The organism is Oligoflexus sp. (assembly GCF_035638955.1).
In the GTDB taxonomy this organism is placed as follows: domain Bacteria; phylum Bdellovibrionota_B; class Oligoflexia; order Oligoflexales; family Oligoflexaceae; genus Oligoflexus.
Genome location: NZ_DASQYZ010000048.1, coordinates 1 through 57,671 on the forward strand (window position 1 = coordinate 1; position 57,671 = coordinate 57,671).

Here is a 57,671-nt window from a genome sequence, read left to right on the forward strand (position 1 = left end):
GCCGCGACGTGGGGCCATTCCAGAAGCCGGGCTTCCACCTCACCGAAGATGCGCTCGGTTTCAGGTGATGGCCGAACGCTGGGTTCGGTCAAGGCCTCGACGCTGGCTAAAAAAATTTGCGCCACCACACTCCGCAGCCACCATGTTCCCGAGGCCTTGAATACGACCATGTCCGACATCCCACGCTGCTACTTCCCATAACCAGAAGTCCTTGGCAGGACTCGACGGAAGTTCCGGTTTACCTTAAGCAAGGTGAACAGATTCTGCGGATGAGCGTGGAACGCGGTGGATTTCTGGTCACATCCTTCCGGTTCACCCCGGCGGCCGATCCCCAGGGTCCGGCACCCTTGTGCAGGGATTATCAAGGTGGCTACGGGGATATCTTTGATTGCCTGGAGGGCTATAGCTGCCGCAAGATCAATGAGGACTGGGAGCATAACGGCGAGCCAAAATTCTGGTGTCTGGTGCACGATTTGGAAGGGCAGAGCGGGCTGTTCTCATGCGGCCCGCTTCTATCGATAGATGGTTTTGCTTTGCCAACGTCCCGACATCCAGCGCTTGAGACTGACCCAACCACGCAGATGTTCATCAAGACCCATCACGATCCAAATCCCTATCAATCCGAGTCCGGCCTCCACACCAATCAAGTACGATCCGAGGACGGCCAGCAGCCACATACTCGCCAGCGCAAATATCGCCACAAAGCGGGCATCACCTGACGCCCGCAAAGCCGCCCCCACAATTACATTCAGTGCCCGACCCCATTCCAAAAATATAGCCACCCACAGAACGCGGCTGCCAAGCCTGAGCACATCCGGGTCACTGGTAAAAATTTGCAGAAGCCAGGGTCCACCCAAGGCCAGGGCCAGGCTTAAAAAAGTACAACCGATCAGAGCAATCTTGACCCCGGTGATAAGCTGCTGCGTGGCGGCTTGGTAGGAACGTTCACCTAAAAGCCAGGCAACCTTGATTTGAGTTCCGCTCGCAAAAGCAGCCCCCCATAGCAGGGAAAAGAGCGTAACGTTGGCAACATACGCCTTGGTCGTGATAGCCAGCACGCCGAGGCTGACAAGGATTCGACTGATGACGACCTGACTTAATTGATAGGACAGGGGCTCAAGTGTGGACGGCAACCCGATGCGGAGCACATGGCCGATCGTTTCGCGCACCTGTGGCCAGGCCTGCAGAAATGTAGGAACTTTGGCGAGATGCCGATAGCAAAAAAACATGGCCATCAGAAAAGCCATGAGCCATGCCGTGGCGCTGGCCATGGCCACGCCCGCCACACCAAACTTGGGAAGGCCCCAGGGGCCTGTTACCAGAAGGTGATTCAAGGCCAGGTTGATCACATTCATTAGAACAGCGGCCCACATATTGATCTGGGTGCGACCCAGAGCATTGAGTATGCCCGAGCTGGTGACTTTCAACGCCAGGAACACGTAGCCAAATCCGAGCGCGCGAATATAAGCAGCAGCCAAGGTCGCAAACTCTCCGTGCAAACCGACAAAAGCCGGCAGGAAAGGAGCCAGGCTGACAAAAATAAAACTGACGACAAGCCCTAGGATGATATTAAGTGCCAGCAGTGCGGTAAAGGTGAGTCCGGCCATGCGGATATTATTGGCGCCCAGATGCTGGGCCGCGACGCTGGAACCAGCCTGAGTCAAAGGCGTAAAAAGGATAAATCCGACTCCGGTGATGGGCAGGACAGCGCTGACCCCCGCCACCGCTTCGGGCGACACCCGGGTCATATAATAGGCATCAACGGCAGGAACCATATAAAGCATAAGGAGTTCAAATAAAACCGGGCCCGATAAACTGAACAGGCTGCGATCACGTATGGGCACTGAGCTCATGCAGGGCTCTTCCTGAAGAAAAGGGCTCTATCGCTCCATCATGCACGAGACGCTCAGGCATGATCCATCTTCATTTCCTGCCGCTCGTCCTGAATTTCGCGACTGAGAAAGTAATTCAGTGCGGTTCGTATGGTGGCAACAGCGGCGAGTTTGCCGATTTCTTCAAAAGACGGTGCGACGGCAGTGCGAAGTAGATCAGAAGCCAGTTGAAATTCCAATCCCAAAGCCAGATATCGACCCAGATCGAGGCGAATGGGGATGTAGTACTCCGCTCCCTGGCGCTTGAAGGAATGCCAAAGAAAGAGGATAAAGCCGCGCAGGACTCCAACGAAGATGATGATGAGCGCGCCGGCTTCTGTCAGGCTCGTCAGAATAGACACCGACTGGCGCAGGATGTCTTCTATCATAGGGGCCTCCGTTCCCAGCATTGATGGGGACCCCTTGTGATTAATATGTCTTCATTCACGCTGTAAACAGGAAGCCGAAGTAAACCGGAATTCTATATTTTTGTATGGAATCCCAATCGATGAGTTAATCGAGAAATGCATCCTGGGCGCAGAGTTCCTTCTGCAGATCCATGGACGCCAGGATATCGGCGCGATCTTTCAGCGGGTCAAAGTCCTGGCTGTCGACTGTGACCGAAACCTTGACCGAGCCACTGGCCACATCGTAATCCACAGTCTTTTGCGGGGCGGCTCCACCCTCGGCGAAAAACCGACTCTGAATTTGACCCGAGATCGCCTTGCAGGCGCCTTGGTTGAATTCGAGTTTCACGTTGGTGAATATGGTTTCCACAAAGCCCTGACCGGCCAGGGTGGATTTTACCGAGCCGCTGGTTATTTCCTTGCGGATGGGACCCTGGCCCACAGCCCGATCACGAGCCTGTTCATCATATGTGTCGACCATTTTGAATTGACTTTGGATCGTGAAATTGAGCAGCTGATCCGGGCCCCCGGTGGATTGCACGGATTCGCGGCGCGTGCCGGTCCCCTGCGATTCCTTGCTATAACTGACGTCGTCCTCAACTTCACCCAAGGCTGCGGTGAAGGTCACCTTACGCGTGCCTTCCACCAATGAGGCGATCGACGTCATCTGCCGTGATGGGGGAGGGGGAGTCGCCGCGGGAGTTTCGCCCTCTTTGGCAACTTCCGGAGCCGGATCCGCCTCGGACGGGGCTCCTTCGGCTTCCGCTTCTTTCTTCTCGTCCACCTTGGGCTTTTGCAGTTCGGAAATATAACTTTTTTCCTCACGCCGATGTTTAACATCGAACTGCAAATTCACAAGGTCACGATCCAGGTCGACTTCAATCATGGTTTGCTTACGGGCACATTCCAGGTCTTCATCAGGCAGTGTATAGGATCGCACCACCTCGGCATTGACGAAAACATCCTTCTGATAATTTTTTTCCGGAGTATCCATGGCGAAGGACGTGGTGTGCGATGACTGGATGGTAATCACAGCGCCATCGGGCTGATTCACACAGGTTTGATTCACGACATCCTGCAGGGCAAACGCGGCACCACCGGCACCTTGAAGCCCGCGATGGTTGCTGTCGCTCAGAGCATCGGCCGCCTCGCGCAACGCCACTTGGGCTTTTCTTTGAAATACGGTTCGCGCATCCAGAGATGTCTGGTGCAGCTGGCTCGGTTGATACTCCGAGCACGCTAGGATCTGAACCACCACCAAAGCATAAAGGCCACCACGTGTGTTACGCATGGACGTCTCCTCCCCTTTTCCCTTCATGTAGCAAGACTGAATCCATAATTTTTTGGCTTAATTTTAATGAGTTAGCCGCGGCCTCCTGTCGATCCAAAAAAGAGCGGGCCAGGTTCGGTCAGGTCAAGTGCATGAATTGACGAGGTAATCCGGATTCGACAGCGAATTTCCGCCCTGCCAAAGCAGGGTTTTGTGGGCAAGCCTTGGATACTCTTCAGGGAATCGGCCTGATGGACCTTGCAAATTGTGCTTGTTCCCAGTCTGCGCCCTGGTCCATGATGGGCGCAAGCGTTGACCCTTTTCTGTTTGAGGAGCTGTTTCGATGGGTATCTATGATTTTAAGGCCAGGACAATCGACGGTCGTGAGCAGTCCCTCAGCGACTTTCGCGGCCAGGCGCTGCTGATCGTGAACACGGCAAGTGATTGTAGCTTTACCCCGCAGTACAAAGGTTTGGAGCAGCTGTATGAAACCTTTAAGAATCGACAATTTTCGGTGCTCGGATTTCCTTGCAATCAGTTTGGCAATCAGGAGGGCGGTTCCGAGTCAGACATCAAATCATTCTGTCAAATGAGCTTTGGAGTCCAATTTCCCCTGTTTGCCAAGGTTGATGTCAAGGGGCCGAAAGCCCACCCGCTGTACAAATATTTGGTTACCGAAAAGCCAGGATTTCTAGGTTTTAAAGACATCAAATGGAACTTCACCAAGTTCCTGGTCGATAAAGACGGTAAGGTCGTCAAACGCTATGCACCCACTGTGAAACCGGAAGCCATCACGGCCGATATTGAAAAACTTTTGAAAGCGTGACGCTCGGTGAAAAGACCCAGAAAAGCCATGATTCCTGCATTTGACAAGCCTGATGGGTTTCGCCAATATAAGGCCGCAACTCCCCCGAGGTAAGCGGCTTGAAAAAGTTCAAGGTACTGTCACGCGCCATTTGGAGCCTGGACTTGCGAGTCCTGACTTTGGTGGGAATTATTGTTCTGTCCATGGCGGTTGGCTCTCTGTTTCTGTTTAAACGTCTTGCCGATCAGGCGCAAAGCCTGCTCTTTGATGCGATGGACGCCATGTCCTATGCGGTGCATCATGGATTGGCTACGCAGTTTTACGAACGATATTATGATCTGCATGCCTTTTCGAAAAATCCCGCCGTGCAGTCGTTGGAACGGCTGCCCATGGAAAACATTTTAAATGTCTTTGTGCAGCTGTATGGAGTCTATGACTTGATTCTGGTGACCGATACCCAGGGTCGCCTGGTCGGCAGCTCCACGATCAACCCCAAGGGTGAGACGCTGTTCACGCAAGCCCTCTATGAAATGGATTTCAGTCAGGAGCCCTGGTTTCGTGCGGTCAAGCAGCAGCGCGGGACTTATGTGGAACAGCCTCTACCCGATCCCTATTTAAAAATTGTGGATGGCCGCGACGATCGCACCACGACCTTTGCGGCTGCGATTCTTGATGCCAACGGCAAATTCCTGGGTGTGATTTGCATCCGCGCGGGTGTGCGTTGGATTGAGCGGGAACTGAATCAGGCTTATGCGATGCTGCATGCCGGCGGATTTTCCGTAGCGCGTCTGGAACTCATCAATCAAGGTGGCGAACGTCTGGTTACCGTGGGATCCCATGTTGGGGACGGCAGTTTCACGGAAGTGCCTGTGACCTATCCGGGGACGGCCTCGAAATCCCGGTCCTCTAAAATATGGTCGATGCAAAAAAGCACCGAGGGTGATTTGATCGTCGCTTCATCGTTCCTCGCCGATCCCCTGTTCGCGCCGTCACTGGATTGGAGCATTCGACTGACGGTCGGGTCGTCGATGGCCTCGCGTCAGCTGGCGGATACCGTTCGCATGTCCTATGGCCTTATCCTTCTGGCGTCAGTGGGTCTGCTTTTTCTGTCGGTCGGTTACTTGCGGCGTCTTGTGATGTCCCGCTTGCTGCAGCATCAGGTCGATGCCCGAACCGCCGAGCTGCATGCGACGGCGCTTGATTTGGAGGAGCGCAACCGCGATCTTGAAACGAATAAGGCCGAGCTGCTCGCGACCAATACGCATTTGATCGAAGCCCAGAAGGAGTTGCAGGATACCGCCAAACGTCTGGGCCAGGCTGAGGTTGCAGCCTTGACTTTGCACAATATTGGCAACATCATCACCTCCTTGAATATTCAGAGTTCGCTGCTGCACGAGCAGATGGAACAGGATCCGCCGGGGCAATTGGCCCTCGCTTATTTAAAAAAAATTCAGACCAGCGACCGGATCCCGGAGCGCATGCCGGAATTTGTGAGCCGCATTGAATCTGCGGAACGCGCATCGTTCGGGAGCGTTCGTCAGCTCCTGCGAGGTCTGATAGATAATGTGCGTATGGTCATGTCCGCGATATCCTCCCAGCTGGCCTTTGTGCAGCAAAACGAAAAAGCGGAACCCTGCCCATTATCTGAACTTCTGCGCCATACCCTGATTCTTTATTACGGAACCTTCAAGCGGCACCACCTGCAACAAACCCTGCAGCTGCAGCATGAGGCGGTCCTGTTAACGGAACGCTTTCGATTCGAAAGTATCCTGACGGTTTTGATTCGGAATGCGATTGATGCCACCACGGGTCTCAAGGAACGCCACATTCGATTTTCCACACTTTATGATGGAGAGTGTTTAACACTGGCCATTGCGGATAATGGCCATGGGTTTGATGCTGATATCAGCGTGCGTCTTTTTCATTTTGGTTTTAGCACCAAGGATCAGGGGCATGGTTTCGGTCTGCATTATGCAATGAATGCGTGCCAGGACCTCGGCCTGCAGCTGAAGCTGGAAAGTCCGGGAACGGACCAGGGAGCCACGGCGAGTCTGATCATTCCCAAGGATCGCTTGCTGTCAGTGGTGGAGCTTGTCGACCTTGCGCAACGCCGGGAAGATGACCGACCAAATCAGTACGATGAGGCAGGTGCCCACCCCACCTAGAACCACAGCCGGCACGGTCCCGAACCACGCAGCCGTCAAACCGGATTCAAATTCCCCGAGTTCGTTGGAAGCCCCGATGAAGACCATATTCACGGCACTCACGCGGCCGCGCATGACATCGGGTGTATGGGTTTGAATCAGAGTCTGCCGCACGACCACGCTGATCATATCCGTGGCCCCGAGCATGACCAGGCAGAGCAGCGAAAGGTGATAATCTTTGGAAAGACCAAACACGACCGTAGCCATTCCAAACAGCAGCACGGAGCCCAGCATCTTATAACCCACGTGACCTTGCAAAGGTCGCACGGAAAGCAGCAGAGCCATCACCGTGGCCCCTAATGCCGGGGCGCTGCGCATGGCTCCCAGTCCGGACGCGCCCACGTGTAATATATCGCGTGCAAAAACCGGCAGAAGGGCCACGGCGCCGCCTAGCAGCACAGCAAAGAGATCGAGGGAAATGGCTCCGAGAATAAGTTTATTGTCCCACACATAGCGCAGGCCCCCCAGCAGTTCGAGGTCACGTCCTGGCCCGCCGGGAACCGCCAGCATAGGCAGACGCGTCAGGAGAATGATGGCAGCTGAGAGCAGAACAAAACAGGTCACATACACCGTGGCCACCGACGCACCGGGCATGGCCACAATCCAGCCAGCCAGGGCCGGCCCCAGGATTGTGGAAAACTGAAAGGCTGTGGAATTGATGGCTACGGCCTGGGGCAGTCGTTCCGGAGGAACCAGTTGCGAAAGGTAGGCGCTGGCGGCAGGGCCATAGAAGGCTCGGGCCATACCGATCAGACCAAGCGTACAATAAATTTGCCCAAGGCCATGCGCAGGATTCAGGTGAGACAGCAGAAGCGAACCCGACGCGAGCAGAATGATGATGATGCTGAAAAGCATGGTTCGGCGGCGCGGATATCGATCCGCCGCGCGCCCCCCAGGCAGGGCAAACATGAGATTGGGAAGAAAGATGGCAAGTCCCACATAACCCAAATCCAAGGCATTATGGGAGATGTTATAGACCTGCCAAGCCACAGCCACAGACTGCATCTGAATCGCGAGCGTTACCAGCAGCCGATAGGTTACAAAAAGGCGAAAGGAGCTGTCGGTCAAAGCAAGTCCAGCCTTTATTTCAATAGGTCAAACCCAGCGCAATCTCTATTTCAACAGGTCGAACCCAGCTCAATCTCTATCTCTATTTCATCAACCGCAACAGCTGCTGTTTTTCATAATCCTGAAGATTATCGAAGCCATAAATGGACTGAGTCGTCGTCGAGGACTGCTGCTTCTCCACACCGCGCATCATCATACACAGATGCTGGGCCTGGATTTTCACCATCACGGCGCGTGGTGCGATCAGATTCTGCATCGCGTCGAGGACCTGCTGCGTGATGCGTTCCTGAACCTGAACGCGCCGGGCAAAGACATCGACGAGCCGAGGGATCTTGGACAGGCCCAAAATTTTTTCGCCTGGAAAATAGGCGACAGTCGCCTTGCCCCAGAAGGGCAGCAAGTGATGCTCACACATGGAATAGAATTCGACGTCCTCGACGGCCACCAGACCCTGACCTTCACTTGGGAAAATGCCTCGGCCCACGGCCTCATCGGGCGTCAGATTATAGCCGTCGAGCAGGGCCTGGTAGGCTTTGGCAAAACGTGCCGGCGTATCACGCAGACCATCGCGGTCGGTATCTTCATGCGTCAAATCCAGAATCCGCCGACCGGCTTCCACTGCGCTTTGTTGTTTTTGAATGGCTCGGGCGGTGGCCCGCGAGACGGCGCCCAAATCAGCGGCCTCACTCGGCAGGTTGATGGGCTGGCTGCGCAGGGGTTTGTTGGTTTTTGGCATAGGTCATCCTCATATCCCAAATCGTTGCCAAGCCATTGTCATTATACTGGTTGGGAACCAATGGCAAGCCTTCAAAGGAGCCAATGTCGAGTAATGCTCGATAATAATAGGTGCAAAACCTGTTCACTGCCTGATATAAGGATTGTGAGTAGGAAAAATGGGTGGCCACGTTTTTCCCTCAGCAACGTAAAAGACGTTCTGTTTAAGCCATAATGTCACTCCAAGCCCGAGACTCCGACCCATCGCAGGCGTGCATCAATCGCAAAACGCTGCCTCATTCTTGCTCAGGCTCTGTTTGGCAACAGAACTTGTCAATTCAACGCTGTCATAGGTTTGTGAGTTTCGGAACGTCAGGGCGCTGACGTCAAGCGGCCTTCCAGAATTTTGCATTTGCTATATTTTGCAAGGCGCATGAAATGGATCTTCTGTCCTGCTCAAGGTTGGTAGTATAAATGTAACTCAAGAGTTACTTATCAGTCGCAAGTTGAGGGTGTATGGAAATGAATGCTGGATTGAAAGCTCAGGGGTTGAACACTATCAAGACCGTCTTCGACCCGGAATTTCAAACCCTCACTGCTGAACTTGAAGAAACCGGGCGTGCCCTGTCTCCTGATGCGATGAGTCGTGAGGCTTACATCGAAAAGAATGCCAATCGATCGATTTTATTTTTGATCGATGTGCAGAAATGGAAGAATCGTTTCTTTGGCAAGAATCGCGACTTCCTGCAGCTGGATGCGCCCGAGAAAATCGCCGGCACCATCTTTGATTTTTTTCAGGCTGGTTCAGATTGCGAGAAACTTGAAGTGCTCTGCAAGAGCACCATCATGGGCCAGGGATTCAATCAAACATGCTTGAAAAAAAGCACCATGATTGCCCAATTTTTGGATCCAACGGAGTGGGGCATGCTCGACTGGCGAACAGTGGGCATCCTCGGCCGCTCCCGTTACACCGATCTCACCAAGGAAAATCTGAGCCCTCAAACTTTTTTCGAATCTGTAAGCGAATCCACCTTCGAACGCGCCCTCCAGGCTTTGCGTTCCTGCCGCTGCCGCGACCTTCCCCGCGCTCTGGACGTAAGTCTGAGCTTCCACTTCGCCAGTCTCGACCTCCTGCCCATGGACAGCCTTTGTCCCCGCCTGAATCGCTTGCAAAATTGAGGGCCGCCTGATCTCTGCCTGCCTTTAGCACATAAATACTGATACAAAACCTGTTCATCACCTGATATAAACAATCAGGAATCAGAGCCCTTTGCGGCTCTTTTTACCCATCAACCAGCTGACACCATTCAAGAAAGCTGCGACCTGACGGGATCGCCGGGGCAAAAACTTGTGCAAGGAGGGGTTGACTTGTGCAAGCAGGCTTGGAAAATTGGATCATCATTTCCGAGGCTTAATTCCTGCGCGAAGCCATGATGATAATTGGAAAAAATGGCAGAGCAGGAAGGAGCTTCCACCCTGGAGTTGAGTTTGATCGAGGATAAGCTGAGCGTTAAGACCATATGCCAATTGACTGGCATCAACGAACACACTTTGCGCGCCTGGGAAAGGCGCTATGGGGTTGTCAAACCCCGACGATTGGATAACGGCCGTCGTATTTATTCCATTGAGGATCTGGAGAAGCTTAAACTGATCGCACTCCTGATCCGCAAAGGTTTTCTGATTGGCAACATTGCCGGTCATTCGCTGCGCGAGCTGAGCAGCCTTTTGAACGAAGCCGCCCAAACTCCAGATATGGGCGATGCTGCCAGCGCCCAGAATTCACGCGCCGAGGAACTGGCGCTGCGTATTGAAGAGGCCATTAGCAAGTACGAACTGGTGAAGATCAATGTCCTCCTGCAGCAGGCGAAAGCGGAACACAGCATCCGCGAGTATATTTTTCAGGTGGTCCTGCCCCTGATGAGCCGGGTGGGGGAGTATGTGGCCCGCGATGAATTTACCATCGGCCAGGAGCATGCGCTTTCGGCCCTTGTGAAATATCATCTGCTCCAGCTGTTCTATCTTCTGACGCATTCGCACGCGATGATGGGCGATAGCAAAGCTCCCAAGTCCTTTGCCATTGCCACCTCGGAAGGAAACTTGCACGAATTTGGAGTGATGGTGGCCGCCGTGCTCTGTGCGTATCATGGGTACCCCACCTGTTACCTTGGACCCAACCTGCCCGCGGGCTCCTTGGCGGAAGCGTCCGAAGCGATTTCTGCCAACTGCGTGATTGTGGGGCTGCCGCCGGTCGATGGCTATGAAAGTGCCAATCGTGATTATATGGACGATCTTCTGAAACGTCTGCCCAAGGTCTGTGACGTCTGGGTGGGCGGGATCCCGCGCGGAGAAAAGATTTTCCAATCGGAACGAGTGCGGGAATTGCCAAGTCTGGAGGAGCTCGATAGGCTCCTGGCCAATATCAAGCGAGTGTAAAAAACCATGCAAGCTGTCGATGTCGTCTGGGTTCGTCATGATCTGCGTTTAACCGACAACCCGGCGCTCACAGCCTGCAAGGAGCGACCTCTTGTTCTCATCTTCACAGCGGATGGGATCGACCTTGAATCGATCGGCGCGGCCAGCCGGGTCTACCTCCATCATGCTCTCACGTCCTTTCAAAACGATCTGCGGAAGGTCTATGGGGCCCGACTGCTGATTTTTTCCACACTGGACGAGGCGCTGGAAACCATCCAACGGACGGTTCGCGTGGACCAGGTGTTATGGAATCGGGCGTATGACCCCACTCGTTTTGAGCGTGATAGCGCCTGGGAGGATCGACTGAAAGCGCAGGGCATGCGGCCGATCGTGTGCCGGGGCTCTGTCCTGGTCGAACCCTGGGAAATCAAAAATAAATCCGGCAAGCCTTTCAAGGTTTTCACACCCTTTTATAAGACCTTTCTTGCGCGCGGCGCACCGCTGGAGCCCGTGGCACGACCCCGCCAGCTGAAGACGTTTGAGCACCCGAAGCTGCACGAAGGCCAGGTGGAGTCGTTACACCTGCTCCCTCCTAAGCCTCGCTGGGATCTGCCGATGATGTCGAGCTGGATCACGAGCGAAAGTGAGTGGTGGCAGGCCTGGAAGTCCTTTCGTCAACGGCGTCTCCTCCAATATCCCCAGGCCCGTGACGTCCCGTCCGAGACCGGCACATCCCGCATCAGCGCGGCTCTGCACTTTGGACAAATATCCCCACGTTCGCTCTGGGCTGACGCTCGCAAGCATCCTGATGCCGGAACCGAGTCCTTTTTGCGTCAGGTCGTGTGGCGGGAATTCGCCATCTCGAGCCTTTTCTATCAGCCGACCATGGACAGGGTCCCTATCATTCAGCCTTTTGAAAAATTTCCCTGGGCCGATGAACCGGAGCACCTGCTGGCCTGGCAACGCGGTCGTACCGGCTATCCGATCGTCGATGCCGGTATGCGCGAGTTGTGGCAAACAGGTTGGATGCACAACCGTGTGCGTTTGATCGTCGGCTCTTTCTTGGTGAAGAATCTTCACATCAACTGGGTCGAAGGCTGGAATTTCTTTTGGGACACTCTGGTGGACGCCGATCGAGCGAACAACAGCATGGGTTGGCAATGGGTTGCCGGGTGCGGTATCGATCCATCGCCTTACTTTCGGATTTTCAACCCGATGGTGCAGAGCGAAAGGTTTGATCCGGATGGAACGTATATCAAGCGTTGGATTCCGGAACTGGAACGCATACCCAAACGCTGGATTCATAGTCCTTGGAAGGCTCCGCCAGCAACGCGGCGTCTGGCTGCGGACTACCCGGATCCCGTGGTCGACTTCGCCGAGTCGCGGCAGCAGGCGCTTATGTTTTACGATAAGATCAAAAGGATAAAGGCCGCTGCCCATCGCTAGTTGCCGTTCATGCCTCGATCACACGCTTGACAAGCGCCCGCTCCAGACTAATGTGAAGGTCTGGAGGAATGCCTATGCCGGTCTGGAAGAATGTATTTAAGGGCCCCCACCTTCTGCGTCTGGGTATGAATGTCTGGCCGCCTTTCCTGGGCGCCGGGATCGCCGTTGAAGAGGTCGCTACGGATTTTACTTATGTGCGGGTTGCCTTGAAGCCGACGATTTTCAACCGCAATTATGTAGGAACCCACTTCGGCGGCAGCCTCTTTGCGATGACAGATCCTTTTTTCATGCTGATGCTGATTCGTAATATGGGCGAGCGCTACTATGTTTGGGATCGTTCCGCCCGGATTGAATTCGTAGCCCCAGGCAAAGGTAAGGTTGTTGCGGAAATGCGCATTCGTCGGGAAGATGTGCAGGAAATGCAAACTTCGACGGCATCCGGTGAGAAGTTTGAACGCGACTTTCATACCGATATCGTCGATCAGAATGGAGCCATCGTCGCAAAGGTGACCAAGAGGATCTATGCACGCCTGAAACCGGACTTTCGACCCGGGGCGAGCTCATCTGCGGATTAAGATCAAAAATATTGGAGCATTTGCCGCGCGATGCTGCGCCTGCAGCAGTTGGAATGGATGAGCTCGGTCCGGGCCTTGGATTTTATGCCTGGAAATTCAGTATCTTATATATGTGTTGGGCTGGCATTGGTGTTGCTTAAGAGTCCTAACAGGGATGATCACCCTGAGGAGACGAACACCATGCTGGCTTCCCATAGAACTCGAACGCACGCTTCGGCGCGCATCCTTTTGGTTGATGATGAGGATATCTTATCGTGGTGCATCGATATGGAACTCGCAGCCCTGGGGTTTGAAGTCAGGACCGCAAGCAGTCTGAAGATGGCGCACGAAACGCTTGAAACGTTTGAACCCGATTTGATTATTTGTGATCAGGGTTTGCCTGACGGCTGGGGAACGGAATTTATCAAACGATTGAAGCATCCGGTGCCCGTGATCATGATCACGGCTTATACACCACCCTGCCTGGAAGATCTGCATGCAGGAGGCATCAAAAAACTCCTGCGCAAACCCTTTGATTTAAGTGTCCTGACCGGCGAGGTGCAGCATCACCTCAGCCCTCCTTCTGCGATGGCATCCAATCCTTGTCCTCCGGCGGGTGGACTCTAGGCAGGGTGATGATAAAGCGTGTATGGGGACAGTTTTGATCCAGGGTCACCGTGCCGTGATGATTGTCAACAATCGATCGGGCGATACTCAGTCCCAGTCCGGTGCCGCGACCTACGGGTTTGGTCGTATAGAAGGGCAGGAACATCTTGTCCGCCACTTCACGGGGAATTCCGGCACCACTGTCGGTGATTTGAAAGAGCACCTGGCCGTTCTGTTCGACAGCCGAGATTTGAATCCAACGCTCGTCCAGCTCATGAACGGCGTCACAGGCATTCAGTATAAAATTCACCAGCATCTGGCTGATTTCTGTGATCCGGCACGGCAGGGTCAGGTAGGGATTCGGAACATCGAGTGAGATCTGCACTCCACATTTCCGTAGCTTGTAGCTGCAGTAGTCCGAAACCTGCTGCAGAATATTGATGACGCCTTCGCTTTGGAACGGATCGCGTGATCCATCACGGGCATAGGTCAGCATCCCCTGAATGATGTCGCGCATTCGTTTGGCGTCGCGTCGCACACGCGGTACGGTTTGCATGAACATGGCGAGATCAAGATTCTCGCGTTCGTATTGCGACTCGATCACGTCGAGCCAGGCATTGATCGAGGCAGCGGGGTTACCGAGTTCATGCGCAATACCCGCAGCGAGTTCACCTAAACTGGCCATTTTCTCGGCATACATGCCGCGCATGCGTTCCTTTTCGAGATTTTCCTGGATCTGCTTTTTTTCCGTCACATCGAAACGAATAGCCACGAATTGGTAAGGTCGACCCTGTTCGTTCAAAAAAGGCACGATGGTCGTATCAACCCAATAGGTTTCACCGGATTTCGTGCGGTTGCGAATCTCACCTTTCCAGACCCGGCCGGAGCCGATCGTACGCCAGAGATCACGGAAAAAATCGGGCCCATGAAATCCGGATTTCAACAGAGCATGTGTATGACCAATCAGTTCTTCACGCTCATAGCCGGAAATGCGGCAAAAGGTGTCATTCACATAACTGATGACACCTTTCTGGTCGGTGATGGCGACGATGGCGGATTCATCCAAAGCCATCTTTTGATCACGGATATGCCGAAAGGATTTTTTCAGCTCGTCTTCAAGCTTGTCGCGATATGTCTGGTCCAAAGCTGTCAGGCAGTAGCCACGCAGTTCTCCGTCTGCCGTTACAAGCTTTTGAGCTTTCCAGGTCAGATGCAGGATCTGCTCGGGCGCTGATTCATGATGCACCGAGAGGCTGACGGGAGCGCTGGAGCGCGAGCAATTGTCCATCAGCTTAAAAAGAGGCGCACTCATGTCGTTATGGAGAGCCTCGGTGAGATTTTGTTTTTTTTGCAACCGGGGAAAAAGGCGCAGGGTGTGGGGACTGAAATCAATGACTTCAAATTTCGGGTCCAGCAGCAGCATGGGAATTTCGGCCAGTGACAACAAGGTTTGCACAACGTCGTCCTGGGTCAGGTGAAGATTTGAGCTCACAACCACCTCCTATGATGCTACGACCATAACTCACAAACATGCCCCCTGCCCAGAGCCTGGAGGTCAACTCTGCAGCAAATGAGGCTGGCACTCGTCCTAATCAAGTACGCCGGAGCTTGATCAGGCGTGCGAAGGCGGCCGCCCATGCTGTTCTTCACAGAACAGCAAACGGCTTGAAAAGGGTTCTGAAACCCAGTATTTATGGGCATTGCTCACGCTGGAAACGCGTCACATCCAACCTGACGGAACATTTGAGCACCGAAGGCTTGACGGTTTGGATCGACTAAGGCAATTTGGACTTGACAGTCAGTTGTGTTTTACACAGTTCGCTGACTTCGCTTTAAATAAAACTACGACCTTCTCCTCGAAATGAGGTGAGGAGCAATTTCCTTCACAGCAGCGATGGCTTAAAACCATCGCTGCTCTTTTTTTGCCGCCCGTAGCTGCTGTTGCTGCTGAGCAGCACCAGCTGCTGTTGCTGCAGCTGCTCCAAAAAACATGGAATGCACCTCGACGTCAATTCGGGGAAATTAAAGCAGATGGAGCAAGATTCAGGAAGACAAGCTTGGGATGGAGTCTGGGTTAATCTTCCAATGTGATTGTCAAGGTCATGGTGAGTACGTAGAATCCGGGCACCAACAACGTGCGGAGGATCGCGATGAAAGTCAAAGCAGCCGTGGCCTGGGGTCCCAATCAGCCTTTAAGTGTGGAAACCGTGGATCTGGAAGGCCCGAAAAAGGGTGAGGTGCTGGTGCGCATCGTCGCATCGGGTGTGTGTCACACCGATGCCTACACACTTTCAGGTGTGGATCCCGAGGGCCTTTTTCCCGTGATCCTGGGTCATGAAGGGGCCGGTATTGTTGAGGCCGTCGGCGAAGGTGTGACGTCGGTGAAGAAAGGGGATCACGTGATTCCTCTTTATACTCCTGAGTGTCGCACCTGCAAATTCTGTCTTTCGGGCAAGACCAATCTTTGCCAGCGCATCCGTGAAACCCAGGGCCGTGGCCTGATGCCGGATGGCACCAGCCGTTTTTCCAAGGATGGCAAACCCATCTATCATTACATGGGAACCTCCACCTTTGCGGAATATACAGTTGTCGCGGAAATCTCGCTGGCGAAGATCAGCCCGGCGGCGCCGCTGGATAAGGTCTGTCTTTTGGGTTGCGGTGTGACGACGGGAATCGGTGCCGTGCTGAATACGGCCAAGGTCGAAAAGGGTGCGACGGTGGCTGTCTTTGGCCTCGGCGGTATTGGGCTGTCGGTGATTCAAGGCGCGAAGATGGTCGGCGCAGGCCGCATTCTGGCCGTGGATATCAACGATTCCAAGTTTGAGATGGCCGAAAAATTCGGCGCCACGGATTTCGTGAATCCCAGCAGCATCCAAGGGTCGGTTGTGGATCACATCGTGAAAATGACCGATGGCGGGGTCGATTATTCGTTTGAATGCGTCGGCAACGTGAAGCTCATGCGTCAGGCGCTGGAATGTTGTCACAAGGGTTGGGGGCAATCGATCATTATCGGTGTCGCCGGTGCGGGTGAAGAGATTGCCACGCGTCCTTTCCAGCTCGTCACGGGCCGCGTGTGGAAAGGTTCGGCCTTTGGCGGGGTCAAGGGTCGCACGGAATTGCCGCATTATGTAGACAACTATATGGCAGGCAAAATCAATCTGGATGATCTGGTCACCTATCAAATGCCGGTGGAGCAGATCAACGATGCGTTCCGTCATATGAAAGACGGCACGAGCATTCGCAGCGTGGTGACTTTTTAAAGGAGCGCCTCATGCAGAAATTGAAATCCCATAAAACATTTGGTGGCCGCACCGAGTTCTGGTCGCATCCGTCGCGGGAAACAAAAACCACGATGAAGCTTTCAAGCTTTATCCCGGAAGGTCCGGTGCATGGCTGTCTGATCTGGCTGTCGGGTTTAACGTGTACCGAGGAAAACTTCATCACCAAGGCCGGAGCCCAGCGTTCCCTCGCCGAGCATGGTCTCATGGTGGTGGCACCCGATACCTCACCGCGCGGCCTGAATCTGCCCGGGGAGCACGACAGCTATGACTTTGGTTCGGGAGCCGGATTTTACCTCGACGCCCGCACCCCCGGTTATGACCAGCACTACCGGATGGAAAGTTACATCGTGCGGGAGCTGGTCGCTCTGATTCACGAGCAATTCAAAATTTCCCGCCTTGGCATCCTGGGTCACTCCATGGGCGGCCACGGAGCCCTGACGCTTGGTTTACGCTATCCCGCACTCTTCGCCAGCATCTCGGCCTTGTCACCGATCGTCAATCCCAGCGCCGTTCCTTGGGGCATCAAAGCCTTCCAGGGGTATCTGGGCGAGGACCGCGAGCTTTGGCGCGAGCATGATAGCTGTGAGCTTTTGAAACGAGGTCATCGGCATGCGGCGCCCATTCTGATTCATCAAGGCACCCAGGATGAATTTTTCGAGACGCAGCTTTTAACCCGGAATTTTGAAGAGGCGGCGCGGGCTGTGGATCAGAATCATAAGGTGGTTTATGCGGAAGGGTATGACCACAGTTATTATTTTATCAGTAGCTTTATCGGCGAGCATGTTCGGCATCATGCCGAACAGCTCCGCAGTTGAATCAATAACCGAGAGCCACCCGACTGTAACCCCAGGCGAGGTCGGCTCGCTTGTTGTTGTCCGACGCGCGGTTGGCAGCTAGATCGCGTTGGCAGTAAGGACCGAGTTTATCCGCTGGATACAGACGGAAAGCGACTTCCCATACCGCGATCCCATTGGATGACTTCGCCGCGGTCACCCCGGGGGTGTTATTCAAACTGACCCAACGCAGGCCCATGATCACTCTCTCATGCTCCTCGGGTGATAAGTCATAGCCCCAGCGTTTCACAAGATCGATAATGTTGAGTAGGGACGCAAAGCCCATCAAAGGATGGAAGGTGTCGTTGCGATAGGCATCCTTGTTCACGAGGCAATTGGCTCTAAAGCCATAGTTCGATGGATCCAGACACGTTTCCATATTCAGAATATCGGGGTTGCTATTGATGAGTGATCCAGCAGACTTTTTGTAGTTCAGTTTAAATTGCGTATTATCGCGGTTGATTGGAGCATGGAAGTAATACTTCAGGTAGCCTTTAAAAGATTGCATGATGTGCCAGACGCTGCCGTCATGTTCCCGTTTGGCGTCCCATGCATTGCCCAAAAGCTTCATAGGGCCGAGGCGCCCCCCACGAAATTCTGCGACACGCAGAAGGGCTTCCAGCGCCGCAAAGGAACGGTTGGTGCTGCCATAGGTTGTATCGCTGTCGCCAACCCAATTCAACAGCCCCGCGTGTGCGGCCAGGTTGAGCGGGGACTGGTTCAGGGCGTCCTTCAGAGTCCAATTTTGATCGACGCTATCGCCCATCCAGGCATTCAATCCGGCCTTGACCGCCGCCCAGTTATATTTGCTTTTCCATTCATCTGACGTTGTCACATCAAGGATCCGCGCGCCTCGAACGGCAAGGTTCAAAAACCACGCGATCTCGAGAAACCTGTTGTCGTTGGTGAGACTGGGATTGTCAGGGTTATTGATAAACCCAAGTTTGGAATCCAAAAGGCGCCGGATCAGGAGGAGAGCGTTATCCGAATAGACGGGATCACCTGATTTATCCCCGAGCAAAGCCTGCTGATAAATCTGCTGACCCAGGCGGATCAAAAATTTATGGGCTGGACTATCATCCTGATTTTTATCTGACGCTAATTTCTTATGAGCATAAATTTTACCCGGCCATTCGCTATATCCAAAATCCTTATAGAAGGATTCCATATTCAGCGTCCGCGGGGTTTCCTTCTGCAGGACCCGCAGCTCCTGATTCCACACCTCGCCATCACTCATCAAGGCCTGTTCAGGAACAGCCGTCTTTGGTGCATATGCCATCACCTCAGATTTTTCCGAGGCACCACATGCGTTTAAAAGAAGTGTGAGCAGCGGCAACGACAGGAACCAGAGTTTTCTCATTTCAGCGACCTTTCCGAGGTGTGCAGGGCAGTTCAGCGAGCTCTCTACCAGAGACGTGCCAATTATACCCACGATAAGAAGGCAGTTGGTTTCCTTCACTTGCGCGATAGCGCCAACCCCTTGATCTGTCAAGACTTTCGACACTCATCCTTTTGCATCATTTTTCTACTCAGTTTCCCGCAAGTCCTGCCGATGACTGCTATTATTCCAGCAGGACACTTATGATGCGTTGGCTGCTCGCTCTCATCATCCTCTGGGGCCTTGGCGGCCCTCTGCACGCGAAGACCGTTAGGCTCGACGGGCCGGTCCGCGAGAGTATCGCTTTGCGCGGTTACGAGGATTTTTATCGCGACACCACCCAAAAACTCGCCCTGTCCGACATTCTCCAGGAGAATCGGGTCAACTGGAGGCCTTTGCCACGACCCATGCTGGGGCTGAGCCACGATGCCCTGTGGGTGCGCGTGCAACTCCACAACAGCACATCCGGGCCGCTTGATATTTTAATCGAGGATCGCTGGCCGCAGACCAACTCCCTTGAATTTCAGGTGCTGCACGGGGATCAGGTGATCGCGCAGCAAAAATCCGGCGACTCCATTCCGCTCCGCATGCGTCCCATCCCCTATCGCTATCCGGTCTTTGACGTGACTCTGCCACCCGGCGACAGCACGCTTTATATGCGCTATCACACCAATGATCTTTTATCCTCGCGTCTTTTCTTATCGAGCGAGGTGGCCTTCAACCAGACCCGCGAAGTGGAGAAGCTGGTCTTTGGTTTGTTGCTGGGCTGTTTGTTGATTATGCCTCTCTACAATATCATGCTGTATTTTTTGCTCAAGGATTCTTCGTATCTTTATTACGCCGTTTACGGCCTGCTTTATGTCGTATTCCAGGCCAGCGTCAATGGGCTCTGGTTTCAGTACGTCTTCGATCATCCTTGGATGAATGATGAATTATCGATGATCTCCGCTTATCTGAGTGTCTTCTTTGTTTATCGCTTCGTCGGTATTTTTCTGGACCTCAAACTCAATATGCCGCGGGTCGCGGCGATCATCGGCTGGTTCGAGAAGGCTTCTTTGTTCGCCGCCGTCCTCACGCTTGTTCATCTCGGTAGCGCCATTGCCATCGGTTTCGTAACCAATATTTGCATGGCCTTTTGGATGGTCTACACCTCGTATGTTATGAGTCGCCGCGGCTACAAGCCCGCTATTTTCTTTTTAGCAGCCTGGCTGCTGTTTCTTATCGGCGACAGTTTTACGATCATGGGTTATCTCGGCCTCATGGACGAGGGCATGCTGACCCAATGGGGTATGCTCGCCGGATCCGCGGTGGAGATGGTGTTGGTGTCGATCGCGATGGGCTATAAGTTTGAGGGAATTCGGCAGGCGCTGATCGCCTCGGAAATTGAAACCTCAAAATTGATCGGTTCCATGGAGTCGGCGCGCATCATTCAGGAATCCCTGGTGTCGAGGCATGTGCGATCCTCAATCCTGGAAGTGGCGTCGTATTACCGTTCGGCGGAACTTACCGGGGGCGATTGGTTTAGCATTGTCGATCGACCCGAACAAAATTTCACAGTGTTCGCTTTGGGCGACGTCACCGGTCACGGACTATCATCCTCGATGATGACGGCATTTGCCTGCGGGGCTCTGGAAGCATCGGTGCATAACCTCGACTGGGCACCGGACCAGATGGAAACGTCGCTGGCGAAACTCGCGGAAACATTCAATCAGCTCCTTTATCGTACGGCGACGTCGAATGATCGGCTGATGACCATGAGTGTGTTTGTGATCGATCTGGTGCGGCTGCAGGGGTACTACGTGAACTGCGGGCATCACGCGTCCTACCTTTTGACTCGGGAACGTCTCGCACCCATTTTCCGTCGTGGCTCGATTCTGGGGCTGCAGTCGGTGGAAGCCCGCTTTCATGTCCTGTCTTTTAAGTTTCAGGTGGGGGACACCCTCCTTCTTCATTCCGACGGGCTGGTGGAAAACAGCGGGCCTAACGGCGAGCTCTTTCCCATGCACAGGGTCGAGACCCTCCTCGATCACTCCAAACGGGCGGGTGATAATCTGCAGTCCATCCTCACGCGAGCCCAGGCGATCTGGAAGGACCGCGCGCCCGAGGATGACGTGACCGTGCTCCTGATCCGGATTGCAGGGGCCGCCCCTGGCCAGAAGGCCCTCCCGAAGCAGCTTGCCTGACTTTTCCCTTTATGCTGTCATCCCCAACGGTTATAACTGAGGGTGAACCCTCAAGCCCGGATCTGTTTCTGCCGATACTTGCAATTGAAAGAAAAGGTGTGGTATCTTTCATTTGAAAGGATGGGATTATGCCAAATATTACAGCTCCCTCCATCAATCAAAAAGAAAGAGACCGGATCCTGACGCAGGCTGTTCTGAAAGCTGCCGGAATCCTTGCATTAAGTCAGAATGATTTGTCCCAGATTATCGGCGAGAGCGAAGCCACCATGAGCCGCACCTTCCAGGGCGCCCGGACCATCCGGGAGCGTAGCAAGGAAGGCGAGCTGGCTGTGATGCTGATTCGGGCCTTCCGTAGCCTCGATGCGATCGTGGGCGGCAAGGAACAGGCGATCCGGCACTGGTTTCATACCAGCAACCGGCATATGGGTGAGATGGTTCCCGCGGAGTTGGTTAAATCAGTGGAAGGGTTAAGTCATGTCTGCGCCTATCTGGACGCTATGCGGGGGAAAATCTAGGGTTGCTAGCCTGACCCTGAATGCCTGGCGAATTGTTGAAGACCAAAGTCGCTGCTCCACCATGAAACTGACCGGCAATGCTGCTGAGCAGGCTCTCCTGGAGGATATCCTGGAAGACCGCAAGCCGGCCTTTCCCTATCCCCCTTATCAGAAAACTTTGCATTACCTCCTATGGACCCCGTTTCGCTATCCGCCCTTACGGAATGGATCGCGCTTCGGCACGCGTCTGGAAGTCAGCATCTGGTACGGTTCCGAAGCCGTGGAAACGGCCCTGGCGGAAAAGGCTTATTATCGTTTTGTCTTTCATGAAGGGATGACGGTTCCCTTTCAGGATTCCATCGAGAACAAATACACCGCCTTCTGCGCCTCGGTGAAAGCCAACCAGGCGGTCGACCTGAGCGGACGCGCCTTTGCCGACTATCAGCCGATCATCGAATCCAAAGTCGACTACCGCGACACCCAGCAGCTCGGCGGCGCGATGCGAGCCGATGGCGTTGACGCCTTTGTCTTTGGTTCCGCCCGCGATAAAAACCGCGGACGCAACATCGGCCTCTTTCATCCCTCGGTTTTCGCGTCGGTCGAACCCAAGCAGCAGATGCTCTGGCATTCCTTTGAGACCCGCGGGCACATGCGTTTTTATCGGGCCGTCCCGGGGCAGGAGCGGAACATGGAATTTGCGATGGGCGAATTCATGGTCGACGACCGCCTGCCGATGCCGGCCCTTTAACTGAACGCTGGAATCCCCGTAATCTGGGCCCCCACGATCAGGGAATGAATATCATTCGTTCCCTCGTACGTGGACACACTTTCCAGATTGCACATATGCCGCATGGATTTGTACTCCAGCATGATGCCGTTGGCGCCCAGCATATCCCGGCAGATCCTGGCATTACGAAGCGCCATCTCCACATTGGCCTGCTTGGCCATGCTCACCTGCGCAAAATGCATTTTGCCTTCATCCTTCAGCTGCCCCAAACGCAAGGCCAGAAGCTGTGCCTGGGTAATCTCGGTGGCGATGGTCGCCAGTTTTTTCTGGACGAGTTGAAAACTCGCCAGCGGTTTTTCGAAGAGGATACGATCCTTGGTATAGGCGACCACCTCATCAAAACAGGACTCGGCCGCTCCGATCGCGCCCCACGCGATGCCATAGCGGGCCTGGGTCAGGCAACCCAGCGCCGCTTTCAGGCCATCCGCCTTGGGCAGCACGGCGGATTTTGGGAGCTTCACATGATCAAAGTAAAGTTCTGAGGTCACCGAAGCCCGCAGGGACATTTTCCCCCGCATCTTTTTCACGGTCACACCCCGCGTCCCGGTCGGCACGACAAAACCCTTGATCCCGTCGGGCGTCTTGGCCCAGACCACAGCCACCTGGGCCAGGTTTCCGTTGGTGATCCACATCTTCGCTCCGGACAACAGCCAATGATCGCCTTTGTCCTCGGCTCGCGTTTTCATCGCGCCTGGATCCGAACCGCCATCCGCTTCGGTCAAACCAAAGCAACCGACCGCTTCGCCGCGTCCGAGTTTCGGGAGCCATTCCTGTTTTTGCTCCTCACTCCCATAGGCATGAATCGGATACATCACCAAAGCACCCTGAACGGACGCAAAGCTTCGCAGTCCGGAATCACAGCGTTCGAGTTCCTTCATCACCAGACCATAGGCGATGTTATCCATACCCGGCAGACCATAGCCGCTCAGGTTGGCGCCCAGTACACCCAGTTCCCCAAGTTGTGGGATCAGTGCGGTGGGAAAGTCCTCTTTTTCAAAATGCTCCGGGATCAGCGGCTCGGCCTCACGGACCAGGAAATTGCGAAGGGTGAGCGCCGCCAGCTTCTGCTCGTCCGTGAGCAGGGCATCGATCGCGTAGAGATCAGGGTAAGGACTGCAGTGTGGGTAGGCCACGGTGAACTCCTCCAGGCTGTTGTTCCACCTCCCGGTTTATCATCCTCAGGCGGGCATTTCACGCGGAACTCATAAAAATTTTATTCCGTTTTTTTGTTCTTATGTTTCAATACCGACAGAATATCTTAACAAAGACAATGGGTAATCACATGGACCGAAGACTCTTCGTTCGTCTTGGCCTGATGGCGGCCGCGGCCCCCTTGTTCCCAAAATCCCTCCTGGCTTCATCTGTCAGTGACCGTCTCAATGTCCTCAGCGAGGAACCCTTGCGCCGGATCGCCTTTGGTTCCTGTAACGATCAAACCAAAAACCAAAGTCACTGGTCCTGGATCGCCCGTGAAAATCCCCAGCTCTGGATCTGGCTCGGCGATAACATCTATGCGGATCGAGCCACGCTGGATCAGAGACGGGACAGGTACCAATCGCTCAAGAACAATCCCGACTATAAAAAGTTCATCGACCAGGTTCCCGTCATTGGCACGTGGGATGATCATGACTACTACAATGAAAATGCAGACGGCAGTTATGCGGACAAGGATGGCAGCAAGGAGCTGATGCTGGAATTCATGGATACCGCCTGGGATCATCCCGTGTGGGCCAGGCCCGGCGTTTTTCAGAGCTATGGTTTCGGGCCAGTCGGTCAACGCACCCAGATCATTCTATTGGATCTGCGCTATTTCCAAGACCGAAACAAAAACCAAAAATCCCTGCTCGGCGAACTGCAATGGCAGTTTCTGGAGGACGAAATCCGGTCCAGTACCGCCGACCTTATTTTGATCGGTTCCAGTCTGAACGTCTGCTCGCCTGTGGTCTTTGCCAGCCTTGAAGGGTGGCAGGCTTTTCCCGCTGAAAAACAGAGGCTCTATAATCTGCTCGCCTCCATCGACAAGCCCTGCGTCCTGATGAGCGGCGACCGCCACATGGGTGAGCTCTATCGCATCATTTTGCCGAACGGCAAACCCGTTTATGAAGTGATGGCCAGTGGACTGACTCATGCGATCGGGATCAAACTTCCCAGCAAGGAAAGGCAGGGCGAGCCGGTGGGGCGCAAGCATTTTGGATTGATCAACATTGATTGGACATCGAGCGGGCCAGACGTCCAGCTGCGTCTGCAGTCTGCGGAGCGTTCGGAGGTGTACCACTCCCTGGCGACGAACTTTGCTTTCTGAACGGACTTTGCAATAAAAGGGACGGCTGCTTCGTCATCATCCCCGTGAACATTGGATTCAAAGGGGATTGACCATGACACAGGCTTGCGTTTCACCCGTTTCGATCCATGATTTTGCTGACTTCGCCAGCCGACTGAAGGCTACTTTGCTTGATCTATTGATCTACATTGTGCTGGCCTGGACCCTGCCTCCGATTCTAAACAAGGTCACGGGCTTGATCAAAATCCCGGAACTCACAGCTGTCCTTGTGATCGCCTTTATTATCTTTTTTGAGGCGGCTCAGGTCGCCATCTGGGGGCGTACTCTGGGTCATAGGGTATTCGGCCTGCAGGTGGTTGATGCCCGGGGCCAAAATCCGAACTTTGCCCAGGCACAGGCCCGATGCTTGATCAAAGTGGCTTTGGGGGTCGTGGCCTTTATCTCGATGATGGGTGGCTCGGGCCAATCCGTGCACGATATCATCACCTCGACCCGCGTGATTTACGCCCGCTCCTGACCAGCCTCACCGGTCCGAAATCTCTGCACATAGGTATTGAGTTTGGTACGCAGCTCCGCCTGGGTTTCCGGGCGACTTCGCGTTTTAGGAAAGATGGCGGTGCTGTGCGGTGTCCGGTCCAGCCAAAAGAGTCCGGTCGTCTCCACCGCCTCAGGGGTCGCAGCCAGCCAGACAATGGTATCCGCACCCTGCTCGGGAGTCCTGAGCCAGGGTTTGGTCTTTTCATAGAACTTCGGCAGGGAATGCGAGACCGCCGGCGTATCCGCCCAGCCCGGGTGCATGCTGTGCACCGTAATCCCAGCTGCCTTCCACTCCTGAGCCCAGAGTTCGGTTATATCCACCAGCCCACGCTTGGCCCGGGCATAGGCTTTGCTGCCGTTATAATCCTCATGTTCAAATTCGAGATCATTCAGAACCACGGGCTGCGTGTACATGCCCCCCGATGTCACATTGATCACCCGCGCCTGACCGGCTTTTTCCAGGAGAGGCCTTAGGCCTTCGGTCAGCATATAAGGCGCCAGCAGCAGCGTGGCAAACGACTGCTCCACCCCCTCGGCGGTCACCACACGCTGATTGAAAAGCGCGCCGGCGTTATTGATCAGCACATGAATGGGCTCACCACGTTTCAAAAGCCTCGTGATCAGATTCTGCACATCCTGCATCAGACTCAGATCAGCGATTTCAATCCGTGGCGCCTTACAGCCCTCGCTGACCAGCAGCTCACTAAAATGCTGAGCCTTCTTTTCATTACGCGCCACGACAATCAGATTCGCCCCGAGTCGACCGAGACTCCTCGCCGCCGCCGCACCAATGCCCGAGGTAGCCCCGGTAATCAGAATGTTTTTGCTGGAAAGATCGGTCGCAATCCCCGTCCATCGACTTTTGCCGGCAATAAAACCCCGGCGGGTGAATTTAAAAAGTCCGGGCAGCACCATGTGATCCGCAAGTTTCGTCCAGGCCGTAGGCTGCCAGTCGGTGGCCGCACCTTCGAGGGTCCGCTTTAATGTTTTCAGAGCATGCCCGGCATTGGCTTTGACAAGAGGGGAGAGGATTGGCGCCAGTTTCGACATCGGATCCTGATAATAGACATCGATCTGATAATGAATCGTGCAGCGGGTGTCATCCCCTTCAAAGCGAATGCGATCCACCAGACTGTAGTTATCCGCCATCCCCTTGAGCTCAAGGTAACGGTCCTTGTGCATTTCCGTAATGTGGTAGTTCAGACTCAGCTGAGTCCACGCAAACTTCACCTGAATGTCAAAGTGCGTTCCAACCTGGAGTGGTCCGGGAGTTGTCTTCTGCGCCTGGATCACACTTGGGTCCCACGAGGCGGTGTTGCTGAAGTCACTGAGGTAAGCGTACACAAAGGATAGGGGACGCTGGATCTCAAGGGACTGCTCAAAGGTAATGCTGCTCATCGGAATCCTCCCTGCTCTCAGCCGATTCTAGCGCAACCTCAAGGAAAAGATACCCTGATTCCAGGCTCGTAAAAACTCCAAGGGCCGCTCTGGTTCATCATTAGGGGCGTGGCAAAGCAGCATTGTCTGCACGACGAAACCGACTGAAGCCCGGGCTCTGCTCCCTCTCGAAAGGTTTCCGCGCACGATCAAAGGTCGCCTTTCCAAACCGTCCCTGTTAATCTTCCCCTCCGTTGACCCAGGGTTGAGGACATCATGATCGAATGCCAGGAGCTGCGAAAAGAATTCCGTGTCTATCGAAAGGACCCCGGCTTCATGGGTTCCTTGCGGTCTTTTATCCGGCGAAGCTATGACACGCGCGCGGCCGTGCACGGCTTCGACCTGCAGGTCGATCGAGGGGAAATGGTCGGTCTGCTCGGACCCAACGGCGCTGGTAAAACCACGCTGATGAAAATGTTCGCCGGTATCATCGTCCCGAGTCAGGGGCGGATCAAAGTCGCCGGTCACGTGCCCTTTCAAAGGGAACAGGCCTTTCGGAAAAAAATCGCCTTGGTCATGGGCCAGAAGTCGCAGCTCTGGTGGGATATCCCGGCCATGGATTCCTTTCTGCTCCTGCAAAAATACTATGAGATCCCCGAAAGGGATTTTAAAAAACGACTCGCGGAGCTGGCCGCTCTGATGGCGGTCGAGCCCATGCTGAAGGTTCATGTACGGAAGCTGTCCCTGGGGGAGCGCATGAAGATGGAGCTGATCGCCTGTCTCCTGCACCAGCCCGAAGTCCTGTTTCTGGATGAGCCCACCATTGGGCTTGATCTGGTGGCCCAGCGCAACATGCGCGATTTCATTGCCTCCTGGCAAACCCAGCACAAGACCACCGTAATCCTGACTTCCCATTACATGGCCGATGTGGACGCGCTCTGCGATCGGATCGTTCTGGTGCTGGACGGAACCAAGCGATTCGATGGGTCCATCCAGGAGTTTTCCGGAATCCTGGGGCGCGAGAAATATGTGCGCGTGAGTTTTGAGCAGAACGTGTTGCCGGACGCGAGGTTTGAGGCTTGGGATCCGCAGTGGAATGAGACCCATACCCGGGTGGACCTGCGCATTCCTGAAAAGCATCTGCGCGAAGCCGCCGTGGCGATTCTGCAGAATTATCCGGTGATCGATTTCAGTATGGAACAGCTCCCTATTGAACGGGTGATGAATGCCCTGCTGGCCAATCCGCAACTCCTCAAAGGGGAGGCCGCCCTTGGCCGAACTTAGGAAATGGCTGGCGACCATACGTATCAGCTGGAGTCGGCAGCTTGCCTATAAATTGAACTTTCTCCTGCTGGTGATCGGACCCACCCTGGTGTTCTTTTTTGTGAAGTATAACCTCTGGCGCTCCATCTATGCCCTCGAAGGGGTGGACACCATCCAGGGTTACGATCTGCAGGCCATGCTGCATTACCAGGTCTGGGGGATGATCGTCGGGTTTTTAGCCCAGGGGTTTCAGAATATGAATCTGGCGGAGGATATCCGGCTCGGGAGAATTTCGAGTTATCTCGTCTATCCCTTTGGTTTTTGGCAGTTTCATACGGCCGGGTTTATCGCCTTTCAGATGATCCAGCTCCTGGTGGCATTGGTGACTCTGCTGATTCTGCGGCTGACCGGCATGCTCGGGGTCTGGGATTGGTGGGGGCTCGCCCAAGGGATCGGCTTTTCCATGCTGATGGGGCTTTTCTGGTACCAGGTGAGCTTTGTCCTGGGACTGGCTGCCTTCTGGCTGGAGGAGACCTGGGTGCTGCGGGTCATGTTTGTAACCATTGCTCAGTTTATGTCGGGGGCGATCCTGCCTTTGGAGATCTACCCGGAATGGTTGCTCGGGTTTCTGCAATGGACCCCCTTTCCTTATTTGACCTATGTGCCGGTGAAGATTTTTATGGGCACCTGGACGGAGCCGCTCTGGAACGGAGTCCTGACCGTGAGTGCCTGGCTGGCCCTGGTGAGTGCTCTGTCCTATGTGGTGTGGCGGCGGGGACTGCGACTTTATACGGCAGCGGGGATGTAAACGATGTCTTGGCTCGTGCGGTACTGGGGTGTCTATCGGGAGTTTCTGGCCAACGCCTTTGCCGAGGCGAGCAGCTATCGTCTGCACTTTGTCCTGCTGATTGTCATGGACCAGCTGTTTTATTTGAGCAGTCTCGGGTCGGTGTCGTTTATTTTCGATCATGTGCAGTCGATCGGTCCGTGGGGGCGGGATGAGTTTATGTTCTTTACCGCCTTTATGCTGGCCGTCGATCATTTGCATATGACCTTTATCAGTGAGAGTTTCTGGAACTTCTCCTTTGACCTGCGGACGGGGAAGCTGGATTTTGTGCTCTTGCGGCCCTTGAATACCTTATTTTCCATATTTTTCAGGTATATACGCCCCGCCACCATGATTAATTTTGTGACGCCTTGGGCCTTTTTGATTCATTTTGGACGTGCGGTGGAACTGGGGACCTGGCAGTGGGTGAGTGTGCCGTTTCTGATTGTGTTTTCGCTGATGTTTCTCGTTTCGGTGGAAATTCTGATTTCCATGCTGATGTTCTGGACGGTTGAGGCCTTTGGGATCAATTTTCTGAGGATGCAGCTGCAGAATATTTCGCGCTGGCCGGACTTTGTCTACCGAGGGGTGGCGCGGCGGTTTTTTAGTTTGGTCATTCCAGTCCTGCTCGTGGGGAGTGCTCCGGTGAAGGCTCTGCTCAATCCAGAGGAACATGCGACCGGACTGGCCTGGATGCTCCTGCTGCTCTTTTTGTTGTGGGGTGCCATTCGCCTGGTCTGGCGCCTGGGTCTTCGCAGTTATGAATCCGCCTCCAGTTAGGTTTGCATCCCCCGTCTTCTCCTGATGGCCCCCTTTGCTGATATAATGAAAGGAGAAAGACCAGAAGGGGGCTGCATGCAAGACCACAATGACAAACGCAAGTACATCCGCTTTGAACCCGATAGTGGGGATTTCGTGCAGATCGATAAAAATCCACAAAGTACGGAGTTTCAATTCCAGGATGTGGCGCTTCTGGTCGAGGAATCCCCTATGGGCGGTTTCGGGATTGCCTGCCTGCGTACGGTAGGTTTGGTCAAAGGGACGGTTTACCGTTTTAAAGTTGGCAAGATGGCCCCACTGAAAGCCGAAGTGGTCTGGGAGAGGATCCTGGATGATAAGGTTGTGCGGTACGGATTGCGGTTTCTTGAATAATCCTTCCGCCTGTGCGGTTTTCACCCACAGGCATCCCGCCTAAAATTTAGCTAGCCACGTCGCCCGCTTTTACTATCATCACCCGGCATTTTCACTTTACCGGGGTCACTTGTGATAGGTCATCTTCCCTGTCTTAGGATTCATTGTGCAACGCTCGGGCATGCCCAGGCTTTGGCAATGTCGATCCCGCTCGGAATGGCTTACGATTGCTTCAGACGGCAACCCAAGGCGTAAGAAGGGATAGGAGAAATTCCATTGATTGGAGACTTCTTTGACCGGGGTTGTCCGAATAAGCGGCCTACCTGGACATTTTTGTCTTTTTATCTAAGCAAAAATGTTTTTAGAAAAAACTAATCTAAATTTAGTACTTTATCAAATTAAGCATATTGTGCTATCAAAGCTCGATTTGACGTGGTCATTTGCCAATGGGCGGGTATATGAAGTCAAAATTGGGCATTGTTCTCATGATGATCTCTGTCGTGTTCATGAGTTGCACAGGCAAACGCTGGCAGAATCAAATTAATGCCTTAGCCCTGGAATGCGGTGTTCCTAAGAACTACTCTTTCGAGAGTGTGTATATCTTGAAGCTCAATTCAACTAGAACAATTTCAGACAAAAACGACGTTCAAGCCTACACAGTACTGCAAACCACCGATCGTTCCGTGCCTCTTGACTTCAACCTAAGCCCTAAAAACTGTCTTATGTTCGAGCGTGCTGATTTGGAAGGAGTACGGCGGGTCTCTGTCATTGTACAGAACCGTGAAGCCGCGGAATTCGTTCCGAACCTGTCTGAGTCCATTCTTTCTAATGCTGAGTTGAAAGAGTGTGGACGCCACTGTCAAGCTTTTCCTCTTTGTGGTTTGTTGCCCAACACTGGTAATTCAGATGCGAAAAGCAGCGTTCTTAAAATGAATGTGGCTGAGGGCGTCAAGGCTAACGTTTCAGTCGAATCAGACTTTGCCAGTTTCCCCCTTGAAGTTAACGAGCGGCAGTGTTTTGTGCTGTCCTTATCAAGTGCCGGAAAATTAAAAATCCAGGATGCCCATGGAAATTTCTTCGATGATATTGTCGAAAACGTTGTAGCTCAATCGAGTCGGAATAAGATGCCGGTTCACTCGATATCTCTGCGAGGTCCATTGACCGAGCAAGAAAAAAGGTGCAGGCAGGATCCTGTGCATTATCGCATGGACGGGGAAAACTGTGTTGCTAAGAGTTTTCGGTATTACTGTGAGGATTCACCTTCGCATGCCAGTGTTATAGCTTTGAGTCAGTTTTTTGTGAGGAAAGACTGCGAGCGTATCGAGGAATTCCTAAGAAATCAGACAAGCCTGGATTTCTCCTATAAGAGCTTGATCGATGCAGAAATTTTTTCCGGCTTGGAGAATATGCAACATCTGGATTTACGCGGCAATAAGCTGTCTTCATTAGCCTCGGTTCGAGAACTACCTAATTTGGAGAGTCTTAAGATCTCACGCAATAGCGGCCGATTTGACATCGCATCAGTCGCCCGATTTAGACAGCTGAAGAAACTGGATATTCGACTATCTCCTATTTCCAATGTTGATCAGTTGCCAGTGATGGGGAGTGTTGAAGAACTTAAAATATCTGCAGAGCATACGCAAATCCTTGCGAAGTTTACTGGGTTGAAACGGCTTTATATAGAAGGCGGAGACCGAGTTGATTTGTCAAAATTACCTAATGCAAATCTGCAGTTTCTGTCAATTTTGTCTGTTTCTGAACTTGTTGGCTTAGAGTCTCTTCAACAATTCCCAGGCTTGGAAGAACTCGAATTGAACTTTGTGGAAAACTTGGGTAAAGCAGATTTTCCAGAAATTCAGAGTTTAAGAACCCTTACTCTAAAATTTTTGCCGCTTTTAAATCTTAATAACCTGCAGACAATGTCGGCACTGCACGAGCTTACTCTTGAATCAAATACGGGGATACCTTTCTTGGGCATTCTTCCGAAATTAAATCAGATAAAGTCGCTGAAATATCTCAACTATGAAATGCTAGACCTTAGCTGGCTGGAGCAATTTTCCAGCCTCGAGAAACTTACTCTGCAAGGGAACTTAGATACTTTTGAATCGCTTCCCCTTTTACCTTCCCTTTTTATTTTGGATACGCAGGACTTGGCACTCGGCAATCTAAAGGGGCTTCATAATTCTCCGAATTTGAAATATTTGCGACTTTTTGATAAGTCGAACGTACTGGATTTGAATGACTTGCCACAACTCCCTTATCTTGAAAACTTTTTCTATCAAACCATACCGGTAGCCGATCAGGTTTTGCCTCCATCAGATATTTTTTGGATGCAGAAGGTTCCTAGCCTGCGTATTCTTTCGGTAGACATCAATCCAAAACAACAAAATCTTGAGGATTACCTTCCAAAGAATATAGAAGACCTAGCAATCTACTCCTACGGTCCCATCAGCCTGGATTTTCTATCGAATATGCCGTATCTAAAAAGATTGGAATTAGACTTGAACGAAACGACGATCAAGGATGCTCAACATATCATTGTACGCCCCTTGGATTTCGTTGCAATTTTTGTGAATATTGACAGTTTGAGACTTTTGCCAAAATTTATGAATGCTGACGTACTTTACTTAAATGTCGACAGCGAGGGTAGTAGCCCAAATGAAACTGCAGTGCTTGGTGAAAAAATTCTTGCTGCACGTGAAGTGACGTTAGGTGCCGGGGCAAGAGATGTAAGCTGGCTGAAGAACCTTGTCGATCTGGAATACCTATCTTTATCGACCTTCCTCTCGAGCCTGGAAAACTTTCCTGACCTGCCATCGGTCAAGAGTTTAACTCTAAAAGACACTGCCAATATAGCACATCTAGCCGGTATAGATAAATTTAAAAATTTGGAGGAAATAGATTTTGCTGGAAATTGGACATTTAATACTCTGGAACCTCTTCTAAATCTAAAAAGCCTTCGATTAATCAAGAATGCAGACAGAATGCGCGGAAATTTTTTGGATGAGCAGACCTGTCCAGAATCAATGGAAGCCCCAAAGGGGCTTCGCGAATACTGTAGAAATCTGCAGCTGCCTTTTGCGACACCTCTTGGGCCGCTGCCGTTTTGATCAGTATTACTTTTTTTCTCCACTTTTGGAGATGGTGACAACTTTGCTGGATTTTCCGCTGTCCGAGCCTACCGCTTCAATCTTCTCCACAACATCCATACCGTTCACGATTTTGCCGAACACAACATGACGACCGTCTAGCCATGGGGTTTTCACGGTCGTAATGAAGAATTGAGAGCCGTTGGTATTTGGACCGGCGTTGGCCATACTCAGGTAGCCGGGACCTTCGTGTTTTAATTTGAAGTTTTCATCGGCGAACTTGGCGCCGTAGATCGACATCCCACCCGTACCGTCACCGTTGGTGATATCTCCGCCCTGCAGCATAAATTTTGGAATGATACGGTGGAACTTGTTGCCTGTGTAAGTCAATTTCTTGCCGTTAACTTCCTTGTCTCCTATACAGATCCTCATAAAATTTTCTGAAGTTTTTGGGGTATCTTTTCCAAAGACTCCGATGACGATCTGTCCAGCTTTATTCCCGTCAATCTCTATATCAAAGAAACATTTTTGGGTAACTTCCGGCCCGGCTGTTTCCTTGGCCGTGGCTTCGGCGGTTGCAGCAGGGTTCGGAGCATCCTTCTTCGGCGAAGCCGACAACGCAGGCAAAGCCGCAGCTAAACCTAAACTCAAAGCAAAACAACGTGAAATCAGCATCACTAACTCCTCTGATGGCGATAGGTCCAAGGCCACCAGACTAGCATCCCAACTGGCTGAAATAAATCTGCTTTATGTGACATAGTGGGGTAGGGGGAAAGGGGAGGCCCGCAGGCCCCCCACAATTAATCCATGGTAGCATTCACGTGGAGTCGTGCGACAAAGCCGCAGACATCACCCTCGAAGGAACTTCCAAGTCCACCCGCGATCACGCCCCAGAAGCTGGAGACGATCGCCCGGACATCACCATTAAACCCAATCGGAGCGTTAAAGGCCGCCACGCGCGAACCGTCCCGTCCCATGGCAGCCATGCGGCCTTGGGTGATTCCGCGGAAGGTGGTGAACGCCCCGCCGGCCCAGATCAAATCGTTGTCTGTATCGTAATCCAGGGCATAGACCGTACTGTTAAAACCCGTTGCATTGAACCCAGTCGCCATACCTCCGGTGCTCTCGAGCTTGGCAATGCGGTTGGCCACAATCGTCGATTGATACCGGCTGAAGGCGCCACCGACATAGAGCGCGCCCTCGGTCGGCATCCAGAGCAAGGCTTGGACTGATCCGTTGAAACCACTGCCCGGTTCAAATCCCGAGGCCAACGACCCATCACTGGCCAGCTTGACCAAGCGCGGGGCGTTGCCAACGGCGCTGTTGTATTTTGTGAATGATCCGCCTACGAACACCATATGGTCATCTGTTCCAGGAACTACGGCCAGGGCCGCCACGTTATTATCAAACCCTGTTCCAGTTGCAAAATTCGGATCCAACTTCCCATCGGCTGTTAAACGAATCAGGCGGGCCGCCGCCGCGGTCCCATTTTTCGTGAACTTGCCGCCGACATAAATCACTCGCGAACCTGCCCCTGGCATGCTGGCCAGCGCGATCGCATAGACATCGGAATCGAAACCATCCGGAACAAAGCTGGAATCCAGACTGCCATCCGCGTTCAGACGGGCGATCCGATTGCGGGCGATGCCGTTGACCTGAGTAAAGGTTCCTCCGACATAGAGTTTTTTCTCGCTGTCGTCCCAGGCCATTGCATAGACGTTGCCGTTAGTGACCTGGCTGTTAAAGGTTTTATCGCGATTCCCCTTCCGATCGACTTTGACCACACGGTTGGCGATTTCGCCGTTATAAGTCGTAAAACTCCCGGCAAGGAAATACTGGACGCTCTCCCGAGGCTGGGCCGGATTTTCGTAGAGGCGTGCTGTCGCATAAACATAGCTGTTGAGGTTAGAACCGCGAGGACTGGCTGGGTCCAAGGCTCCATCCGTTCCGGAGGCGGCGAAGAAGAAGGCGGTGCTTTCCCCGGCGTAACGCTGGAAGTTACCCCCGCCGATCAGCTTGCCTGTATCGGTAAGACGTAGTGTTTGCAAGGTGCCACTGGTTCCCGTCACCAGACTTGTATCCAACGAGCCATCGGCCATCGACAGGCGGGCCAGGCGTGTCAGCGGCGCCGTTCCATAAAGGGTGAAATCACCCCCGACATAAATCTTCTGATTGGCCTCGTCCACTTCAATAGCATAAACCGTGCTATTGAATCGAGGGCTGGTCGAAAGCCCCTTGCTAAAATCCGTATCGGGCATGCCGTCCGACTTCAGACGCACAAAGCGAGCATAATAGGACGAGCCCCGATAACGACCAAAACTCCCGCCCACATAGAGCCGCTGACGGCTGTCCATTTTCAATGTCACCACCGTGCTGTCAAATCCAGCACCAAGACTCAGACTGGTATCGATATCACCCGCATCCGTAAGCTTGACAAGGCGGGCCGTGGTCACGCCACCATAATCTGTAAACTGCCCACCTACATAAATTTCTGAGCTGCCAGGTTCGGGCAGAATCGTCCAAACAGTACTGTTGAAACCCAGACGGTTGAGTTCCGCACTATGCTTCAGTGTGAAATTCGAATCCAACTGCCCATCCGCAGTGCGCAAAGCCGCCAGCCTGTTCATGGCTGTAGCAGGCGTTGAGGTTAACGCCGTGAAGCTTCCGCCCACATAAAGCCGAGCTTCGTCGTGACTTAGCGCCAGGGTCATGACCGTATTGTTCAAGCCAGCTGCTATGAAATTTTCGTCCAGGTCACCGGCTGGCGTCAGGCGAGCCAAGCGGTTCCGTACCTTGCCACCGACATTTGAAAATGAACCACCCATGTAAATCGATCCGTCGCTAGCAAGTGCCAGGCTATAAACCGAGCCATTAATCAACGCAGGTTTGAAACTCCTATCCAAGGTGAAATCGGCATTCAAACGCAGCAGCCGAATCGCAGGATCCTGCTGATAGACCACGAAGTCGCCACCCACCAAAACCTTGCCCGTATGTTCCCCTTCAAGAATAGGAAGAACGACCCGCACCAGGCGATCGAATCCATCCGCTTTGCTGAATTCCAAAGGTTCGATGGCCGTGGAACTGGCTCGTGAAGGGTTCTCGTTATAATTCAAAGCCTTATCCAAGGCAAAAAGAGCGTAATGATAAGGCTGACCGCCTTGGGCCGTTTCATCAAACATTTGCAGGGATGCACTCACTCCAACGACGTGATGCTGACCTCCGTCGATATCATCACCGCTGGCATAGGATTGACCCGAGCTTGGTGTCCAGGTTACAGGGTTTTCGGACCGAATCACCAGATAGGTATCAGCGTGCGGAACCGCGTCCCAGGATAAGCGATTCCTTGAGACCAAAGGCACAATGTTCAGGTTGGAGGGTTCACCTGGCATGGTTCGATCCAGAATCCAGTCATAGCGGAAAGCCAATGACAGGTCCTGCCAGTTGCCGGTTGAAGTCCGGCCTCTCACGCAGAGGCGCATCAGGCCATCCGCGTACGCAGCATAATCATGATAGATGCCCGCTGTGATCGCGGCTTCCGAGCTATAACCCACGCTGCTGGAGCAATCCGTGTTATCCGCTGATCCCAATTTTTGTTTATAATGGGTCACCAATTTACCTGTCACCAGCGCTTGAAGGTCCGTGGTGCGGCTCGGATTCGGGTAATCCACTCACAGAAACCGAGACGATGGTCGTGTCGAAGATGAAGTTAGGACTTGCAGCATAGGCATTGAGGCTCATGCTGTCCGTGGCTTTTACGCAGACTTTATAAGTCCCCGTCTTGCTCAAGACGGCATCATCGGAACGAGGCACTCCCGCGGAATAGGTCAGCGTGCTGCTGCAGCTTGAGGTGCTCCCGACAATTTTATAGGCCAACGCGTGACTGCTGGAATCCTTAACCGTGACCGCATCCACCAAAGGCAAACCCTTGGCTTTCTCGATTGGGTTTAAATAGCCATCAGCCAGGAAAGAAGCGAGACTTATGCCAGTAATTTGGGGTGGCAGTGTATCCACTGTGATCTGCTGCTGAGCCTTGGCCGTGTTGCCGAAGGCATCACTGGCACTCACTTCAATAATATAGACGCCATCACCACCCAAGGTCACGGTCGTGTCACGCTGATTGTTGGGTAAAAAATTGACAGCCAGGGGTCCACTCAGTTTTGACCACTGAATCGACACCGCGTCCTCACTGATCGCAGAGCTAAGACTGCGTGTTTTGGTGGCAGTCAGGATCGGATCGCTTAAAGACACCAAGGGCGGCGTATGATCGTAGTGCCAGCTGAAACGATCGGCGCTGGCGTTCCCAGCTTCATCTTCCGCTGTCAGCTCAATCACATAATCACCGTCCTGGTCAGTGGTTATGACTGTTGATGCCCCATTGTTAGGCGTAAAGTGCAGAGCACCGGGACCACTGATTTTGGACCAACTCAATGTGTGAGCGCCTTGAATCGAGGCAGTTCGGCTCAATGGACCAGCCGTGCTCGCATCTTCACCCGCTTCAATAGCGGGGGCACTGGTATCCCAGGTGAACTGCAGCCTGGATCGACCGGTCTGACCGCTGCTGTTGGTCGCGGCCAATTCAATTTCATAAATTCCGTCCGTATCCGCCGCGAGAGATGTGGTCGCGGCAGTAGGATCAGAAAAAGTGATACGACCAGGACCACGGACCATACTCCAGGCTAGGTTTTTTCCATTCGACGTGACCGCAGCAGTGACTGTGACCGGCGAACGGGTTACGAGATTCGGACCTGCATTTACGGTTGGGGCAACTGGCTGCGGATCAATCTGTATGAGGAGATTGTGTTGGGTTCGATAGATGGCATTGCCGACCTGAATTTCAAAAGACAAAGCGGTTATCTCCGCCACAGCCGGGGCTAAAAAATTCCACACTCCATCCTGGCCCGAAACCGCGACCTGAGGGCCACTGGTTTGGGTTAAAGTCCATTGATAAGGCCCCGTTAAATTGGTGGCAAAGGCCGGCCGGATCTCAACATTTTCACCGCTGACGGCCATCAGTGGGTTTGGGCTCACCACAAAACTGGGGGCTAAAACCTGGATACGGAGCGACGTAATGGTCTTGAGGTCTTTGGCACTCACCTGCAAAATGGGATTCGCATCGCCTATCTGATCCAGCTCGGGACGCCAGCTGATGGCGCCGGTGTCGGCATCAATCGAGAATCCACGAGGACAATCCAGAACGCACGTAAAAGTCAGGGCATCCTGGACAGGATCGGAGGCCGTTGCGGCCAAATTCAAGGTCTCGGTAGCTATAACGGTTTGATCGGCAAAGTCTTGCCAGACAGGAGCCTTGTCCGGATTGCTCCATGGCATGTTGATACAGATTTCGTTGCTGTCGACGACGACGGGGTTTTTCCTGGTCTTGGCGCGAATGATATAGCAATGCGTACCGGGTTTTTCCGCAAGGACAAGGGTCACAACGTCGTCGAGGCTTTGTATGGGATTCGTGAAGTCATAGGCCACCGTATCCGTTCGCTCGAAGACCAGGTAACTGGCACCCGCCTTGACCACTTCATTCCACGTTAACTTATTGGAGCCGAGTCGACTCAAGGTCAGAGATGGCGTTTCCTCGGTTTTGTCCTTCTCGTTCACGACTACCTGGCTGCTTTCGCCTTGGGATACGGAGCCGACCTTGCCTGGCTTCTCCGCGGCCGCTGTCGTGCCCGTAGCGTCCGTATTGGAAATGGAGCCAGTTGTTTCGGCCACAGTCTCTTCCGGGGCGCCGGCCCCACCGCCGCAGGCTGAGAGCCAAAGTGCAGCTGCTAATGCAAGCAGGACGTTTACGCCGTGGATCATGGACCCGTCTCCCTTCGATTTCTTCGTACCAACCTTCCTCGGCGGTTTACCGAAGGCCTTAATTTGATTCATTTAGCCATGAGAGAACAGGGACATGGACTGGTTCAATGTTTCCCTTGCCAGGCTCCCCATCCCTGCATTTGGGGGAGGGCTTGGACAATCCTTACCTTCTGGCTGGTTCGTTCGGTATAATAGTGGGAAATGCTTATGAGGAGGGCCAATGAGAAAGCAAGTTCTGTCGCTTTGTGCCTGGGGTCTTGTCACCACCGTGGCCCGCGCGCAGACGCCTTCCCAGCCGGTGGCAGGCCCTGAGGATGCTACCTACCTTCTGCCATCCGAGCGCAACACCATCGAAGTGTTTGAACGCCTTTCTGGGCGGGTGGTCAACGTCAGTAACCTCCGTTATGCGCGGGTGGGATTTTTTTCCTTCGATGTGACCGAGGTTCCTGCGGGGACCGGTTCGGGTTTTATCTGGGACAGCGACGGAACGGTCGTTACCAATTTTCATGTCATCCAGGACGCCGATCGGATTACGGTCTCGTTTAAAAATGGTAAAAGCCTTCCCGCGAAAGTTGTGGGTTTTGATCAACGGAAGGATATCGCCGTCCTGCGGGTCAAGCCCGAGGCCGCACGGAATATGGGAAAAATTCCCTTGGCCGATTCCAGTCGTATTTTCGTGGGGCAAAAAGCCATTGCGATCGGCAGTCCCTTTGGTTTGGACCAGACTTTAACCGAAGGCGTGGTGTCCGCCCTCGGTCGTTCGATTCCAGGCTTCGGTGGCAACACCATCCGCGACATGATCCAGACGGATGCCTCGATCAATCCCGGCAATTCCGGGGGCCCTTTGCTGGATAGCCGCGGCTACCTCCTGGGCATGAATACCATGATATTTTCGGAAAGTGGCGGGGCTCAGGGTATTGGCTTTGCCTTGCCAGCCAACACTATCAACCGTATCGTGACACAGATCATTAAAAATGGTCGTGTGATTCAACCCAGTCTTGGTTTTGAGCCCTTTGATAGCAGTATCAACCGTCAGCTGAACATTGAAGGCGTTATCATTCGCGTAGTCGCAGATGGTGGCGGATCGGCCCGCGCTGGTCTGCGCGGGACGCACAGGACCAGGAACGGTGATATTATTCTCGGGGATATTATCATAGGGATTGAAGACAGGAAAATTCGTTCGTTTGACGACCTCCTGAATACGCTGGATGCGTATCAGGTCGGCGACACAGTCAAAGTCACATTTATTCGGGAAGGCAAGAAGCGAACCCTTCCCGTGCAACTGGCCGATATGAACGTCCGCTAAATCCTAAGTGGGCTCGAAGCTTCCGTCGATGCCTTCGAGTCCCCACTCCTCGCAATCAAACTCATCCAGCAGTTCCCGCAAAGCGTGCTTCAAGCTTGGGCGCTTTGGTTTCTTCACCAGAGTCATATGACTGTCTTCTGGCGTCCGACTGCCTTTCCTCGAATTGCAGGCAATGCAGGCACACACGGTGTTTTCCCAGGTGTCCGCGCCGCCCTTGGACTTTGGAATGATGTGGTCGATGGTCGCTGATTTTTCGTTGAGCTTTTTATTGCAGTACTGGCAGTGGTATTTATCGCGGCGGAAAACATTGTGGCGTGAATAAGTGACAGCACCGGCTGCAGCGGTGAAGGACTTAATGTACCGCTTGAGCTTGATGATCTGGGGTCGGGAATAAGCCTTTTTCGCCGAACGGACAAAACTGTCATAGGCCTTGACCAGTTCGGCTTTCTCGGTCAGGAGCAGAATCATCGCTTTCTGCCAGCTGACCACTCGGACCGGTTCATAACCGGAATTCAGGACAAGGGTCTTCATGCTTCACCTCTCGCGCGCACACTGAACAGTATCAGGCGATTATGATGCTGGTTTCCTAGGGATTTTTTGCCATAGGTCCAGCATAACATCAACAAGCCGCGAAAGCTTAGTCAAAAAACACAGGCCTTAAGCTTAGGACGCCATGATTCCGCTTTACGCTTTGCGGAACTTGCGGTAGGGTCGCCTCGCCAGCCTTCAGTCGGAGCTGCTGAAACAGTGCAGCTCATCAGGAACTACGGATTCATCGTCAACCTGAAGGTCAGGCGGTGACAGAGAGGGAGAGGGGTTTAAAACCCACTCCCTCTTTATTTTATGGCGAACTGAAACTTACTCAAGCCTCGTTATTCGCGGCCTTCGCCAACTCCTCTTTTTCACCCAGGATCTGCTCCTGGAAATACTCATCATCCATATCGATCTGAGCTTTGATCTGGGCCATGACTGGTCCATTTTTGTTCACAAAGCGTTCAGCCGCATAACGGAAACTCTCGTCGCGTTCGGCATCCTTGATCACCGAATGCGCAATCGCGAGGATCGACTTCATTTCGGCAATGCGTCCGGCATGCAAAAGGGCTGGCGAAAGATTGTCGAACTTCACCAGGTCGGGGCCTATGAGTTTCAACAGTTTCATCAGATCAGCCGGTTTGCTGGCCGAGAAGTTGCCCTTCACCTTGGTTTTCACCAGCTTGAAGAAGATCGACACCAGAGCCAGGTTAAAGGTCTGACGCATCTTAAAGTAACGGCGCATCAGCCAGTCTTTTTCAGCCAGAGCCATCACTCGACTGCCGACCGTGACTTCAACAAAGTCCTTCGGATTGCTCATGATGTCTTTCACAGTGTCTTTAATCACCATCAAAGACTGAATTTCCGAAGTTCCTTCGTAGATGCTCAAGATCAAGCTTTCACGCAGCCACCATTCGGCCCTGTATTCGGTCGTGAAACCGTAACCGCCGTGGATCTGGACCGCATTCCGCGCATACACGTAAGAGCGTTCGCCGCCCCACCATTTGACGAGCGGGGTCCAGTCGCGCAATTTACGCTTATAATAATCCAGTTTCGACGTGATCTCTTCGCGTTTGCCTTCCGGCAGGTTGCCTTCTTCCAGACGACGGTCGCCAATCGCGATCAAGGATGCGAAATGCGCCGCGCGGTAGCAGAGACTGCGGAACGCTTTCAGTTCCACTTCCATATCATAGAGTCGCTCGGCAATCATTTCATGCTTCGCGATAGGCTTGCCCCAGGCTTCACGCTGATGCGCGTAGTCGCGGGACAGACGGTAACACGCTTCCATCACACCCAGCGCTTGGAAGGCGACGCCGAGGCGGGCTTCGTTCATCAGGTGCAGCATGTAGTGAAAACCTTTGCCGTTCTCACCAATCAGATAGCCGATGCTCTTTTCGAATTTCAGAGCACAGGTCGCGGAACCGTGCAGACCGGGTTTTTCCTCGATCTTGGCCACTTCAAAGTTATTCTTGCCGTTCATCTTCCGCGGCACGAGGTAAAGGTTGATGGCCTTCAGACCCTTGGCGCCTTTTTTATTCATGGCCAGAACAAGGCTGATTTCACCGCAGCCGTTGCTGATAAATTGCTTGTTCCCATAGATATGCCAGGTGCCATCACCTTGCTCTTCCCCATAGGTGCGCATACCAGCCAGATCGGAACCGACGTCCGGCTCGGTCAAGGACATGGAACCCGAGACTTCGCCCGAGGCGATTTTGGGAATCCATTCCTCTTTCATGGCCTGGCTACCGAACTGGTCAAGCACGGTCGCGATCGAACCATACCAGCACACGTTCAATGCGGTGGAAGGGCAGGCGCGATAGATCGCTTCAAAGCCGGAAAGTTCGACGGTGAAGGGCGCGTTCATGCCACCGAATTCGCTGCGGATCGACATGCCCGGTCCACCCATCTCTTTAAAGATGCGCACGTTTTCCTGGACCGTTTTTGGGAAAACAACTTCGCCATCGACGAGTTTCAAGTCTTCCTTGGCCACTTTCTGGCTATTGTTCTCAAGAGTGGTTCCTGCGTACTCGCCCACAACCTGGCCAATATCGAGCCAGTTCTTACGATACTCTTCTGCGGTGGACACGCCGAGAGCTTCCTTTTCAGCGTCGGACAACCACGCGAACAGTTCGCTCATTCGCTTGGGGCTCAAGTGATAAGCGATGTCCGGATTGTCGGTAAAAAAGTTCTGCTTGTTTTTCATGGTACAACCTCAATGTTCTCGTCGCATGACATCATCGTGTGGGCGAATGCTGACACAGTAAACCCTTGCCCTGCAGAAATCAACGAAACTTCAGTGTGGTGTTTCCTGATCGAATCCTTGCTGGATCGCTGTCTGCGGCCGAACCGAATTTATTTGTCCGCGTACAAACGTTCAGCCCTAAGCGGGTCTCCCTGTCATGGGATTTAACGCCAACGAGAGCTGATCTGGACTCCCTGATATGTTTTCGGCCTAAATTTTAGAGTCTTCACTGTATTCTGAAAAACGGAATATTTGTCCCGCCTTACTGGATTGGTTTGGAGGGGTGTCGAAGGCCCTAACTATCTTATTTGGTCTAGTCACAATGGCTAGGAGGCCCGCGCTTTACTTTTTGGTATGAGGTCCCTAGACTTAGTTTGTGCCAGACCCTAGCTGTAGAGGTATCTTATGAACGTGCCCTGTCGGACCCTCAAAGTCGGCCTGTCCTTGGTCTTTATCCTTGGATTGAATGCCTGCGGTAGTGACAAAAAATCAGAAGAAGACACGACACCCTGTGCGTCAGCCAACGCGATCGTCGCGGACGCCACCTATGCTTCTCTGTGGACCAATGTTTTTTCGGGTCGTTGTGGAACCTGTCACGGTGTGGCGGCCACCGGTACCCTGGGTGGGCCTGATATGCGAACCAAGGAGGCATTTTATGCAAATTTGGTGGGCAAGACGGTGAATGATTATCAGGACTGGGATCAGGCTCAGATTACCCTGGCCGGTTGCCTGACAACGCCACTCATCAACGCTGGAAAATCCTCAGAATCCCTGGTCGTGGCCACCCTGGACGCTTCCGCCGTTTCGGTAGGCTGCACCGTGAAGCCACACAAAGAGCCGCCGCAAAACATCTGCATCTCCAACGGCAGTCTCGCCAATTTGAAAAAATGGATCGATAACGGCGCGCCCCAGTAATCGGCAGTCAAGAGGAGTACCATGAAAGGGAAGCCGCGCTGGTGGCAGCTGGGTTTAATTATTATTGGAGCCATGCTGCTCCTGTTCATTGGCCTGCTGACAACAGCCTGGCTGGCCCTGCGCTCGCCAGATGTTCAGCAGAGAATTCTGGCTTCGCTCAAGGAGCCGCTGCAAAAAGCCGGTATTAGCGTGGAGGTCGAAAGCCTCGCCGTGGACGTCTTTGCGGGGCTTAATTTACAGAACCTGCGCATGAAGATCGAACGGCCGCCCACCATCGTGGCCCATCTTACCCTCGCGCGGATGCGTCTCGGCTATTCGTTTTGGAGCCTCCTGCATAAACGCATGGATATCAGCGAAGTTCTGGTGGAAGGCTTGCGAGGCGACGTAAAAATGGTCCTTTCGGACGAAGCCAAAGCGGAAGAACCCTCCGAAGGCCTGGGGCCCTTGATTGATATGATCCGTCGTCCTCCCGTGCAACTGGACGGCCCCTCACTCATCGTGCGGGACAATCAATTGAATCTGCAGCTGACGCAGGGTTCCAGACAGATCGTAGCTCATCTGAAAAAAGCCGATATCGATGCGGCAGTCGCTTTGAAACCAGAAATACTCGATGTCTCAGCGCAGATAGCCATGGATGTGCAGGTCGCTCTGGAGCAACATGATCCCTCCGTGGGCTCTTTGAAACTCACGACGACCATGGCTCTCGAGCCCTCCCTGGTCTTTGCTGTTCGCGCTCCGGAGAAGGAATTCAATTGGGACGTTCAGTTGAAACAACTGGATCTTCTGTTAGGCGCAACCAGTTTGCAGCGCAAGGGGACCGACGGATCCCAATTGAATCTTGCTTTCGAGCGTCTGGAGGTCACCCCGACCTTGACCGCGAAACGGCAGGGACCCGTTCCTGAAAATCCGCAAGTCAACGACATCCTGTGGCCGCTCACGAGCGAAGGCCAATTAAAAATTGCGCTGAGCAAGCTGGATTTCAGTCAGCAAAAGGCCGCCCAAAAACTGCTGGCTTCCGCTTCTCTAACCAACGAAAATGCTTGGAAAATAACCCTGCTCAGCACGACCCCGGGTCGCGACCAGAGTTGGGACTTTACCGAAGTGTTAAAAGTCACTCAACTCAAAGCCACGCAAAATAACCAGAACCTGGTCAGCACCCAAGGCCTTGATCTTTCCCTTCAGTCGCAGGCTGAACAGGGTGAAGGCAAAGCGGCCCTCGTTCTGAATGTGAAACCTTTGACTTCACACTTTATCCAGGCGCCCTTGGCCTGGCGTCAGGATCTGAACATCGGCTTTAATCTCGCCAACCCGGCTGCCCGCGTGGTCGGTGAGGGGACCGCCAATGGCGAAAAAATCCTGCAGATCAATGGGGAAGGCCGGGATCAAAATGGAATGCTGCAGGCCCGCTTGGATATGAAGGTGGAGCCGCATCACTCCCTTCGGCCGATTCATGCTGGACTGGCTCAACTGGACCAACTCGGCTGGCCCGCGCTCAATATTTCAATCAACCAGCACGTCCAGCACCCGATGCCACTCACCGAAGTGACTCAGGACAACTGGCAACAACTTACCATAACCAACTCGTTATCTTTGGACATCCGGCAGCAGCAACCGTCTGCGAAAAATCTGGTTCGCTTTAAAACGGCTCAGATCAAAAGTGAATTGAGTCTGCCGGCAAGGGCAGCATCCGCTCCTGACAGTCCTTTGGACTGGACCCTGCAGATTAAAGCTGATGCCTTGCAACACAAAGCCTTGCGAAAACCCGTGGCGCTTGAGCAGGATTTGCATGTGAAAGCCCAGGTCGGCGATCGCATCAGCGGTGAGTTGGCTGGCAAAACCAAAATCGATAACCGTGAGCTCCTGGATTTGAACCTGGATTGGCAGGACAAAACAGGGGAGGTGCACAGTCGCAGTACCCTGAAAATCAACGTGGATCCTTCTTTGCAAAACATCGTCGAGGCTGCCAAAGCCTTGGATGACCTGGGTGGTCTACGGATCTCCAGCCAACACCAAATATCGCTCGTCCATGGCGCCGAGCGGCTGCAGGATATCAAAGGTCTGGATCTGAACCGTATCAAAGCTGACCTGCAACTGACTCAGGTACTGGAACAAACGCCCGTCGGTCAGGCCAAGCGCCGCATCAGCTGGCAGGAACCTTTGCGGTTGGATAGCCGTATCCAGATCGCTCAGGGGCGTGGTGAGCTTCTGACCCGGTTGGTGGAACCCAAGGTGACCGCGCAGGACCTTGCAAGCGTCAATAACCTTCAGACGTTGATTAAAGCCTCGGTCCGCAATCTGCAAAAGCCCGACAGCGGTGAGGTCAAGGTCATGGTCGATGCGGATAGCATCGAACTGCTCAAGGAAATCCCCGAGCAGGAGCATATCCAGAAACTTCTGCGCAAGTTTAAGTTGGTGTTTCACGGTAACCTGGAAAACAAGGACCTTTTCACCATCAAAACCCTCTTCGTGGGCCTGCATGACACTCTGTTTCAGTTCAAAGGGCAGGGGGCATTCCGCCTGAATAGTCAGGGTTACTTCGATGGAATGGTCGACTCCCAAATTGGAAGCGTCACCGATGCTCCCGTCAAGGGCACGGGACGGATGCAGATCCCTATTAAACTCGTCCTTTTCGATAAAACGCGACTCTCTGTGGACGCCGACCCACGGTTTCAGAATTTTTCGGTCCAGTACGGCGACATCGCTGTTAAGAATGTCAACGGCGGGATTTACATCCACGAGGAATTGCAGATTCAAGATGGTCGCGTGGGCTTCCTTTACCTCAACACCATGAATCCCTTCGCACGCGTGGATTATGATAGCCTCGAACCGTATGTTAGTGAGCGTCCGGCCCTTAGTCTGGAACAATTGCGCTATAAACATATTGTGGCTGGCCCGTTCAATCAGAACTTCGAAGTGCGGCAGAACCTGATTCTGCTCAATGAACTTAAGATTGATCTTTTGCAGGGCAGCGCCCTGGGCCGCTACTACCTCGACCTGCATCCCGACCGCCTCCAGTTGGGCTTTTTAGGTCGGTTTTCCGGCATCCAGCCGGAACTTATGAAAGAGCCATCGAAACGTTCGTCACCCAAGGATTGGGCAGCCCTCAGTGGCCGCATGGCCGTAAATTTTGACATCCGCAAGCGTCTGGCTACGGGCCGTCTGGATTTAACAGAAATCGGTCAACGCCAGTTGATGTCACTGCTCGATGTGCTGGATCCGGAGTACAAGGATGAGCAGATGGTTATGGCCCGACGGGCGCTGCGCGTGTCCTATCCCCAGGGCGTGGCCATCAGCATGGAGCAAGGATTGATGGATTTGGGCATCAATCTGGGTGGTGTGATCAGCAAAGATATATTTATTCGATCCATTCCTCTTACCGGTCTGATCAATGCCAAGGCTGGTGAAGCCTTGCAACAGATCGAAAAATTGCTGCAATCGGGAGGTTCCTAATGCGTCGCCTGGTGATGATCACGGTTCTGAGCGCTTTTCTAGGCACAGCTTGTGTGCCTGATGTGTACCTCATTGATCGACAGACAGTCCTGGAGCTCGAAGCCAGTGGCGAGTGGCAGGAACTGGACCAGGCCTACCAGAAACAGGCCTTAAATCCAGGGCCTCAGCCTTTGGAATCGACCAGTGATCTGGTCGAAACCCGGCAAATTTTTGGCATGACCCACAGTGATCTTGAGAAAAAGCCTGCGCCTAAATCCAAGTGAGGTGACCATGCGGACGCGACAAGGGATGTTTCTGGCCTGGATGATGAGCCTGTCTCTGCCGGCTTTGGCCGCAGACAAGCCCCAAAAATTAGCCCAGCTCGAAAAAATAACAGTGGGACCTTACGATAATTTTCAGTCGGCGGTTTCTGATGATGAGTCCGTGATTTATTTCACGCGCAGTCAGAACCTGTCTTCCCAGATCATGCGCTATGATATGAAGACGGGTCAGATCCGTGCCATGACCACAGCGGATACCGACGCCAAGAATCCAGCTCTGAGTCCCAACGGCAAGGAGCTGGCCTTCACGTACTACCGTCGTGACGCGAAAGGCGACATCTGTCTTTTGGATGGTGATGAAATCCTCTGCGTAACAGGTCCAGGCGCGGCCGAGCATTCACCTTTCTGGGTGGATAATGAAACGCTCGCCTTTGTCCGCAGCAATGATGCCGGCACCCAGTCCAAACTGATCTTCCTGACCGTTAAAAGCAAGAAAACGGATCTGGTGATCGAAGGTACTCTCTATAATCCCAGTCTCGCCAAAGACGGTCGTACCCTGGTTTATAAGGGCAAAGGCAATGAGCTCGTCCTTTTCGACATTAAAAGCCGTCAACCCATTCGCACGCTCAATTTGAAACTGGCAGGATCCACCGGGCCGGCCCAGTTTTCAGTCGATGGTCAATCCCTCTACTTCGCCCAATATATGCTCGATAGCAACCGGGATCTGAGAATCGACGGCCGCGACGCTGCCGCCATTTTTCGTATAGCCGCTGATGGGAGCAAGAAGGATCCCGAGCAGCTGACCTCGCTCAATCAAAACTGCTCCTATCCCTTTCCCACGGCCCGCGTGCTTTACATGACCTGCGCCTTTGAAGGAGCCTTGGATGTTTATCGTACTTCCCTGACCGGCATCGTGCCCACGGAATGGACCAAGGATGACCTGTGGGAAGCTCATCGGGCCGCCCGTTCCTATTCGGATCGTATCCTGCTGCTCAATCATCTGCAGGCGCGTTTTCAGGCTATTTCGGAACGGGAACTCATGGAACGGACCCTCAGCAACTTCATCCTCTGGGGGGAATGGCTGCCCGCGGCTTTCTATGCAGAAAGCCTGAGTCAGGCTGCGGATGACTATAAGGTCCATAAAATTTTACTGGATACCTACGCGAACTGGGTGGCCCTGCCGCGGAAGGAAAATCTAGGCGCCTTTGCCCAGAAGCTGGACCGCCAACGCGGGCAGCTTGAATCTTTGCCCGCCTCGCCCCTGCAAAAGGTGGCGCTCGGGTATATGGATCTGTTTGCGAATCGGCAGCGCGAGGCGCGGGCTCGGGCTGAAAAAATTGAATCCGACGACGGTCTGACTCTTTACTGGCTGACGCTGCTGATCAATCTGAGTGCGGAAAAGAACAGCGATCAGTATCGTCTGACTCTTGAAAAAAGACTGCTCAATCGCGATCTGTCCGAGGAAACCCGACTTTATTATCTGTCCCGTTGGTTTGAACAGCTCAAGCCGGGCACGGATCCCACCGCCGCGGTGGATGGGCTCAAAGCCAAGGTTGGTCAAGATATTCTGATTGCCGATTTGCTGGAGCATGAAAAGCAGCTCTATCGTGTGGTGGCAGCTGCCAATAGGGATGCCACGCGCCAGGAGATGCGGGCGATTGTCGAGCGGATCAAGCGTCTGAAAGACGACTATTACGGGATGCGTCTTCTGTTCAATCGCGGCATGATCGTTCTTTATCAAGCTAAAAAGAGTCGTGAGCTGTCGACGATCATGAGTCTGTGGCTGACCTATGTGAAAAAAGATACCAAGGAATATCCCTTTGCTATCGAAGCCTTACGGCAGAATAGTCTGGATCTGGCCTATCGCTTTTATCACAGTGACAATCCCCAGGAAAAGCCGCTGGCCAACGGCGCGTTTATGGATAGTATCCGGACCAGTGATGATCTGGAATCTCATTACCAATATGCTCTGCTGCATTTTGGCAATTGGGGTGAATTGGAAACTGCCTATAAAAGCATGCAGCAGGACGGATTGATCCGAGCCGAAAGCCGCATGTTCGTCGAGCTGATGCGCAAAATCCTGCTCCAACCCGAAAAAGCGGATAAGGGCGACCTGGAAGATGCGGCGGAGCAGCTGGATCGGATGCGCGATGATCATGTTGGGGTCGGCACCCGGTACCTCTTCCAGGGCTACCTCTACCACCGCCTGATGCTTATGACCGAAAAGGATTTCACCTTTGATCGCGACCTGTCGGACAAGGCTCATCGCGCTTATCTTTTTGCCATCGATGCGGGCTGGAATAACGATCGCATCAAGAGCTCGGCCTATCAAAACCTGGGGCTTTTGCACAGTTCGATTCGGAACTACTCACTGGCTGCGGAATTTTATCTGCGACGCAACGAAATGAATTACCCAGCGGTGGAAATGAAACAGGCTGTCCTTTGGCTTCAGGCCAAGGCCATGTATAAGAGTTATCGTTTTGCTGAAGCCTCACAGGCCATCGAAGAGGCTTTGAAAACCCAGCCGAAAAACCTCCTGCCGTTCCACGAAAAAGCGGCTTTTTATGCCTGGAATGCCCAAAATTATGAATTGGCTGCCGATCATTACACCAGGTTGATGGCAGGGCTCGGCGACAAGGCCAAGGCCAGCCTGTGGTTGAGCCAGGGGTATGTCCAAGGCAAGCTCAAGCGCACCGCAGAGGCCGAACAATCATTGCAGAAGGCCGTGACCCTGGCCAAACAGGAAAAACCCACCCGCACCGAGGGCGTGAGTCTTGTCTATCAACCGATCAAAGTCCAATTCGTGGCTTTGGGTTTGCTCGCCCGACTCCAACTTACCATAACCAAAAAAATGTCTGCTATTCAGGAGCGACTGGCCATGTTTCCGGGCATCATGGAGCAAGCCAAGACTCTGCATTTTCAGGAAGAAACGCTGAGTGCGCAGCAGATCAAGGAAACCCAGGATCTGGCGCGTTGGCAGTTGGAAGCCGGGCAGAAGAAGGAGGCGATGGGCACACTGGAGCAATCTTTGCGCCTGACTCAGGAGCATGGAACCAGCTTTGGGCATCTGGCTCACACGGTATTTGTGAGTCTAAAAAATCTGATGATCCTGATCCGCGATCAGAAGCTGGAACCGAGTGCCACCATGGTGGCGACTCTGGATAAAACCCTCGAGAATGCTCAGAAGGAATTTGCCGAAGAGCGTAATCCTGCGGCTGAGGTGCGTGCAAAATGGACTGAAGTGCAGCTGATCGCCCTGGCTTTCCGCTTGAGGCAGGATCCTGGGCGTCAGAAAAATTTTGCAGATCGCAGTCAGAGCATTCTGACTCAAGAAAGCGTTCAGTTTCTGGAAAAAGAAAAGCCGGCGATTTACGCCGGCCTTCAAGGTTACCGTGAAGCTCTTGCGCAATCACTGCGCTAAGGGCTCACCTGCCTTGTTGTCCTGATCCTGGTCTTCTTTGCGAGATGCTTCCTTGGGTAGGGAAGCGTCCTGAAGATTGAATTCAGGCTGCACAATGAGAAGTCCTGGAGTCACGATCATCTGAACTTTCCATGGCTGCACAACGACGCCTTGCGGGTTGGGTGGCGGTACAAAAGGATTGCCACCAACGCCCGTATGTTGCCCGTCGCTGCCAAACGATGCCGATGCGAACATCAGCCAGCCTATTGTCACAAGTGTTCTGTTCATAGGGTTGTGCCTTTCTGAAGGAAGCTTGAAATATAGCTCAGCATCACCACTTGCGGCCCTCGGTGACGGTTGAAGATCTGGCGAAGATCCTCTTCAAATTCCATGATACGCTTATGCAATTCCGAAACACCTTGAGAATCTAGCCCATCCGTGTGCAGCTGCGCGCAGACAGCGGGATCACCGAGCTGGGTCATGTCAAAGAGATCGACAGTATGTTTGATCTGTTCCAGAATCAAGCGCGGATCGAGAACAGAAAAATTTTCGTAACGGCAGCGAAGGATTCCGTCCTGTTCATAGACGGCTTCGATTTCCAGAAGTCGCTTCAGTTTGACCAGACCGTATTCGCCAAATTTCCGGCCCACGATATCCATGGTGGTGCCACCGGAACTGGCCAGCGTGATAATGGCAAAGCTGATACGGTCGCGTAACTCTTCATTGAAATCACCGCTGGTGATGCTCACATCATAGCTGTGAACCATCTTGCCAACCCAGGCTCCAATATCACTAAAATGCTTATTCAGAAAGCTCATTGCCGCTTCATTAGCCGCAATCACGTTCAAAAGTGCGAGGACTGTTTCCAGCGTAGGAACATTTTCCTGCTGATAGACCCGACGTAAAGTCGGATAAGGCACGCCTGACTGCCTAGAAAGTAAAGACAAATTTCGAGTAGGCCGGTCTTTCAGCCATGCGTCAATGAGTTCTTTAAGATCTGCCAGCATAAAATCCCCACGCCTATGGAATCCGAGAGCATTGTGTTTATTGGTCTTCCAGGGGCAACATAATACAAAGCACTGGACAGTGCTAGTACGGAGCATTGCTCAAAGTGAGGAAAGAGCGAGGTTCCATGAGTGAGGCTGATCCAAAAGATGATTTTACCGGCCATTATGCCGCATCAAGGCCCTACAAACTCACCATAACCATGTCTTTGTTTTGAAGCAGCCAAAAGCTATCAAATAAAGACACCACAAGCTTTTCAAAATTTTAAGCAATCCAAATAGAAAAGCCCCTTACGGGGCCGACGAATAAATAGAAATAATGGAAGGCATCAGGGAGCAGGAATCTCCTGCTGATCTTCAATAGGAATTTGCTTCCTATTTTTGATCACGGTGCCTGGCTTCAAATCGTCACCTTCAAACGAAACCTCAGTATAGCCTGAAGCTTTCGCTTCAGCTGCTACAGGCATGGCCGCCGACGCACTGCGACCGCGTTTCGCGACCGCTTTCTGAGTTGGCGCCAGGTTGAAGGTAATATTTTCAACCACCAGCACCTGCTGGTTTTTCACGATGCGTGGTTGACCTGAGATATTGATCGTTCCGTTATGCTGCAGCAAAGCTGAAGCATACGCAGTCCCGTCAATAATGGCTTTGATAGGATTTCCCATGGCATCCATACCGAGCAGGGCGCAACGCTTGCCGCAGTTGCTCAAATTGGCTTTTGAGAAACTGGCATTATTAATGCTCACAGGATAGGTTTTGCTTTCAGATCGCGGATCGCTTTTGAGAATGGGTAAGGCAGCCAAACTCTGGCTATTGGCATTCAAAGCTTGAGCTGGCGGCAACGAGACTGGACGGGCCAAGGCCTTTTGGTTCCTTGCCAGAACAGTGGGGTTGGTTTGCATCAGCTTTTCAACCTGAACAGCGGTCAAAGCCGAAGGAACCTCTTCAATAAGATCCTGGGTTGGGGTCTTGGCAGCCTTGGCGGCCATGGATTGAACTTCCACAGGCTTCGCTTTGGGAGCAGGAGCTGCTTCCTTCACCGGCGCAGGTTTTTCTTTTTCAACCTTGGCGATGACTTTGTCAGCTTTCTTGTCTTTATTATTGGAACGCAAAGCCACGGCCGCAAGCTTCTGCTTGGGCTTGATGACCGGTTTGACTTCGGCTACAGCTGCGGCTGCTGCAGGCTGATTGGAAAGGGGCGGATCCACACGACGCAACTTACCGTTGGGCATCGTCATGGTTATAGGATTATCCTGGGTGGTCACGACTCTGCTTTCATTCAGTCCAAAAAACTTCAGACTCGCAGGAATCAAAACACCGGCACCCACGCCTGTGATAAAGACGCCAGCGACCACGAGCCAAAGGCTGACTGATTTTCTTTGAACATCCATAGGTGGCAAAGAATCTGGCCCCATGCTGAGTACTCCTCTAAGTGTACTTTCCCCATGGATCTTTTTCGGTTTTAGCTGGTGGTATCTTGAATGACTTTTAATAAGAGAGGAATAACCGCAGGTTGAATGGAATAATTACCTGACGGCAAAAGGGTCCCGGAACTGATTTCGAGAGGGATCCGACAGAATCATTACGCATTTTGTAAGTTGGCTCGCAGAGCCAGAATCTGGCGGTACTGCAAGGCCTGGGAATGCTCGCAGTTCAGTTGTTCCATCTCCAAAAACGCCCGCAGGATATCCCGCTGCGTATGATTCAATTTAAAGGTGCGAAAAATAGAGTCCCAATATTTGGCGTGCAGGCGGCGTTGACCATTCATAACCAAGGCCAAATACCCTTTAGAAGGGATGCCCGCACTGCGGCAAATGAAAGTTAACGAGACTTTCTTTTGTTTGCCTTTAAAGAGGCAGTACAGTGTTCGCAGAATTTCGGAAGCATGATTGGCTTGCAGAAGGACTTGATCCACTTCAGCGCTGAAGGGGCTATAAGGTATTCCATAGCTGACAGTTGTGTAAGCGTAAGATTGAAGGCTGGCCATGGTCAGGACTCTCCTCTCGAATTTCAGGACTCGATAGGGAGGACAAACCCGGCTTACGAATATTGCAGTGTAAAATAGGGTAGTGATATCAAGGGGGTGTATCGCACCCCCGGACAGATTTAGTTGATCTTCACTTCATAATAGAAGCGAACGAAATGCGTCGAACGGCGTGGGCTCTCGCTGGCGAAGAACGTCGTGTTCTTATCCTTGATGATCTCGCCGGCATAGATGCCGATGGTGGGATAATCAAAGGTCTTGTTTTCCAGGTTGTAACTGATGAGTCCGCCCCAGCGCGTGGCGCCGCCATTGGTGGCCCAGTCGTTGGTTCCATTGAAGACGCTCTCACGAAGGCCTTTGCCTTCTTTCAAGACGGCTCGGCGATCCAGCTCCACGCCCACGGTCACGTTTGGGGTCAAAGCGTATACGGGGCGAATCATGCCATCCACAAACTGCCAGGACATATCGTCCTTGGAATAGCCCGGAGCCTCGCCACGGTGATCCTGGTAAAGACCCAACCAGTAAAGCCCGTACTCCTTGGCTTTCCAGTCGCCGTTCCAGCCGATCAGCACCTTGGATGGCTCTTTGGATTCATCAAATTTTTGATCATCACCAGGTTGGAAGGCCGATGACATGGCTCCGTTCCCAATGTAGCCTTTCGAGGTATGCACCACGAGCTGGTTATAAAGGTTGCCACCGGCAAGTTGATCACCCCAACGCTGATAGGCAACGCCAAAGACGTAACCCGAAGTGGCCAGCTCGCCGCTCCCGCTCGAAACGTTCTTGTCGGTCTTGTGCCATTCCAGGTTGGTTTTCACCATACCGTTGTCCAAGGGCACTTCGATCTTGTTGATCAGGATATTGTCGATTTCCTGCACGTTGTCCGCGCCGGCTGTATACTCGACGACTTTGGAGCCATAGGCCATGTCCACGTTTACGGGACCCAGACCTTCCACGCGAACGCCGCCGCCGAGGATATTTTTTTCATCGAAGTAAAAAGAACGCGATAGGAATTCTGGTGGACTGCGGAAAGGACGGTTGCCGTACCAAATGCTCCAGCCGTTTCCAACTTTGAATTCACCATAGGCCACGCGTTCGGCAAGATAAGTCTTTTTGCTGGGATCCTGGTCGTCCTTATACAAAAACTGACGATTGCCGTTCACGTCAAAGCCGTAGTGAAACTTGAAACTATCGCCGTAGCCCGCATGGAGCGTGACTTCAGTCAGAGGATAGTCGATCAGACCCTCATTATTATAGGGTCCCAGATTAAAATTCTGGTACTGATTACCACCGCCCATTTCCTTGGAAAAGTCGGACTTATACGTCACGCCTCCGCGGGAATAGATTTCAGGTGTCAGAGACCACTCCTGAGAGAACGCTTGGGCTGACAGCGTCAGGGCGCCAAGTATCATCAAACGGGCGATTGGATTCACGATACACTCCTTGTCTTTCAGTAATTCTCGAACCCTCTGTTCACATATGTGCTCCGTGGCACAACGGGCTTATATAGCCCAAGAGAAAGGCACCTCCTACGGACTTTTCATCATTCCCGAATTCTGCTGAGGGAAATCGACAAAAAGGATTGTTTTTCCCCATCACGAAACAGTCTTAGTGCATCTCAGGACATCGGAAAGTCTTATGTAGGAAGGTTTTGCAGCTTGTGACTTACTTAATGTGGCCGATAAGATCGATGTAGGACTCTCGTACCCGGAGTTGCCATGTCCATGACACCACGAGAACAGTTGGCGAGCGCGACCATGATCGCGACGCACGAGATTGTGGTGAATCTGGAGAAGGCCAAGTCCTCTCTTGAGTCCCTGATCAACGGCATGCAGGACCTGACTTGCCTGATTACGACCGATGGTCGAATTATTTGGGGCAATCAACGCGCTGCTACCTGGCTGGGCATCGATCACGACCTCGTCCACCTTTGTCAGATGAAACAACTATTCAAAGACGATGACTGGGCCCAGTTTCAAAACCGTCTGGAGCCTTATCAACAAAGCGGCCTAGGCGGTCCTGCGATTGAATTTCAGCTGCCTATCCAGCAAAAGACCAACTCCCGGGAAATTCTCTGGAGCGTTCGGCCGTTTCAGGCTGTGAGTATCCGCCGTGGAACGATTCTGCTCCTGGTGGGTCGTGACATCACCGAAGTCCTGCGGGAACGTGCGGAAAAAGCCAAGCTTGAGACCGAGCTGGAAACCGCGCAGATCATGCAATCGGCTTTCTTTCCACCGAATCAAATTCGTTCCGCCGGCATTGAAATATGTTCGTTCTATCGACCTGCGGAGCAATGTTCCGGGGATTGGTGGGGACACTTTAATTTCGGTGACGGTGTGGATTTAGTTTGCGTTGGTGATGTGACTGGTCACGGCGCAGCCTCGGCTCTCGTGACGGCCATGACCCAGGCGACCTGTATGGCCTATGCGAATACAGCTCGTGCCGGCATGTCCCAGGACTATATGCATCCCTCGAACCTGCTCCATCAGATCAACAAAATCGTTTACGATACGTTCAAAGGCAAATTCTTCATGACCTTCTTTGCCATGCTGTTCGACACCAAGGCTGGTGTGGTTCGAGCCTGCAACGCGGGTCACAATTTTCCTTTGTACTTGAAAGGTCAGTATCGGAGCCAGGTGATGCACAATCAGCCCCTGCCGGAAAACGTCAAACCCTTCCGCGGCCCCGAGGCTTTGGCCATCCAGGGGAACCCGATCGGTTTTGATCCGGAAACGATTTATCAGGAAAAAGAATTACCCTTGCAGAATTTGGATCGCTTCATCCTCTTTACCGATGGCATCATCGAATGCAAGAGCGAAGAGGGCCAAATGTATGGTTCGTCGAGCTTCCGCAAATCGATTGCCAAGAGTATGGATAAAGGGGGCGTGGCGTTCCGTGATGCGATCGTCGACAACGCCTTGCAGTTCTTTGGCAAACAGCCGCTCGCGGATGACCTGACTCTAGTCAGCGTCGACGTGTTTATGGATAAAAAAGACAAGGCTGGTTAAAGCAGCTCGATCTCACCGCCATCATCATCCATAGCAATATCACCATAAACGAACAGATCCAGCAGTTCGGTTTCAAAGATCTCGGCATAGACGCTGCAGGTGAAATGAAAGCCTTCACCTCGAATGCGCCAGAAATCGTAAAGACGCGATGCGCGCACTTCATCGGATGAAATCAATTCATCGAAACCACTGGTCGCGATGGGCAAACTGATTCCCGCTACCACACCACAGCTGTGCAGCTGCTGAGTGATGCCGCCGGCCACCAGATTGTTGTATTCCTTGAAAAGGTCATAGGACGATTTGAGTATCTGTTCATGCGAACGTTCCGGGGCACCCTTGCGCTGGGTCAACGTCATCACATCGCTCAGATTGAAATGCGATTTATAAGTAATCCGCAAATCCTTGGCCGCGATCTGAATCACGGTCAGATGCGAGCCATAGATAAAATCATCGGGATGATCGTGATCTTCAATAACCAGATCGCGCCGCGCAGTGATGTCGGCAAAACGCTTGCGCGACAGTTCGCGTATCATGGTATAAAGATGTTGGTGGGCGTCTTTCAGATAAGCTAATGAATGTCCACCCTGTTTGCTCTGCTCTGCAGTCGCCGACATGTGATCAGGCCCCCCTGTTCTGGTTCTTATCCTCTATTTAAACACATTTGACAGTTTTCGGCAGTATTCGGTATCATGGACCTAGCATTCCATTATTTTGCTTTGATTTTTGCCGCGAGGTGTATCATCGACTCCGCAGCGCGTACCTTGGAAATACCCGGCTCCGGTATCGTTTCCGAGAATCTGCAAAAGCTTGTACGCTTTGCTTCTCTGGAACGGATGAAAACCGTTGCGCATCGCCAGGACATCATCTCGGAAGAGCTGCCTTACGCGGCTAACCGTTTAACGGTTCATGCCCATTGGATGGCGTTCATTCTGCTGGCGGGTGA

The 57,671-nt window shown here is 52.9% G+C and carries 46 protein-coding genes (1 of these 46 running past the window's edge); 26 read left to right on the top strand and 20 right to left on the bottom strand.

Features of this window, described 5'->3' with window-relative positions:
* Positions 1–512: 512 nt before the first annotated feature.
* From VE954_RS04435 to VE954_RS04445, 3 genes are all read right to left on the bottom strand, one after another.
* Positions 513–1,853, bottom strand: coding sequence for an MATE family efflux transporter (locus VE954_RS04435; protein ID WP_324950075.1), 1,341 nt, complete (start codon positions 1,851–1,853; stop codon positions 513–515).
* 53 nt (positions 1,854–1,906) lie between these two features.
* Positions 1,907–2,260 carry a DUF1622 domain-containing protein gene (locus tag VE954_RS04440; protein ID WP_324950077.1) on the bottom strand — a complete coding sequence of 118 codons (354 nt, stop codon included), beginning with the start codon at positions 2,258–2,260 and terminating at the stop codon, positions 1,907–1,909.
* 124 nt (positions 2,261–2,384) lie between these two features.
* Complete coding sequence (locus VE954_RS04445) at positions 2,385–3,569, bottom strand: hypothetical protein (RefSeq protein WP_324950079.1); 1,185 nt, start codon at positions 3,567–3,569, stop codon at positions 2,385–2,387.
* A 322-nt stretch (positions 3,570–3,891) separates the two neighbouring features.
* Between VE954_RS04445 and VE954_RS04450 the strand changes: the two genes are divergently transcribed.
* The gene (locus tag VE954_RS04450; RefSeq protein ID WP_324950081.1) at positions 3,892–4,374 is read left to right on the top strand and encodes a glutathione peroxidase; all 483 of its coding nucleotides are present in this window, start codon (positions 3,892–3,894) and stop codon (positions 4,372–4,374) included.
* 98 nt (positions 4,375–4,472) lie between these two features.
* A complete protein-coding gene (locus VE954_RS04455; RefSeq protein ID WP_324950083.1) occupies positions 4,473–6,518 on the top strand; it encodes an ATP-binding protein in 2,046 nt (681 codons plus the stop codon).
* On the opposite strand, the gene VE954_RS04460 is transcribed toward VE954_RS04455, so the two are convergent.
* Both VE954_RS04460 and folE read right to left on the bottom strand, forming a co-directional pair.
* Positions 6,432–7,625, bottom strand: coding sequence for an MFS transporter (locus VE954_RS04460; protein ID WP_324950085.1), 1,194 nt, complete (start codon positions 7,623–7,625; stop codon positions 6,432–6,434). The two genes, VE954_RS04455 and VE954_RS04460, sit on opposite strands and share 87 nt — an antisense overlap.
* A gap of 82 nt (positions 7,626–7,707) precedes the next feature.
* Positions 7,708–8,361, bottom strand: coding sequence for a GTP cyclohydrolase I FolE (gene folE / locus VE954_RS04465; protein WP_324950087.1), 654 nt, complete (start codon positions 8,359–8,361; stop codon positions 7,708–7,710).
* Between the two features lie 494 nt (positions 8,362–8,855).
* Here folE and VE954_RS04470 point away from each other — a divergent pair, with 494 nt between their 5' ends.
* The 5 genes from VE954_RS04470 to VE954_RS04490 all read left to right on the top strand — a co-directional run bounded on the left by VE954_RS04470 (position 8,856) and on the right by VE954_RS04490 (position 13,378).
* Complete coding sequence (locus VE954_RS04470; RefSeq protein WP_324950089.1) at positions 8,856–9,518, top strand: hypothetical protein; 663 nt, start codon at positions 8,856–8,858, stop codon at positions 9,516–9,518.
* A 270-nt stretch (positions 9,519–9,788) separates the two neighbouring features.
* Positions 9,789–10,772, top strand: a complete 984-nt coding sequence (locus VE954_RS04475; protein ID WP_324950091.1) for a MerR family transcriptional regulator — start codon at positions 9,789–9,791, stop codon at positions 10,770–10,772.
* Between the two features lie 6 nt (positions 10,773–10,778).
* The gene (locus VE954_RS04480) at positions 10,779–12,197 is read left to right on the top strand and encodes a deoxyribodipyrimidine photo-lyase (RefSeq protein ID WP_324950093.1); all 1,419 of its coding nucleotides are present in this window, start codon (positions 10,779–10,781) and stop codon (positions 12,195–12,197) included.
* Between the two features lie 74 nt (positions 12,198–12,271).
* Positions 12,272–12,772 (top strand): DUF4442 domain-containing protein, encoded by a 501-nt coding sequence (locus tag VE954_RS04485; protein ID WP_324950095.1) that lies wholly within the window; start codon positions 12,272–12,274, stop codon positions 12,770–12,772.
* 180 nt (positions 12,773–12,952) lie between these two features.
* Complete coding sequence (locus VE954_RS04490; protein ID WP_324950097.1) at positions 12,953–13,378, top strand: response regulator; 426 nt, start codon at positions 12,953–12,955, stop codon at positions 13,376–13,378.
* On the opposite strand, the gene VE954_RS04495 is transcribed toward VE954_RS04490, so the two are convergent.
* Positions 13,323–14,849 (bottom strand): PAS domain-containing sensor histidine kinase, encoded by a 1,527-nt coding sequence (locus tag VE954_RS04495; RefSeq protein WP_324950099.1) that lies wholly within the window; start codon positions 14,847–14,849, stop codon positions 13,323–13,325. The two genes, VE954_RS04490 and VE954_RS04495, sit on opposite strands and share 56 nt — an antisense overlap.
* 658 nt (positions 14,850–15,507) lie before the next feature.
* Here VE954_RS04495 and VE954_RS04500 point away from each other — a divergent pair.
* Both VE954_RS04500 and fghA read left to right on the top strand, forming a co-directional pair.
* Positions 15,508–16,617, top strand: a complete 1,110-nt coding sequence (locus VE954_RS04500; protein ID WP_324950100.1) for an S-(hydroxymethyl)glutathione dehydrogenase/class III alcohol dehydrogenase — start codon at positions 15,508–15,510, stop codon at positions 16,615–16,617.
* An 11-nt stretch (positions 16,618–16,628) separates the two neighbouring features.
* On the top strand, positions 16,629–17,453 hold the full coding sequence (gene fghA / locus VE954_RS04505) for an S-formylglutathione hydrolase (protein ID WP_324950102.1): 825 nt from the start codon (positions 16,629–16,631) through the stop codon (positions 17,451–17,453).
* A 1-nt stretch (position 17,454) separates the two neighbouring features.
* Here fghA and VE954_RS04510 read toward each other — a convergent pair whose 3' ends face one another.
* Positions 17,455–18,831 (bottom strand): hypothetical protein, encoded by a 1,377-nt coding sequence (locus VE954_RS04510; protein WP_324950104.1) that lies wholly within the window; start codon positions 18,829–18,831, stop codon positions 17,455–17,457.
* Positions 18,832–19,052: 221 nt separating this feature from the next.
* Here VE954_RS04510 and VE954_RS04515 point away from each other — a divergent pair, with 221 nt between their 5' ends.
* The 3 genes from VE954_RS04515 (at position 19,053) to VE954_RS04525 (ending at position 22,274) form a co-directional block, all read left to right on the top strand.
* Positions 19,053–21,032, top strand: coding sequence for a 7TM diverse intracellular signaling domain-containing protein (locus tag VE954_RS04515; protein WP_324950106.1), 1,980 nt, complete (start codon positions 19,053–19,055; stop codon positions 21,030–21,032).
* A gap of 128 nt (positions 21,033–21,160) precedes the next feature.
* Positions 21,161–21,547 (top strand): MbcA/ParS/Xre antitoxin family protein, encoded by a 387-nt coding sequence (locus VE954_RS04520; RefSeq protein WP_324950108.1) that lies wholly within the window; start codon positions 21,161–21,163, stop codon positions 21,545–21,547.
* Positions 21,507–22,274: an RES family NAD+ phosphorylase gene (locus tag VE954_RS04525; protein WP_324950110.1), complete on the top strand. Its 768-nt coding sequence runs from the start codon at positions 21,507–21,509 to the stop codon at positions 22,272–22,274. The genes VE954_RS04520 and VE954_RS04525 overlap by 41 nt, the downstream gene beginning before the upstream one ends.
* On the opposite strand, the gene VE954_RS04530 is transcribed toward VE954_RS04525, so the two are convergent.
* The gene (locus VE954_RS04530) at positions 22,271–23,446 is read right to left on the bottom strand and encodes an acyl-CoA dehydrogenase family protein (RefSeq protein WP_324950112.1); all 1,176 of its coding nucleotides are present in this window, start codon (positions 23,444–23,446) and stop codon (positions 22,271–22,273) included. The two genes, VE954_RS04525 and VE954_RS04530, sit on opposite strands and share 4 nt — an antisense overlap.
* Positions 23,447–23,595: 149 nt before the next feature.
* On the opposite strand from VE954_RS04530, the gene VE954_RS04535 reads away from it, so the two are divergent.
* Both VE954_RS04535 and VE954_RS04540 read left to right on the top strand, forming a co-directional pair.
* A complete protein-coding gene (locus tag VE954_RS04535; protein ID WP_324950114.1) occupies positions 23,596–24,615 on the top strand; it encodes an alkaline phosphatase D family protein in 1,020 nt (339 codons plus the stop codon).
* 73 nt (positions 24,616–24,688) lie between these two features.
* Positions 24,689–25,111, top strand: a complete 423-nt coding sequence (locus VE954_RS04540; protein WP_324950116.1) for an RDD family protein — start codon at positions 24,689–24,691, stop codon at positions 25,109–25,111.
* Here the strand turns inward: VE954_RS04540 and VE954_RS04545 are convergent.
* On the bottom strand, positions 25,096–26,529 hold the full coding sequence (locus VE954_RS04545) for an SDR family NAD(P)-dependent oxidoreductase (protein ID WP_324950118.1): 1,434 nt from the start codon (positions 26,527–26,529) through the stop codon (positions 25,096–25,098). The genes VE954_RS04540 and VE954_RS04545 overlap by 16 nt on opposite strands.
* 255 nt (positions 26,530–26,784) lie before the next feature.
* Here VE954_RS04545 and VE954_RS04550 point away from each other — a divergent pair, with 255 nt between their 5' ends.
* The 5 genes from VE954_RS04550 to VE954_RS04570 all read left to right on the top strand — a co-directional run bounded on the left by VE954_RS04550 (position 26,785) and on the right by VE954_RS04570 (position 32,838).
* Positions 26,785–27,792 carry an ABC transporter ATP-binding protein gene (locus VE954_RS04550; RefSeq protein WP_324950120.1) on the top strand — a complete coding sequence of 336 codons (1,008 nt, stop codon included), beginning with the start codon at positions 26,785–26,787 and terminating at the stop codon, positions 27,790–27,792.
* Entirely contained in the window at positions 27,779–28,579 is an 801-nt protein-coding gene (locus VE954_RS04555; protein ID WP_324950122.1) for an ABC transporter permease, read from the top strand. The genes VE954_RS04550 and VE954_RS04555 overlap by 14 nt, the downstream gene beginning before the upstream one ends.
* Before the next feature lie 3 nt (positions 28,580–28,582).
* The gene (locus tag VE954_RS04560; protein ID WP_324950124.1) at positions 28,583–29,377 is read left to right on the top strand and encodes an ABC transporter permease; all 795 of its coding nucleotides are present in this window, start codon (positions 28,583–28,585) and stop codon (positions 29,375–29,377) included.
* A gap of 75 nt (positions 29,378–29,452) precedes the next feature.
* Positions 29,453–29,749: a hypothetical protein gene (locus tag VE954_RS04565; protein ID WP_324950126.1), complete on the top strand. Its 297-nt coding sequence runs from the start codon at positions 29,453–29,455 to the stop codon at positions 29,747–29,749.
* 437 nt (positions 29,750–30,186) lie between these two features.
* On the top strand, positions 30,187–32,838 hold the full coding sequence (locus tag VE954_RS04570; protein ID WP_324950128.1) for a leucine-rich repeat domain-containing protein: 2,652 nt from the start codon (positions 30,187–30,189) through the stop codon (positions 32,836–32,838).
* A gap of 6 nt (positions 32,839–32,844) precedes the next feature.
* Here VE954_RS04570 and VE954_RS04575 read toward each other — a convergent pair whose 3' ends face one another.
* The 3 genes from VE954_RS04575 to VE954_RS04585 form a co-directional block, all read right to left on the bottom strand.
* Entirely contained in the window at positions 32,845–33,492 is a 648-nt protein-coding gene (locus VE954_RS04575) for a peptidylprolyl isomerase (protein WP_324950130.1), read from the bottom strand.
* 125 nt (positions 33,493–33,617) lie between these two features.
* Positions 33,618–36,485 (bottom strand): delta-60 repeat domain-containing protein, encoded by a 2,868-nt coding sequence (locus VE954_RS04580; protein ID WP_324950132.1) that lies wholly within the window; start codon positions 36,483–36,485, stop codon positions 33,618–33,620.
* Positions 36,430–38,628 carry a hypothetical protein gene (locus tag VE954_RS04585; protein WP_324950134.1) on the bottom strand — a complete coding sequence of 733 codons (2,199 nt, stop codon included), beginning with the start codon at positions 38,626–38,628 and terminating at the stop codon, positions 36,430–36,432. The genes VE954_RS04580 and VE954_RS04585 overlap by 56 nt, the downstream gene beginning before the upstream one ends.
* 220 nt (positions 38,629–38,848) lie before the next feature.
* Here VE954_RS04585 and VE954_RS04590 point away from each other — a divergent pair, with 220 nt between their 5' ends.
* Entirely contained in the window at positions 38,849–39,934 is a 1,086-nt protein-coding gene (locus VE954_RS04590) for a S1C family serine protease (protein ID WP_324950136.1), read from the top strand.
* Between the two features lie 3 nt (positions 39,935–39,937).
* Here the strand turns inward: VE954_RS04590 and VE954_RS04595 are convergent, their stop codons facing one another.
* Together VE954_RS04595 and VE954_RS04600 are read right to left on the bottom strand one after the other, a co-directional pair.
* On the bottom strand, positions 39,938–40,465 hold the full coding sequence (locus tag VE954_RS04595; protein ID WP_324950138.1) for an HNH endonuclease: 528 nt from the start codon (positions 40,463–40,465) through the stop codon (positions 39,938–39,940).
* A 331-nt stretch (positions 40,466–40,796) separates the two neighbouring features.
* The gene (locus VE954_RS04600) at positions 40,797–42,668 is read right to left on the bottom strand and encodes an acyl-CoA dehydrogenase family protein (protein ID WP_324950140.1); all 1,872 of its coding nucleotides are present in this window, start codon (positions 42,666–42,668) and stop codon (positions 40,797–40,799) included.
* 444 nt (positions 42,669–43,112) lie between these two features.
* Here VE954_RS04600 and VE954_RS04605 point away from each other — a divergent pair, with 444 nt between their 5' ends.
* Genes VE954_RS04605 through VE954_RS04620 form a run of 4 tightly spaced genes read left to right on the top strand, consistent with a single transcriptional unit; the run spans position 43,113 to position 50,753 of the window.
* On the top strand, positions 43,113–43,622 hold the full coding sequence (locus VE954_RS04605; RefSeq protein ID WP_324950142.1) for a hypothetical protein: 510 nt from the start codon (positions 43,113–43,115) through the stop codon (positions 43,620–43,622).
* Between the two features lie 21 nt (positions 43,623–43,643).
* Positions 43,644–47,072: a hypothetical protein gene (locus tag VE954_RS04610; protein WP_324950144.1), complete on the top strand. Its 3,429-nt coding sequence runs from the start codon at positions 43,644–43,646 to the stop codon at positions 47,070–47,072.
* Positions 47,072–47,335, top strand: a complete 264-nt coding sequence (locus VE954_RS04615) for a hypothetical protein (RefSeq protein ID WP_324950146.1) — start codon at positions 47,072–47,074, stop codon at positions 47,333–47,335. Before VE954_RS04610 ends, VE954_RS04615 begins: the two co-directional genes overlap by 1 nt.
* Before the next feature lie 7 nt (positions 47,336–47,342).
* Entirely contained in the window at positions 47,343–50,753 is a 3,411-nt protein-coding gene (locus tag VE954_RS04620) for a hypothetical protein (protein WP_324950148.1), read from the top strand.
* Here the strand turns inward: VE954_RS04620 and VE954_RS04625 are convergent.
* The 5 genes from VE954_RS04625 to VE954_RS04645 form a co-directional block, all read right to left on the bottom strand.
* A complete protein-coding gene (locus tag VE954_RS04625; protein ID WP_324950150.1) occupies positions 50,742–51,020 on the bottom strand; it encodes a hypothetical protein in 279 nt (92 codons plus the stop codon). The two genes, VE954_RS04620 and VE954_RS04625, sit on opposite strands and share 12 nt — an antisense overlap.
* A complete protein-coding gene (locus VE954_RS04630; RefSeq protein ID WP_324950152.1) occupies positions 51,017–51,652 on the bottom strand; it encodes a hypothetical protein in 636 nt (211 codons plus the stop codon). Before VE954_RS04630 ends, VE954_RS04625 begins: the two co-directional genes overlap by 4 nt.
* Positions 51,653–52,065: 413 nt before the next feature.
* Positions 52,066–53,151, bottom strand: a complete 1,086-nt coding sequence (locus VE954_RS04635) for a hypothetical protein (protein WP_324950154.1) — start codon at positions 53,149–53,151, stop codon at positions 52,066–52,068.
* A 167-nt stretch (positions 53,152–53,318) separates the two neighbouring features.
* Positions 53,319–53,723, bottom strand: coding sequence for a hypothetical protein (locus tag VE954_RS04640; RefSeq protein WP_324950156.1), 405 nt, complete (start codon positions 53,721–53,723; stop codon positions 53,319–53,321).
* Between the two features lie 119 nt (positions 53,724–53,842).
* Positions 53,843–55,153 (bottom strand): hypothetical protein, encoded by a 1,311-nt coding sequence (locus VE954_RS04645; protein ID WP_324950158.1) that lies wholly within the window; start codon positions 55,151–55,153, stop codon positions 53,843–53,845.
* A gap of 285 nt (positions 55,154–55,438) precedes the next feature.
* Between VE954_RS04645 and VE954_RS04650 the strand changes: the two genes are divergently transcribed.
* Entirely contained in the window at positions 55,439–56,728 is a 1,290-nt protein-coding gene (locus tag VE954_RS04650) for a PP2C family protein-serine/threonine phosphatase (RefSeq protein WP_324950160.1), read from the top strand.
* On the opposite strand, the gene VE954_RS04655 is transcribed toward VE954_RS04650, so the two are convergent.
* Entirely contained in the window at positions 56,725–57,342 is a 618-nt protein-coding gene (locus VE954_RS04655; RefSeq protein ID WP_324950162.1) for a hypothetical protein, read from the bottom strand. The two genes, VE954_RS04650 and VE954_RS04655, sit on opposite strands and share 4 nt — an antisense overlap.
* A gap of 75 nt (positions 57,343–57,417) precedes the next feature.
* Between VE954_RS04655 and VE954_RS04660 the strand changes: the two genes are divergently transcribed.
* Positions 57,418–57,671, top strand: the 5' portion of a protein-coding gene (locus tag VE954_RS04660) for a hypothetical protein (protein WP_324950163.1). It continues 406 nt past the right edge of the window; only the first 254 of its 660 coding nucleotides appear in the window; its start codon is at positions 57,418–57,420; the stop codon falls past the right edge of the window.

Coding starts and splice junctions, on each gene's coding strand:
- VE954_RS04565 (WP_324950126.1), top strand. CDS start 29,453: ATGCAAGACCACAATGACAAACGCAAGTACATCCGCTTTGAACCCGAT.
- VE954_RS04605 (WP_324950142.1), top strand. CDS start 43,113: ATGAACGTGCCCTGTCGGACCCTCAAAGTCGGCCTGTCCTTGGTCTTT.
- VE954_RS04545 (WP_324950118.1), bottom strand. CDS start 26,529: ATGAGCAGCATTACCTTTGAGCAGTCCCTTGAGATCCAGCGTCCCCTA.
- VE954_RS04585 (WP_324950134.1), bottom strand. CDS start 38,628: ATGATCCACGGCGTAAACGTCCTGCTTGCATTAGCAGCTGCACTTTGG.
- fghA (WP_324950102.1), top strand. CDS start 16,629: ATGCAGAAATTGAAATCCCATAAAACATTTGGTGGCCGCACCGAGTTC.
- VE954_RS04525 (WP_324950110.1), top strand. CDS start 21,507: ATGTCTGCGCCTATCTGGACGCTATGCGGGGGAAAATCTAGGGTTGCT.
- VE954_RS04575 (WP_324950130.1), bottom strand. CDS start 33,492: ATGCTGATTTCACGTTGTTTTGCTTTGAGTTTAGGTTTAGCTGCGGCT.
- VE954_RS04470 (WP_324950089.1), top strand. CDS start 8,856: ATGGAAATGAATGCTGGATTGAAAGCTCAGGGGTTGAACACTATCAAG.
- VE954_RS04620 (WP_324950148.1), top strand. CDS start 47,343: ATGCGGACGCGACAAGGGATGTTTCTGGCCTGGATGATGAGCCTGTCT.
- VE954_RS04500 (WP_324950100.1), top strand. CDS start 15,508: ATGAAAGTCAAAGCAGCCGTGGCCTGGGGTCCCAATCAGCCTTTAAGT.
- VE954_RS04640 (WP_324950156.1), bottom strand. CDS start 53,723: ATGGCCAGCCTTCAATCTTACGCTTACACAACTGTCAGCTATGGAATA.
- VE954_RS04475 (WP_324950091.1), top strand. CDS start 9,789: ATGGCAGAGCAGGAAGGAGCTTCCACCCTGGAGTTGAGTTTGATCGAG.
- VE954_RS04490 (WP_324950097.1), top strand. CDS start 12,953: ATGCTGGCTTCCCATAGAACTCGAACGCACGCTTCGGCGCGCATCCTT.
- VE954_RS04485 (WP_324950095.1), top strand. CDS start 12,272: ATGCCGGTCTGGAAGAATGTATTTAAGGGCCCCCACCTTCTGCGTCTG.
- VE954_RS04570 (WP_324950128.1), top strand. CDS start 30,187: ATGAAGTCAAAATTGGGCATTGTTCTCATGATGATCTCTGTCGTGTTC.
- VE954_RS04610 (WP_324950144.1), top strand. CDS start 43,644: ATGAAAGGGAAGCCGCGCTGGTGGCAGCTGGGTTTAATTATTATTGGA.
- VE954_RS04625 (WP_324950150.1), bottom strand. CDS start 51,020: ATGAACAGAACACTTGTGACAATAGGCTGGCTGATGTTCGCATCGGCA.
- folE (WP_324950087.1), bottom strand. CDS start 8,361: ATGCCAAAAACCAACAAACCCCTGCGCAGCCAGCCCATCAACCTGCCG.
- VE954_RS04600 (WP_324950140.1), bottom strand. CDS start 42,668: ATGAAAAACAAGCAGAACTTTTTTACCGACAATCCGGACATCGCTTAT.
- VE954_RS04515 (WP_324950106.1), top strand. CDS start 19,053: ATGATGCGTTGGCTGCTCGCTCTCATCATCCTCTGGGGCCTTGGCGGC.
- VE954_RS04440 (WP_324950077.1), bottom strand. CDS start 2,260: ATGATAGAAGACATCCTGCGCCAGTCGGTGTCTATTCTGACGAGCCTG.
- VE954_RS04510 (WP_324950104.1), bottom strand. CDS start 18,831: ATGAGAAAACTCTGGTTCCTGTCGTTGCCGCTGCTCACACTTCTTTTA.
- VE954_RS04615 (WP_324950146.1), top strand. CDS start 47,072: ATGCGTCGCCTGGTGATGATCACGGTTCTGAGCGCTTTTCTAGGCACA.
- VE954_RS04540 (WP_324950116.1), top strand. CDS start 24,689: ATGACACAGGCTTGCGTTTCACCCGTTTCGATCCATGATTTTGCTGAC.
- VE954_RS04535 (WP_324950114.1), top strand. CDS start 23,596: ATGGACCGAAGACTCTTCGTTCGTCTTGGCCTGATGGCGGCCGCGGCC.
- VE954_RS04595 (WP_324950138.1), bottom strand. CDS start 40,465: ATGAAGACCCTTGTCCTGAATTCCGGTTATGAACCGGTCCGAGTGGTC.
- VE954_RS04435 (WP_324950075.1), bottom strand. CDS start 1,853: ATGAGCTCAGTGCCCATACGTGATCGCAGCCTGTTCAGTTTATCGGGC.
- VE954_RS04445 (WP_324950079.1), bottom strand. CDS start 3,569: ATGCGTAACACACGTGGTGGCCTTTATGCTTTGGTGGTGGTTCAGATC.
- VE954_RS04635 (WP_324950154.1), bottom strand. CDS start 53,151: ATGGGGCCAGATTCTTTGCCACCTATGGATGTTCAAAGAAAATCAGTC.
- VE954_RS04650 (WP_324950160.1), top strand. CDS start 55,439: ATGTCCATGACACCACGAGAACAGTTGGCGAGCGCGACCATGATCGCG.
- VE954_RS04450 (WP_324950081.1), top strand. CDS start 3,892: ATGGGTATCTATGATTTTAAGGCCAGGACAATCGACGGTCGTGAGCAG.
- VE954_RS04655 (WP_324950162.1), bottom strand. CDS start 57,342: ATGTCGGCGACTGCAGAGCAGAGCAAACAGGGTGGACATTCATTAGCT.
- VE954_RS04520 (WP_324950108.1), top strand. CDS start 21,161: ATGCCAAATATTACAGCTCCCTCCATCAATCAAAAAGAAAGAGACCGG.
- VE954_RS04590 (WP_324950136.1), top strand. CDS start 38,849: ATGAGAAAGCAAGTTCTGTCGCTTTGTGCCTGGGGTCTTGTCACCACC.
- VE954_RS04550 (WP_324950120.1), top strand. CDS start 26,785: ATGATCGAATGCCAGGAGCTGCGAAAAGAATTCCGTGTCTATCGAAAG.
- VE954_RS04560 (WP_324950124.1), top strand. CDS start 28,583: ATGTCTTGGCTCGTGCGGTACTGGGGTGTCTATCGGGAGTTTCTGGCC.
- VE954_RS04480 (WP_324950093.1), top strand. CDS start 10,779: ATGCAAGCTGTCGATGTCGTCTGGGTTCGTCATGATCTGCGTTTAACC.